Origin of the sequence: Roseateles sp. SL47 (assembly GCF_026625885.1) — a bacterium.
In the GTDB taxonomy this organism is placed as follows: domain Bacteria; phylum Pseudomonadota; class Gammaproteobacteria; order Burkholderiales; family Burkholderiaceae_C; genus Roseateles.
On the sequence record NZ_CP113068.1, the window covers coordinates 1,423,883 to 1,481,553 of the forward strand.

Consider the following 57,671-nt stretch of genomic DNA (forward strand, 5'->3'; position numbering starts at 1 on the left):
TCTTCCAAGCTGACCCAGCCGCTGCTGGAAACGCCCAAGACCATCCAGGTGATCCGCAAGGAAGTGCTGCGCGAACAGGGCGCCGTGTCGCTGATGGACGCGCTGCAGAACACCCCCGGCATCACCATGCAGCTGGGTGAGAACGGCAACACGTCGGCGGGTGACACCTTCCAGATGCGCGGCTTCTCGGCCAACACGTCCACCTTTGTGGATGGCATTCGTGACCTTGGTGCCGTCACCCGCGACGTGTTCAACACCGATCAGATCGAAGTGGTGAAGGGCCCGGCCGGCGCCGACACCGGCCGCGCGGCGAGCGCTGGCTACATCAACCTGATCAGCAAGCTGCCGCAGGTGGACTCTTTCATCGAGGGCACGGCCACCATTGGTGATGCCGACCGCAAGCGCGCCACCTTCGACGTCAACCAGAAACTGGGTGACAACACGGCTGTGCGCCTGAACGGTGTGTGGCAGGACTTCGGCGTTCCGGGGCGTGATGTCGTCAAGAAGAAGACCTATGGCCTCGCACCGTCGGTGGCCTTTGGCCTGGGCACGCCCACGCGCTTCTATCTCTATTCGCAGCACGTCCGCCAGAACAACACGCCGGATGGTGGCATCCCCTCCATCGGCTGGCCGGGCTACACGCTGGCCGCCTCCGTCACGGGTGCCGCCCGCGAGGCCCTGCTGGCCGCACCCAAGGTGGACAGCAGCAACTACTACGGCAGCGTCCATGACTATGAGGACGTGAAGGCCGACATGGTCACCACCAAGCTGGAGATGGACCTGGGCAACGGCACCACCGTGCGCAACATCGCCCGTTATGGCCGCACCTTCATGGACCGCATGGTCACCGGCGTGATCAACATCACCGCCGTGAACCCGGCCGACCGCAGCACCTGGACCATCAGCCGCTCTCGTCAGCGCGTCAATCAGACCAACGAGATCCTGACCAACCAGACCAGCCTGAGCACCAGCTTCTCCACCGCCGGCCTGAAACATGATCTGGCCACCGGGGTGGAACTGACCTACGAAAGCCAGGACAACAAGTCCTTCACCGCAACAGCGGCGCCTGCGGCCAACCTCTACAACCCCAACCCGAATGTCGACCTGGGCGGTTCCGTCCGCAACGTCGCGGGTGACACCTCCGGCAGCACCACCACAGAGGCCATTTATGCGCTGGACACGGTGTCTCTGACCGAGGCCCTGAAGCTCACTTTGGGCCTGCGCACCGACCACTACACCACCAAGTACGCCACTGCGACGGCGGCCTACAACACCTCGAAGTGGGTGACCAGCTGGAACACCGCGCTGCTGTACAAGCTGGCAGAGAACGGCACGGTCTATGCTGCCGCAGCCAACTCGATCCTGCCCCCGGGCGGCAGCAACTTCCAGCTGGCGGCTACCGGCCAGAACGCCACAGCCTCCGACCCGCAGGAAGCTCAGAATTACGAACTGGGCACCAAATGGGATCTGCTGCACAAGCGCCTGAACCTGACGGCCGCGCTCTACCGCAGCGACAACGACGGCCAGGTGAGTGTGGACTCGGTGACCAACGTTGCAACGCAGGGCGGCAAGACCCGCGTGCAGGGGATCGAGCTGGCAGCCGTGGGTCAACTGACCAACTTCTGGCAGGTGACGGCTGGCTTCCAGACGATGAACACCAAGCAGATCAACCAGCGCAGCGTCAACAGCACCACCGGCGTTCAGACTCAGACGGACGGTGTGCGCTGGTCCCCGAAATGGTCGGCCACGCTGTGGACGTCCTACCAGTGGGGTGACTTCACGCTGGGCGGAGGTGTCAGCCACACCGCTGAGCAAAAGCGTGTGATCACCGTGGCGGCAGCAGCCAGCACCGGTCTGCCCGAATTGCCCGCCTACACCGTTGCCAACGCCATGGCGGCCTACCGCATCAACAAGAATTTCAGCCTGCAGCTGAACGTCACCAACCTGTTCGACAAGGAATACATGTCCTCGCTGAACAATGGCGGCGGCCGCCTGACCCTGGGAGCCCCGCGCGCCGTGAGCCTGACTGCCAACGTCGGCTTCTAAGCTTCATGGTGTAGGGTATGCAGGCCCGTTCTGCCCCGTGTGGGCGAACGGGCCTGCGCCCCATTCAAGACCCGAGAACGACATGCTTCTTCACATCCCCGAAGTGCTCAGCAAACAGGACGTCCGCGAGATGCGCCGTCTGCTGGACGACGCCGACTGGACCGATGGCCGGGCCACCGTGGGCGAGCAGGGTGCCAAGGTCAAGCAGAACCGGCAGATGCCGGTGGACCATCCGGTGGCGCGCCAGATCGGGGAGCACATCCAGCAGGTGCTGGCCCGGCACCCGCTGTTCATCTCGGCCGCGCTGCCGCTGCGCACGCTGGCCCCGCTGTTCAACCGCTATGAAGGCGGCGAGCATTACGGCTTTCATGTGGACGGCGCCATCATGCGCCAGCAGGGCACGGCGCAGCCGCTGCGCAGCGACGTCTCCACCACGCTCTTCCTCTGCGAGCCGGACGAATACGAAGGCGGCGAGCTGGAGGTGGTGGATACCTATGGCACGCACGAAGTGAAGCTGCCGGCCGGTGACATGATCGTCTACGCCAGCACCAGCCTGCATCGTGTGATGCCGGTGACGCGCGGCGCGCGGGTCTGCTCCTTCTTCTGGACGCAGAGCATGATCCGCCAGGACTGGCAGCGCCACATGCTGTTCGAGCTGGACCAGACCATCCAGCGCCTGCGGGCGACGCTGGGCGACAACGCCGAAACGACGACACTGACCGCTCACTATCACAACCTGCTGCGCCTCTGGGCCGAGACCTGATGTCGCAAGACGTGCCTTCTTCCGATGCCGGCGGCCCGGCGGTCCTCTCCGAAACCGCCCCCTCGCCCCCTGCGGCGCCATCGCAATCGCCGCCGCCGCCCACTGTGCCGCCAGCAACTGCGGCGACACCCATTGCGCCGCCCGTCACCAGCGTTGTCAGGCCTTCGTCCGCCAAAGCCTCGGGGGCTCGGTCCGCCTGGCTGAAGACGCTCCATCAATGGCACTGGATCAGCTCGGCGCTGTGCCTGATCGGCATGCTGCTGTTCGCGGCCACTGGCATCACGCTCAACCATGCCTCGAGCATCGAGTCCAAGCCCACGGTGGTGAACCGGCAGGCGCAGGTGCCGGACGCGTTGATGGACCTGGTGCGTGTGCCGGAGCCAGCCCCTCCGGCCGAGCCGGTCACACCGGCCGCTGCTGCGAGTCAAGGGGCTGCAACCCCCGTCGCCACCAAGGCCCAACCTCAGGACCACAAAACCACCCTGCCGACGCCCCTGCGCGACTGGCTGACCCAGACCCTGGGCCGGGCGGTGGACGACCGCGAAGCCGAATGGTCCCGCGACGAGATCTATCTCTCCATGCCCCGCCCCGGCGGTGATGCCTGGGTCCGTATCGACCGCGCCACGGGCGAAGTGGAATTTGAAGACACCGATCGCGGCTGGATCTCCTACTTCAATGACCTGCACAAAGGTCGCCATGCCGGCGTCGCCTGGAGCTGGTTCATCGACCTCTTCGCGGTGGCCTGCCTGCTGTTCTCCATCACCGGCTTGCTGATCCTGAAGTTCCATGCGGTCAGCCGCCCCAGCACTTGGCCCATCGTCGGGCTGGGCTTCCTCCTTCCTGCGCTGCTGGCCCTGCTGTTCATGCATTGAAGTCGCCACGATCGCGACACGGACACACACACCAGCAACACCGATCCACGACAAATACGAGTTCCCGCCGAGCCATCGCCAGGCCTCCTGCAAGAGCCCCTAGATCTCTTCTGAATCAAGCACCACGAACGATGACCATGAACCCCTCCACCAGTCGCTCCCTCGTTGCGCTCGGCGTCCTCGGCACCCTGGCTGCCGGATCGTCCGCCTGGGCAGCCACCGCCCAACTCAAGCTGGAACTGCCCCGTCTGAACGTCGCGGAATATCACCGCCCCTACGTGGCCGTGTGGCTGGAGAAAGCCGGTGAATCCGGTCCGGCCGTCGCGCAACTGGCGGTCTGGTATGACCTCAAGAAGCCCAATAACGGCGGCACCAAGTGGCTGCGCGACATGCGCCAGTGGTGGCGCCAGGGCGGCCGCAGCCTGACCGTGCCGGCCGACGGCATCAGCGGCGCCACCCGCGCGCCCGGCGAGCAGGTGATCAGCCTGGACAACCATCCCAGCCTGGCCAATCTGCCGGCCGGTCAGTACGAGATCGTTGTGGAGTCCAGCCGCGAGGCGGGCGGCCGTGAAGTGCAGCGTCTCCCGCTGAGCTGGCCGATCAAGTCCGCCCAGAAGGCGAGCGCGCAAGGCGAGCATGAGCTCGGCGCCATCGAATTCACTGCCAAGCCCTGAAGCTGCATGAGGATCTTTTCCATGAACAAGACATCCGCTTCCACCGTTCTGGCCCGCCTGTCGCCGCTGGCCCTGGCCACCGCCCTGCTGCTGCCGCTCTCGGCCAGCGCCCACATGGTCTGGCTGCTGCCCAACACCGCCAACGTCACCGGCCGGGACGGCGTGGTGTCGGTGGATGCGGCCGTGTCGGAAGACCTGTTCAATTTCGAGCGTGCGCTCAAGCTGGACACGCTGCGCATCACCGGCCCGAGCGGCCAGACGCTGGAGGCGGAAAACCGCAGCAGCGCCCGTCACCGCGAGAGCTTTGACGTCAAGCTGCCGGAAGAGGGCACCTATCGCATCAGCAACGTCAGCCAGGCGTTGATGGGCAGCTACAAGCTCGGTGGCGAAACCAAGCGGTTCCGCAGCTCGCCGGCCTCCCTGGCCAAGGATGTGCCGGCCGATGCCGAGATCACCTCGCTGACGCTGATGACCAACCGCCAGCAGACCTTCGTCAGCAGGGACGAACCCGGCAAGGTGCAGTTCGCGCCGGAGGGCAAGGGCCTGGAGCTGCTGCCGCTGAGTCAGGCCACCGACCTCAGCCATGGCGACAAGACGAAGTTCCGCCTGCTGCTGGATGGCAAGCCGGCCGCTGATGTGACGGTGAAGGTGCTGCGCGACGGCAACCGCTATCGCTACAAGCTGGGCGAGGTGTCGCTGAAGACCGATGCCCAGGGCGAATTCACGGTGGAATGGCGCGAGCCGGGCCGTTACTGGGTCGGCGCTAGCACGGGTGCCCAGGGTGGACCGGGCGGGCCTGGCGGGATGGGCGGCCCGGGCGGGCCGGGTGGACCGGGCGCCGGTGGAGCCGGAGGGGGAACGCGCGAGGCGCCGCTGCAACGCGCCAGCGTCAGCGCCACCTTTGAAGTGCTGCCCAAATAAAGGCTTGTGGTGAGCGCTGCGGCCCCTTCGATGCTGACCGGCCCGTCGGGGCCGCGACGTGTGCCCGCCATCCGGGAATCTCGGGTGGCGGTGCCGCTGCACATCGAGGGCGAACCGCCGGCGCTGGGGCAAGTGGTGCACCGCTTGTCCGGCGCCACCATGGGCACCATCTGGTCGGCGGCATTCGTCGGGCCGAGCGGATTGCGGCTGCCCACCATTGACGCTGCCATCGTGCGGGTCTGCAACGAGGTTATTGGCGAGATGAGCCAATGGACGCCGGACTCGCTGCTCAGCCGGTTCAACGGCGCCCAGCCCCGGTCCCGGCATGTCCTGCCCGAGGGTTTCGCTCGGGTGCTGGAGGCGGCCCTTCAGATCGCCGTGCACAGCGGTGGCGCTTACGACCCGACCGCCGGGGAACTGGTGGCGATGTGGGGATTCGGCGCCAGCGGCTTGCCGGTGTCGGCCGGTGGTGCCGCGCGATGGCCGCGCCATGAAGATCCGAACTTCCGTACGCCATCCGGTGACGAGTGCGCCCGCGCGCATTGCGGCTGGCAGGCGCTTGAATGGGATGCGGCCCAGCGTGTCCTGACCCAACCTGGGGCCGCCACGCTGGATCTGTCCGCCATTGCCAAGGGGGATGCGGTGGACCGCATCAGCCAACTGCTGACGTCGATCGGCCTGCCGCATCATCTGGTGGAGGTGGGCGGTGAGTTGCGCGGCGCCGGTCTGAAGCCGGATGGCCAGCCCTGGTGGGTGGACCTGGAGCCCCCCCAGTCCGATTTCGGGCTTGCGCCGATGCGGGTGGCCCTGCATGGCTTGTCCGTGGCCACCTCCGGCGACTACCGCAAGGCGTACGTTGACGGCGCGGGGCAACACCGTTCTCACACCGTGGATCCACGTCAGCGCCGTCCGATTGAGCATGGCCTGGCGTCGGTGACGGTGATCCACACCAGCGCGATGTGGGCCGACGGCTGGTCCACCGCATTGATGGTGCTGGGCCCGGACGAAGGCCTGAAGCTGGCCGAGCAACACGGGCTGGCCGCCCGGCTGGTGGCGCGCTGCCCGTCCGGCGGGTTCGACGAGCACTTGTCCTCTGCGCTGCAAGCGCTCCTGATCTGATGGTTTTGCCGTGATGTGGTCCCGCCCGGCGCTTGCGCTGCTGTTTGTCCTTCTTTATCTGATCCTCTGTGCGGCGGTGTGGTGGCGGCACCGGCGGCTGCAACGGGCCGCCGAGGCGGAAGCAGCGGCGTTGCTGCCGGCGGCAGAAGCGGGCCCTCCGGTGCTGGTGCTGCACGCCAGCCAGACCGGCCAGGCCGAAGCACTCGCCTGGCAGACCGGGAAGTTCCTGCATCTGGCCGGCATGCCCGTACGGGTGTGTGCGCTGGGCCAGGTCAGCCGACAGGACCTGCTGGATGCGCGGCACGCGCTGGTGATTGCCAGCACCTATGGCGAAGGTGATGCTCCCGACAGTGCGGCACCGTTTGCACGGGATCTGATGGCTGCCGAGACGCCGTTGGACCTGCAACATCTGCAGGTGGGGGTGATGGCCCTGGGCGACCGGACCTACGCGCATTACTGCGGTTTTGGCCGCGCCGTGGCGGCCTGGCTGATGAGTTGCGGCGCACAGCCGCTGTTCGAGCGCATCGAAGTGGATCGCGAGGATCCCGCCGCCATTGCCTTGTGGCAGCAACGGCTGAGCCATGTCGCGGGTACGGCCGACCTGCCGGATTTTTCGGAGGCGGCCGGGCCCGTTTTCCAGACCTGGCGGCTGGTGGAGCGTCGGCATCTCAATCCTGGCAGCCAGGGGGGACCGGTGTTCCATCTGTCCCTGCTGCCCCCCGAGGGGGTGCCGCTGCCGTCCTGGGAGGCGGGTGATCTGGTGCAGGTGCTGCCCGTGGTTCCTTCACTCGTCCCCCCACTCGTCCATTCACTCACGGCGTCCGAAGACCCCGCGCACGCCTCGCCACGGCCGGGTACTGGAGCCGAGAATCCCGACGTCGGCGATGACGAGGGTGACGACCCCGCCGACACCGACCGCACCCGCCCCCGGGAATACACCATCGCTTCCCTGTCCCGCAGCGGACGGGTCGAACTGATGGTGCGCCAGACACGTCGCGACGATGGCCGCCTGGGCCGGGCCTCCGGATTGCTGACGGACCACTTGCCCATCGGCGGCCACGTGTCGCTGCGGCTGCGCCCGCATCCGAGCTTTCGCATCGGCGACAACCACGACCGCCCGCTCATCCTCATCGGCAATGGCACCGGCCTGGCCGGCCTGCGCGCGCATCTTCAGGCGCGTGCGGAACGCCGGCCGTCCGCAGGCGCCTGGCTGCTGTTCGGGGAACGTCAGTCCGCGCACGATGCCCACTACCGCGAGGAGATCCAGGCCTGGTTGCAGACCGGTGTGCTGCAGCATGTGGACCTGGCGTTTTCACGCGACCAGCCCGAGCGCATCCACGTCCAGCACTTGCTGGCCCAGCAGCCGCAGCGCCTGCGGAGCTGGGTGGCGGACGGGGCTGCGCTCTATGTCTGCGGCAGTCTTCAAGGCATGGCCGGCGCGGTTGATGCGGTGCTGCGCGACGCGCTCGGAGACCCTCAGATGGATGCCCTCATCCAGCAGGGACGTTATCGGCGCGACGTCTATTGATCGCTGCTGATCGACCTCCAAGGGCGATGCGCAGCCACCAAATGATGCGAGACCGCGACAAACAGGGGGTCTGGCGTTGACTTCGAGGCCGTTTTCTCTCCAGTAAAGCCTTCTCAATGAGATAGGCCCGCAGTACCATTGCCCGCGCAGGGTGCTAACGAGTACCGAAGGCGTCAGACCTTCACCAGGGCCCGGCACATCAACAACCCTTGATGGAGAGAATCGAAATGGCAACTGCGAAGAAGGCCGCGCCCGCCAAGAAGGCAGCACCGGCCAAGAAGGCGGCACCTGCAAAGAAGGCGGCCGCTCCTGCGAAGAAGGCTGCGCCCGCCAAGAAGGCAGCAGCCCCCGCCAAGAAGGCGGCCCCTGCAAAGAAGGCCGCCGCTCCTGCAAAGAAGGCAGCCGCACCCGCGAAGAAGCGCACGCCCAATGCAGCCTTCATGAAGGCCCTGACCCCCAGCCCCGCGCTGGCCGGGATCGTCGGAGACAAGCCGCTGCCGCGGACCGACGTGATCAAGAAGGTCTGGGAATACATCAAGAAGAACAAGCTGCAGGACGAAGCACAGAAGCGCGTCATCAATGCGGATGCGAAGCTGAAGGAAGTCTTTGGCAAAGCGAAGGCCGACATGTTCGAGATGACCAAGCTGATCAACAGTCATCTCAAGGACTGAAGCCTGGAGGCTCCCGCCATGGGGGCCTTTGCTGTATTTAGAACAAAGCCCGCGTCAGCGGGCTTTTTTAATGGTGCGCCCGGCAGGGCGCACGTCTTGGCTGCGGGCCGCCTACATCCGCTCCAGCGCCAGTCGCAGCTGGCGCACATCAATGGGCTTGAGCCAGTAGTCCTGGAAGCCGGCTGCACGTGCCCGCTGGCGCTGGTCGTCCATCACGTCGGCCGAGAGGGCCACGCAACGCAGGCCGGCCAGTCGGGCGTCTGCCTTCAGCAGACCGATCAACTGCAGGCCGTTCATGTCCGGCAGATTCATGTCCATCAGCACCAGCGTCGGCATGATGGCCGGCAGCATCTCCATCGCCTGGCCCCCCGTCTCTGCGACGTGAAGGGTCCATCCAGGCATCAGGCGGAACACCTCCTCCATCAGCACGATGTTGATGCGGTCGTCCTCAACATACAGGACGTGGCGGGTGGCAGGTGCGTCGGACATGGCAGCGGGAAACATCTCGGCATCACGATACCAGTGAAATCCCGCCCCAGTCCGTGTTGTCCCTCACGACAACGCCAGGACTGGATGTGCGCAAACGCGCCTGTGCGGATGATGGGACACACCGGGCGACCTTCGCTCCACTACCACTGGTGCGATAGGTGATGCAAGTGTGACGAATTCCCCGACTTGAACACCCTTGCATGAGGGGTTCGCCAACGCACAGCAACAGAGCGTCTTCATACACTGCAACAGCGCACCGAAACAACTTGATACGGTGCGTCCGGGCAAGGTCTGACCCTGATCGAGCCGCCTCACAAGAAGATCCATGTCGCTGGTAGCCACCATCGCCTTGGCTGCGTCGAGCCTGACGTTGCCGCAATGTTCCTGGGACCGCCCGGGCGCGAATCCCTTCATGGGAGACCTGGTGGCGGCCGTGGATCGCTACAAGGATATTCCGGCGGCCACCCGCGCCAAGCTCAAGGCGCGCATGCAGGAGCGCCGTTACGACGAGATCGTGGATATCCGGCGCGATGAAATCGTCGGACGTTATGACTACGGTGCGCAGATCCGCGACATGCACTTCGGCACCGGCCAGGTCTGCCAGACCGTGTCGCGGGCGAAGTGGAAGGACACGACGCTGGAGCGGGGCCTTGTCTATTGTGAGGATGGCCAATGCGTGCTGGTGCCGACCGTCTGCCGCAATGTCAGCCGCATCACGCGGGGCGCGCTCAAGGCCGCAGGGGCGCCGGGCCCGACCACCGAAGAAGACACCACCCCGCTGATGTTCGATCCGCCGGCCGCCGGTGTCCCGCAAGTGGAAGGCGGTGGGGCCGGCAATGGCGACGCGGGCAGCTTCGCCCGGGCTTCCTCGCTGCCGACAGCCTCGGCGACCAGCGTCCCGGTGGGGGGGGGCAGCATCAGTCCGCCGTCCCCAGGCCCCGGCCTGGTCATCCTGCCGCCCAACACCTCAACGTCCGAGGTGGACCCGGCCCCCATCCCGGCGGTGCCGGAGCCCAGCACCTGGGCGCTGTGGGCGCTGGGTCTGCTGGCCCTGGTCATCGGCCAGCGGGGCCGGCTGCAGCAACAGCGCCCGCGCTGAGGGTCTCAGCCGCGCGCCAGCAGCGGCTTCAGATAACGGCCGGTGTGGCTGCCCTCACAGGCCGCCACCGCTTCCGGCGTGCCGGCCACCAGCATCAGGCCCCCCCCTGAACCGCCCTCGGGTCCCATGTCGATCAGCCAATCCGCCGTCTTGATGACGTCCAGGTTGTGCTCGATGATGACGATGGTGTTGCCCGCATCCCGCAGCTGATGCAGCACCTTGAGCAGCAGTGCGATGTCGGCGAAATGCAGCCCGGTCGTGGGCTCATCCAGGATGTAGAGCGTGCGGCCGGTGTCTCGCTTGGACAGCTCCAGCGCCAGCTTCACCCGCTGTGCTTCACCGCCGCTGAGCGTGGTGGCGCTCTGGCCCAGCTTCACATAACCCAGGCCCACGTCCATCAGCGTCTGCAGCTTGCGCGCCAGTGTCGGTACCGCGTTGAAGAACGCCAGCGCATCTTCCACCGTCAGCCCCAGCACTTCCGAGATGTTCTTGCCCTTGTAGAGCACTTCCAGCGTTTCCCGGTTGTAGCGCTTGCCGCCGCAGGTGTCGCAGGGCACGTAGACATCGGGCAGGAAATGCATTTCCACCTTCAGCACGCCGTCACCCTGGCAGGACTCGCAGCGCCCGCCTGCCACGTTGAAGCTGAAGCGCCCGGCGCCATAACCCCGCTCACGGGCGGTGGGCATCTCGGCGAACAGTTCGCGGATCGGTGTGAACAGGCCGGTGTAGGTGGCCGGGTTGGAGCGTGGTGTGCGTCCGATCGGGGACTGGTCCACATTGATGACCTTGTCGAAAGCATCCATACCCTCGATCTCGTCATGCGGGGCCGGCTCCTGATGGCTTTGGTAGAGCTTGCGGGAGACGGCGGCATACAGCGTATCGTTCACCAGCGTGCTCTTGCCCGACCCCGACACGCCGGTGACGCAGGTCAGCAGGCCCACCGGAATCTCCACCGACACGCCCTTGAGGTTGTTGCCGGTGGCATTCACGATCTTCAGGGTGCGGGCTTCCGGCATGTCCGCCAGGGTGTGGCGCTTGCGCGGCACCTCGATGCGCTCCAGGCCGCTCAGGTAACGACCGGTCGAAGAGGCTGCATTGGCCGCCACCTCCTCCGGGGTGCCCTGGGCCATGATGCGGCCGCCATGCACACCGGCACCCGGCCCCAGGTCCAGCACATGGTCCGCCGCACGGATGGCGTCTTCATCGTGCTCCACCACCAGCACGCTGTTGCCCAGGTCGCGCAGGCGGCGCAGGGTGGCGATCAACCGGTCGTTGTCGCGCTGATGCAGACCGATGCTGGGCTCATCCAGCACGTACATCACACCGGTCAGCCCTGAGCCGATCTGCGACGCCAGCCGGATGCGCTGGGCTTCCCCGCCGGACAAGGTGTCGGCGCTGCGGTCCAGGCTCAGATAGTTCAAGCCAACGTCGTTGAGGAAGCGCAGGCGGGAGGCGATTTCCCGGATCACCTTGTCGGCGATTTCGGCCTTGGCACCTTTGAGCCGCAACTGCTCAAAATACGCCAGCGCTTCCCGCAGGGTGGCGTGTTCCACCTCGTAGATCGGTTTTCCGCGCACGCCGTCAGGGGCATCGGCGGGCTGCAGCAGCACGTTGCGCGCTTCGCGCCGCAGGCGGGAGCCTTCGCAATGCGGGCAGGGTTTGGCGCTCTGGTAGCGGGCCAGCTCCTCGCGCACCGTGGCGGAATCGGTTTCCTTGAAACGCCGTTGCAGGGTCGGCAGGATGCCCTCGAACGGATGCGCCCGCTTGACGCTTCGTTTGCGTCCATTGGCACCCTCTGCCTGATAGACAAAGGTGATCTCGTCTTCGCCCGACCCCTGCAGCAGCACCTGCTGCGCGAGCGCGGGGAGTTCTTCGAACGGCTGCTCGATGTCGAAGTCGTAATGCTTGGCCACCGATTCCAGCATGGAGAAGGTGTAGGCATTGCGGCGGTCCCAGCCTTTCACCGCGCCGCTGGCCATGCTCAACGACGGGAAGGCCACCACGCGCTCCGGGTCGAAGACGGTGACCTGGCCCAGGCCTTCGCAGGACGGGCAGGCGCCCACCGGCGAGTTGAAGGAGAACAGTCGCGGCTCCAGTTCCGGCAGCGAATAGCTGCAGATCGGGCATGCGAACTTGCTGGAATAGATGGCCTCGGCCTCGGTGTCCATGTTGAGCACCAGCGCACGGCCATCGGCCAGCCGCAGGGCCGCTTCGAAGCTTTCCGCCAGGCGCTGGCGCAGGCTGTCGGCGCTGTCGTGGCGCAGCTTGATGCGGTCGACCACCACGTCGATGTCGTGCTTTTCCGCTTTCTTCAGCGCCGGCAGGTCCGGCACTTCCACGGTCTGACCGTCCACGCGGAAGCGCACATACCCCTGCGCCTGCAGGTCCTGGAACAGTTCGACAAATTCGCCCTTGCGGTCACGCACCACTGGCGCCAGCAGCATCAGGCGAGATTCATCCGGCATGGCCAGCACGGCATCCACCATCTGGCCCACGCTTTGGGCCTCCAGCGGCAGGTGATGGTCGGGGCAGAACGGCGTGCCGGCGCGGGCATACAGCAGCCGCAGGTAATCGTGGATCTCGGTCACCGTGCCCACGGTGGACCGCGGGTTGTGGCTGGTGGCTTTCTGCTCGATGGAGATGGCGGGGGAGAGCCCCTCGATGACATCCACCTCCGGCTTGTCCATCAATTGCAGGAACTGCCGCGCGTAGGCCGACAGGCTTTCCACATACCGACGCTGACCTTCGGCATACAGCGTGTCAAACGCCAGGCTCGATTTGCCGGAACCGGACAGGCCGGTGATCACCACCAGCTTGTTGCGGGGCAGGTCAACGTCGATGTTCTTGAGATTGTGGGTGCGGGCGCCGCGCACCCGGATCATCGGGATGTCGGCCACCGGGGTGGCAGTGCGGCTCGCGTGGACACCACTCCCCCGGGGGTCCGTCGCCGCAGGCCCGGGCAGCGTCGGTCCCCGTTGCTCCAGGGCATCGGCAACATCGGACGTCACGGTGGGGGTGGGCGAAACATTGGTGGACATGGGCCTGGACACTGCAGTAGGCGAACTCGCCATGATAGGCCCAGGACTGCTCCCGCGCCCATGGCGGGTCACGGCCTGCGCCACTGCGGGCGCCACCCAGGTCTCTCCAATGGCACGCCGCGGCCCCCACAAAGGGGGAGGGTGGTGAGGCGCCTGAGCCTCTAATCTTCAGTCAGGCGGCGGATCGGCAGCTCATCGCGTCCGGTCCGCAGTTCATCGCTTGGGTATGGAGATCCCCCGCCCGGGCGCGCACAGTCCAGATGACGCCGTTGCCCCCTGACATGTCTGGGAGGGTCTGCGGCGACTGGGAGCTTCCACATGGGCCCCCAGATCGATACCGACAGCACCGATCACTCCATTCGCTGGCGCCTCCGGCATTGCGCATGACGCATTGCCTGAGGGCGGTCGGCGAATCCAACATCACAGCAGGGAGAGCCACCATGAGCGACATCACCAAGACTTTTTTCACCGCCCTGGCCGCCGTGGCCAGCGCCGCCGTCATTGCAATCTGGCTGGCGGACAAGACGGACTCCCTGCACCGCATGCCGGTGCCCGCCCAGTGGGCCAGCCAGACGGTGCCCGGACCGCAGGCCGAGCAGGCGAGCAAACCGCGCGGCTGAGGCCCCAGGCGCTCCCTCGGGCACCCGAGCCGGGGCCCGCTGTCCGTTCCCGCTGTCCGCCTCCGAATGCCCGCTCCAGAACGCCCGCTTCCAGCGGGCTTTTTTTCGTCCGCAGGCCTCCGCTCAGCCGCCGTTCCGCGACGCTTCCATCCACCGACGTTCGTCGCTGCCGAATGCAATTCACGCCGCAAGTCTGCGCATTCATCGCGAGCGCCTGGAAAGACCGGCGGGCGTTGCCGACACTGTGATCACTGACGCAGCCCACCCAACGGAGAACATCATGAGCACCACCAGTTTCAAGGCTTTTGCATTCGGTCTCGGCGCCACACTGGCCCTCACGCTGAGCATCCATCACCATCAGAACGAGCAGGCCCGTCTGGCCTCGGTCATCAAGCTGGAGCCGGTCTACATCACCGGCAAGCGCGCTGACCGCATGGACGTGAAGCAACTGCCCACCGTCTACATCACCGGCAGCCGGGCCAGCCAGCCCAGCCGCGAGGCCACCCTGGCCGCCAACCCGGTGGCCTGCTCCACGCAGCTCTGCTGAACTTCAGCGGTTGGCTGCCTCAGAAGCGCTTCGGCGCTTGCAAGAACGCCTGGCCTGCGCCGGGCGTTCTGCTTTTTGGGCCTCGTCTTCACGAGTGATGTCCGTCTGGGTCCGCACCGACATCCCATCGCCCGGACGCCACAATCGGCCCATGATGCCTTCTGCCACCCGCCGCTGCAGCCGCTTGCTGGCGCCGCTACGTACCCTGCTGCTGCTGACGCTCCTGGCCACCCTGCTGGGAGCAACGCCCCGCCTGCAGGCCCAGACACCCGACAACGCACCACCGGACCCCGCCCAGCTGCTTGAAGCCGCCCGCAAGGACATGGACGCGGTACGTGCCACCCAGGACGACAACCTGGATGAAGCCGGCACGCTGCAGCTCCGCAAGCGGGCGCTGTCGGCCCAGACCCAGGCGCAGGAGGCCGCTGCGGCGCTGACCCCTGAACTGGAGGACGTGCAGGCCCGCCTGGCCCAGCTTGGCAAGCCGGCGGATGGGGTCAAGGAATCCGCCGACGTGGCCAAGCAACGGGCCGAGCTGATGGCCGCCGTGTCCAAGCTGGATTCGCAGATCAAGCTGGCGCGGCTCATGGCGGTGGAGGCGGAGCAGGCTGCTGCCACCGCGCTGGACAACCGCCGGTCGCAACTGGGGGCCCGCCTGGGCGAGCGGGTCGATGCCCTGGCCGGGGTGCATTTCTGGCGCACCCTGGCGCGTGATGGCCCCCAGGATCTGCGTCGTCTCCAGGAATTCGGCGGCGAGATGGCGCAGCGGCTACGAGGCGTGTCCCCCGGCCAATGGTGGGGCCTGGCCGCTGCGGTGGTGGTGTTGCTGCTGTTGCATGTGGGATTGCAGCGCGGGGTGGCCTATCTGAGCTCCCACCGTGTGGCGCCGGGGCGGCTGAGGCGCTCCCTCTATGCCTGCGGGGTGCTGCTGACCCGCACGCTGACGCCGGGGCTGATCGGCCACGCGGCGGTGCTGGTCCTAAGCCTGGAGGACACCTCCACCGCACGGCTGGACAGCTGGCTGCACCATGCCGAGGCCATCGTCTGGTTCGGCGCCTTTGTGTATGGGCTGGCCGTTGCACTGCTGATGCCACGCAAGCCGTCCTGGCGGCTGCCCCCGATTCCGGACACCACCACCGCGCGGCTGGCTTGGTTTCCGTCCACCTTTGCCCTGTCGGTGGTTTTGAGCTGGATCTCCATCCGCCTGGCGACAGCCCTGCAGGCCAGTGACGTCATGCTGGGGACGGTGAGCGCAGGTTCCGCCCTGCTGTTCATCCTGGTGCTGTCGGCGGCGCTCTGGCGGGCGCAGCGCAAGGGCGTGGACGCGGCCGAGGCCCGGGAGGAAACCAGGGAGGAAACCAGGGAGGAAGCCCGGGAGCAGCGCGGCAAGGAGGGGGCCTCCTACTCGCCCTCCGAGCCACCGCCGAGTTTGCCGCTGTGGCTGTCGCTGTTGCGCTCCGCCCTCTGGGTGGTGTTGGCCGGTGCGCTGGTGGCGCTGCTGATCGGTTTTGTTGGCCTGGGCAGTTTTGTGGTGAATCAGCTGGTGTGGGGCTTGATCGTGCTCAGCGCTGCCTACCTGATCGCCGCCGTCGTTGACGATCTCTGCATGTGGCTGCTCAAGCGCAGCCTGTGGGCGGCGGAAGCCGGCGCATCCGGCCACGACTCGACCGCGCCAGCTTCAGGCGGATCGGCGCCCGCCTCCGCCGCCGCATCCGTGACCACCACCGCCGCCCGCACCCGGGCCCAGGCCGCCGTGCTGCTGTCCGGGGTCACCCGCGTGCTGGTGGGGCTGTTTGCCCTGGTGCTGCTGCTGGCGCCCTTCGGCGAGGGCCCACTGGAGCTGTTTGCCCGTGCCGGCCGGGTGCAGGAAGGCCTGTCCATCGGCGAGTTGAGCCTCAGGCCGATGGCCCTGTTGCAAGGCCTGCTGGTGCTGGTGCTGGGCCTGCTGGCGGTGCGGCTGCTCAAGCAGTGGTTGTCCGACCGCTACATGCCCACCACCCGCATGGACGGTGGCATGCGGATGTCGGTCACCACCCTCTTCGGTTATGTGGGCATGGTGGCGGTGATTGCAGCCGCCATGTCGGCGGTGGGGGTGGGGCTGGAACGGGTGGCCTGGGTGGCGAGTGCGCTGTCGGTCGGCATCGGTTTTGGCCTGCAGGCGGTGGTGCAGAACTTTGTGTCCGGCTTGATTTTGCTGGCAGAGCGGCCGGTCAAGGTGGGGGATTGGGTGGCGCTGTCCGGCGTGGAGGGAGACATCCGCCGCATCAATGTGCGGGCCACCGAAATCCAGATGGGTGACCGCTCCACCGTCATCGTCCCGAATTCGGAATTCATCACCAAGATTGTCCGCAACGTCACTTATGGGGAGTCGCTGGGCATGGTGCAGTTCAAGCTGCCGATGCCGCTGGCGACCGACACCACGCGAGCGCGGGCGCTCATTCTGGAAGCCTTCCGGGCGCATCCCAGTGTGCTGAGCTCACCGGCGCCCAATGTGCAGATGGATGGCATTGATGCCGCCGGCACCCAGCTGGTTCTGAATGCCAGCGGATTTGTGGATTCCCCGCGCGCGGCTTATGGCGTGAAAAGCGACCTGCTGTTTGATGTGCTCAACCGCCTGCGCCTGGCCGGCCTGCTGGCGGGTCAAACGTCGGTGCCGGCTCAGGAGGCGCCTGACCCGGCAAGCTGAGCCGCCATCGGCAAGGAGGGGCCCCTGATCCTCGGAGCAGCCCCGGAGCACCCCAGGAGTACCCCGGGGACCGCGCAGGACGGGACGACATCCCGTTCACTTTCATCCGGACTGGCTGCATCTCACGCCGTCTCCCTGCCGCTTCGTCGCGAGTGCCTGGAGATCTTCGCCGTCGATGACGACACTGCAATCACTGACTCACCACTGATGCAGCCCCAAGGAGATCAACATGAGCACCCTTCCCACCCGTCGCACCTTCCGCACCAGCACCGCCACCAGCTTCAAGGCCCTGGCCTTCGGTGTGGTCGCCACCGCCACCCTGACGGTCGGCATCTGCCACGCCGAGGCCCAGCGCGAACGCGCCGCCAGCGTCGTCAAGCTGGACACGGTCTACATCACCGGCACGCGCATGGTGGCCCGGGCGGACGTCCAGACCCTGCCCACCGTCTACATCACCGGCCGCCGCGCCACCACGGTCGAAGACACGCAAGTGGCCCTGGCGGAAGCGGCCATCCCCACGCACCAGCTCTGAGATCAGCCGACGCTGTATCAGTCGTGAGGACAAACGCCCGGCATTGCCGGGCGTTTGTCATTGGGGGGCCTGCTGCCCAAGCGCAAGGTCAACGCGTGTCCAGCACCCGCAGCAGGTCCTCGCCATAGGCTTCGAGTTTCTTGGCGCCGACGCCGCTGATGCCCGCCAGCTCGTCCAGCGAGCGCGGATGCTGCCGGGCCATTTCGGCCAGTGTGACGTTCTGGAAGATCACATAGGCGGGCAGGCCATGCTCCCGCGCCACTTCCGCGCGCCAGGCCTTGAGCGAATCGAAGCGATGCTGGGCATCCGGCGACAGGTCCGGGTCCGCCAGTACCGCCCGCCTTCCGCCAGTGCCACTGCGGCTGGTCTTGCCCTTGCGGGCCGGAGCGGTCGGCTGGCGCAGCAGCAGCTCCACCTCCCCCTTCAACACCGCCCGGGCGGATTCGTTGAGCGACAGCGTGTGAAACTCGCCCTCGCTGACCACATGCCCCAGCGCAATCAGCTGGCGCAGCACCGCCCGCCACTGCTGCTCGCTCAACTGGGCGCCGATGGCCCAGGTGGACAGATGCTGATGGCCGTACTGCCGCACTTTGTCCGTGTCCTTGCCGCGCAGCACATCAATCAGATGCCCGGCGCCGAAACGCTGCCCGCCGTTCTGGCGGAAGCGATAGATGCAGGACAACGCCATCCGCGCCGCTTCGGTTGCATCCCAGGTGGCGGGCGGATTCAGGCAGTTGTCGCAGTTGCCGCAAGGCTCGCTCTGCTCCCCGAAATACGACAGCAGCCGCTGTCGCCGGCAATCGGTGGCTTCCGCCAGGGCCAGCAGCGCATCCAGTTTGCCGCGCTGCACCTGCTTGAACTCCTCGGTGGAGGGGCTCTCGTCGATCATGCGCCGCTGGTTGACCACGTCCGCCAGCCCATAAGCCATCCAGGCCTGCGCCGGGGCGCCATCGCGGCCTGCGCGGCCCGTCTCCTGGTAATACCCTTCGATGTTCTTCGGCAAATCCAGATGGGCCACGAAGCGCACGTCGGGTTTGTCGATGCCCATGCCAAAGGCGACGGTGGCGACCATCACAATGCCGTCCTCGCGCAGGAAACGGTCCTGGTGGCGCTTGCGGATGTCGCTGTCCATGCCTGCGTGATAGGGCAGGGCGGACACCCCCTCGGCGCGCAGCCACTCGGCGGTGTCCTCCACCTTCTTGCGGCTCTGGCAGTAAACCACACCGGCCTCGCCGTCGTGATCGTCCTGGATGAAGCGGAGCAACTGCTCCTTCGGCTTGTCCTTCTCGACGATCAGATAGCGGATGTTGGGCCGGTCGAAACTGGCGATGAAGACGCGGGCGTCCTGCAGCTGCAGCCGCTCGATGATGTCGGCACGGGTGATGTCGTCTGCCGTGGCCGTGAGCGCGATGCGCGGCACGTCCGGGAAACGCTCATGCAGCAGGCTCAGCGACAGATATTCGCTGCGGAAGTCATGGCCCCATTGGCTCACGCAGTGGGCCTCGTCGATGGCAAACAGGCTGAGCAGCCCGCGCTCATGCAGCGACGTCAGCTGCGCCAGGAAACGCGGGGTGTTGAGCCGTTCCGGCGCGGCGTACAGCAGTGACAGCCGCCCGGCCAGCATTTCCCGTTCGATGGCCTGGGCCTCTTCCAGAGACTGGCTGGAATTCAGGAAGGCGGCATGGACGCCGGCTTCTTCCAGCGCGCCCACCTGGTCGTGCATCAGGGCGATCAGCGGACTGACCACCACGGTGACGCCATGGCCGGCCCGCTGGCGGACGATGGCCGGCACCTGATAGCAGAGGCTTTTGCCACCGCCGGTGGGCATCAGCACCAGCGCGTCGCCGCCGTCGGTCACGTGCTCCACGATCGCGGCCTGCTGGCCGCGGAACGCGTTGTAGCCGAACACCTCTTGCAGGATGTGGATCGGGGCGGGATGATGCTTCGGCGGACTCATGGAGCCCGCGATTGTCCAGGAGAAAGCAGGACTGGGTCCGGACGATGGTGTCGGACCGGTCAAAGGACGCCCGCCCACCCCATTTGGCGGGTCTCGGAGACCCCATCCCATGATTGCTCCCCCCTTGCCCACCAATGAGGACGCCCGTGTGGCCACCTTGCGGGTGCTCCAGATTCTGGACACCGACCCGGATGAGCGATTCGATCGCATCACCCGGATGGCGCGGCGCATCTTTCAGGTGCCGATTGCGCTGGTCAGCCTGGTGGATGCGGACCGTCTCTGGTTCAAATCCTCGCAGGGCCTGGACCTCCGCGAGGCGCCGCGAGACACTTCCTTTTGCGGCCACGCCATCCTGGCGGATGACATCCTGCTGATCCCGGATGCCCTGCTGGACCCGCGTTTTGCCGACAACCCGATCGTGACCGGCCCCCCGCACGTTCGTTTCTACGCGGGTTGTCCGGTTCGTTCGCCCTCCGGACATCGTTTGGGTACCTTGTGCCTCATCGACCCCATGCCGCGAGGTTTTGATGCGGACGATCAGGCCACGCTGCGCGACATGGCGCACATGGTGGAACAGCAGTTTGCGTCGCTGTATGCGGCGATGGTGGACGAGCTGACCGGGCTGGCCAACCGGCGTGGCTTTGAATCGCAGGCGGGGCACGTGCTGGCCCTGTGCCAGCGCAATGACTGGCCGGCCACCTTGCTGTTCTTTGATCTGGACCGCTTCAAGCAGGTGAACGAGCACTACGGGCATGCGGAAGGTGACTGGGCCCTGAAGGCGTTTGCCGACCTGCTGCGTTTCTGCCTGCGGGCATCGGACGTGGTGGCGCGCACCGGCGGGGACGAATTCGTGGCCTTGCTAAGCGGCACCGCGATTGCGGAGAAAGATCGTGCGCTGGAGCGGCTGGACACCCAGCTCAAGGCGCTGACGCTACGGGCGCAGCGGGGCTATGCGCTGGAATTCAGCGTGGGGAGCGCGGCGATGGGAGCCGGGCAGCCGTTGGAGCTGGAAGAACTGCTGGCTCAGGCGGATGCGGCCATGGATGAGCATAAGCAGCTGCGACGGCGGGCGGCTTGAGCGTCTTTCGGGCACCACCTTCGACAGGTGGGTGCGCCCACCCGAGCATGGGAGCCACGCTGGAATTTTCAGCAGGACTGGCGCCCCGGGGCAGACGGCATAATTGCGGTTATTGCCGCCACGCCACTCCCTGGCCCCCCTGGGAGTGCCGGGCGGCGACAATTTTTTAACCATACGCAAGCGGACGGCAACCATGGCCTCGGTCAACAAAGTCATCATCCTCGGCAACCTCGGCCGTGACCCTGAACTGCGCTACACCCCCAGCGGCAGCGCGGTGTGCAATGTGAGCATCGCCACCACTCGCAACTGGAAGAGCCGCGAAGGCGGCGAGCGCCAGGAAGAAACCGAATGGCACCGCGTGGTGTTTTATGACCGTCTGGCCGAGATTGCGGGTGAGTACCTGAAAAAGGGTCGTCCGGTCTATGTGGAAGGCCGCCTGAAGACCCGCAAGTGGCAGGACAAGGACGGCAAGGACAACTACACCACCGAAATCATCGCTGAGAGCATGCAACTGCTGGGCGGCCGTGATGGTGGTGGTGACGACATGGGTGGCGGTGGCGGCGGCAGTTACAACCGTGAGCGCAGCTCCGGCGGCAGCCGTGAAAGTGCTGGTGGCGGCAGCGGCCGCGACGCGGGAGATTTCGACAGCCCCCGTGCTCCGGCACCGCGCAGCGCCCCCCGTCCGGCGCCCGCACCGGCGGCCAAGCCGGCGACCGGGTTTGATGATATGGATGACGATATTCCGTTCTAAGACCTCCTTGACCTAACTGGTAAACAGAAGGGCCCTAAGTGCTTGTCACTTGGGGCTTTTTTCTTGGTGCGCCCGGCAGGGCGCACCTACTTGGAGGTGAGCGTCCTCGACCAGCCCGGCAAGGGGAATGGTTAGCCAAAGGCAAAGGTGCCGTGGGCGACTGCGCGTCTGAAGCAAGCCGGAGGGCAAAGCGGTGGCCTGACGAACAGGAAGCGGATACGAGGCGATGCACTGCGGGTGAGGTGGCCAAGATCCCTGAAGCCGGTACTTGCTCAGAGCGGTGCGTTGTAGATCCGACCGGCATCAGCGTGAAGGTGGGTGCGCAATACCCGGCGAGATTTGAGCGTGTGCCCGAACGGGCTACCGGCGTCGAGAGGCGACGCGATGCGAGCTCAGAAGTCAGTCGAAGCCATCGTAGGTGCCAGCACGGACCGAAGGGCTGAACGAGTCAGACCGAGCGTAGGACGATCGATCTTGATGCCTGTTGATGCCTGTTGATGACGCAGAAGCTGCTGAAAGCAGGCCGAACGCGAAGCAAGCGGACGGAATCCGGGGATTGCGCGCGACGGTGCGGAGGTAGGTGCAGCGACGAGCGGGTAAACGAAATCGGAGGGCTGCTCATTGGGCTATTTTCGGCAAAATGCAATTATTTGGTGCGCAGTAAAAATTACTTTCTCAGAGGAAATTCTCTAGAATCCACATATTTACTGCGCAGTGAATAAGGGCCGTCATGTCTGTGTCTAGCTCGACGGAGCGCCAACTCATCTCCAACTTCGTGGACGCCCTGCGGGAGCTTCCCGAGGTCGAGGCGGACCTCAACCAATGGGAGCCCGCCAGGTCGGTTGACCGCGGATACGACGCGAAGGTCAATCTACACGTCGCCGGCAAGTCCTATGTGCTGTTGATTGAAGCCAAGAAAGCTGTCTTCCCGCGTGACGTTCGTCAGGTGCTCTGGCAGTTTCGCGAAGCCAGCCTCAGACGTTCTTCAAAACAGGAGGCGGAGCCTTTCGCGCTCCTGGTCGCCGAATCGATCTCACCGGGCGCCAAGGAAATGCTCAGAAGTGAGCGTGTCGGCTACTACGACAGTGGCGGCAGTCTCTACCTACCGGCCCGAGGTGCCTATCTGTACATCGACAAGCCACCGCCTAAGACCTTGGCAAAATCGATGCGATCGATGTTCTCCGGACGGCGTGCGCAGGTCCTGCACGCACTGCTGGCTCGGCACGACGACTGGTTCGGTGTCACCGGCATCGCGCAGGAGGCGATGGTGTCACCTGCAACCGCATCGCAGGTTCTCTCCGAACTGGAGCGCTTCGACTGGCTGACGGCACGAGGGCAGGGGCCGGCAAAGGAGCGCCATCTGCGAGAGCCGTCGGCCTTGCTCGATGCGTGGGCCAAACAGCTCGCCACCATTCGGCCACCGACGGTGCGCCGGTACTTCGTGCCGGGCACGAAGTCTGATGCCTTGGAGGTGCGGATCGGTCAGGTCTTCGGCGCGCACGATGTTGCCTATGCGATTAGCCACGAGGCTGCGGCACAGCGCTACACCCCGTTCCTATCCCATGTGTCCCAGGTGCGCGCGCGAGTGTTGGGCGGTGCGAATGCCGACGCGGCCATTGGCGAGCTGAACGCGCGGCAAGTCAGCGAAGGCGCCAACTTCAGCGTCATCGAAGCCAAGTCACTCGGCGAATTGCTGTTTCGCGAGCAGCGCGGAGACCTGTGGCTGGCCAGCCCCATCCAGATCTACCTTGACCTATTGCGCGGCGAGGGCCGCGCCAAGGAGATGGCAGAGCACTTTCGGAAGGAAAGGATCGGCTTCTGATGGCCAAACCGGCAACATTGGACGGGTACAGCGACCAGTACACCCTTGACTGCGAACGGGTGCTTGTGACCCTCCTTCGTGGGCTCGGGCCCTGGAAGGACTCTGTCTACCTGGTCGGGGGACTCACGCCAAGATACCTCGTCGCCGCGCGACCGCCTGTGGTGCCCGCTCACGCCGGCACGTTGGATGTCGACATCGTGATCGACTTACAAATCCTGGCCGACACTGACGCCTATCACACGCTGGAGGACAACCTCAAGAAGATGGGTTTCGAGCGGGCGGAGAACGACAAGCAGCAAAAGCTGTCCTGGCGTTGGAACACCCGCACGGAGCACGGCGCGTTGATGGTGCTGGAACTGCTGGCCGACGCGCCTGACATCGCCGGTGGCAAGGTGCAGCCGTTGCCCACCGAGGGAACCATCTCGGCGCTGAACATCCCGCATTCGTCCATCGTCTTCGATCTGCACCAGGTCACGGAAATCCAGGCCGAACTGCTCGGGGGCAACGGCGTTGCCATGGAGAAGATCAAGCATGCCAACCTCGTGAGCTTCACGTGCCTGAAGTCCTTCGCGTTCGATCAGCGCTTCGAACGCAAGGATGCGCATGACTTGATCTATTGCATCGAGCACGCACCCGACGGCATGGACGCGAGCGTGGCAGCGTTTCGCAAAGAGCTAGAAGGCAAGCACGGCGCCGTCGTCGCGGCCTCTTTGGCGATCCTTCGCAGCCGCTTCGCAAGCGATGACGGCGTCGAGGGTTATCGCAAGGACGGCCCCGTGTCGGTCGCCAAGTTCGAGTTTGGCGAAGGCGATGAAGCGGCGCAGCGTGAGGTGAAGGCGCTTCGACAGCGACAGGTCTGCGACGTGATCGAACAACTCCTGGCTCGAATCGGATGAGGGGCTTTGTGTGGCAATCAAAGCGATCTTTGTCGGCATCCACAAGCGGGGGTCAGGTTTTGTTGACGCGATGAAGTAGTCCGCACCCGCACGGGCCCACCGTCCGTGCACATTGCCACCTGCTCCTGCGCCGGCCCGGAAGGCCCGACCGCGAAGTATGCTCAGCGCGATGAATCCCAGGGAAGCAGAAACCAAGAACACGCCGTCCAGCCCTCAGGCCGGCGTGGTGCAGCAACTGTTGGCGACCGTGAGTCGCTGGTTCAATCCGGTGTACGGCAAACCGTCCGCCGAAGCGGAAACGGCCGTCTTCCAATGGACGCGTGAACCCTTGGTGGTGCCCGGACCCTCTCAGCCCGATCAAGCCCGAGTGCTCCAAGAAACACGGGCCTTGCATGCGGAACGTGTTCGGCAGATGAGCCCCGAGGCTCTCACCGCGCTGCTGGGGCCCAAGCCGCCATGGCTGGTGGAGAGCGACGCCTACATGCAGGTCTTCGTGCAGCAGGAGTTGCTGCTGACGCAAGGCCAGGTGATCTGGGGCGCGCTGGTCCAGGCCAATCGACTGCTGTTGTCTCCCGGGGAGGGAGACAGCGCCGCCATGGTCCTGCGGTCATCCGATTCGTACTTTGACGATCATCCCCAGGAACTGCGCCGCATCGGGCAGGCCTTTTTCCAGCTCAAGGACACGGAGCCGGCCGATCCCATGTTGCGGGAAGCCGCAAGGCGGGTCAGCGACGAACACAGCCGGTCGATGGGGGAAGAAGTGGTCCCAGGGCTGTTTTCCCGTCGGCCGCTGTTCGACAACTCCACCCTGGTGTTCCGCAAGCACCTGCCGAACGGCTTGATCGCTCACGGCCTGCTGCCCATCCTCACCCATCCGTCCACACCGGCCATCCTGATTCTTCCCTTCCAGTTCTGGACGGAAGAACTGCTGCTGCGCTGGAACGCGCAGACGCTCTGAGCAAGGTGCGGGGCCCGGGGTATCCCGCTGGGGCGGGCCCCTGAACTTTTGTTAGAGTCCGCCGTCCCGATACTGCGGCCTGCACCTGCAGCTCAGGTCGGCCGTCTGCGCATCCCCTGGAAGGCAGAGACGGCTCGATGACCTGGGCGGCAGCAGGGCCCTGAATTGAATTGATGAAGTCTCGCCGTTTGCTCCTGGCGTCACTGGTGTCCCTGGCCGTTGTGGTCGGTGCCGCCGGGGCGCTGTTCCTGCTTCGCCCTCACCTCGCCACCATCGGCGTGGTGGTGTCTTCCAAGGCCTTCGGGCTGACCGCGCTGGTGGCCCTCTACCTGGCCTTTGTCCTGGGCCGGTACGCCATGTTGCGGCCATTCCGGCGTCTGCCTGGGCCCCAGCAGTAGGGCCCCAACACGGGGGGGGCGAGGCGGTATGACCACGCCGCTGTTGCTGGGTAGGAGCTTCAACGCCCGCAGGCGTTGCGGGGCTGCAAGTTCAGCGATGCAGGCTGCAGGGTGTGAACTATGTCGCACACCTGCCTCTCCGTTACGTCCGCTTTCCCCTGGCCCCAATTCGCCGCACGACACTGCCCGCATGAAAGCCGCCATCGTGGCTGCGTTGCTGAGCGCAGCCGTCCTTTTGACGCCGCCCGTAGCCGCCGCGCCGTGCGACCTGAAGCTGCCCGTGGAGCAGGTGCTCAAGCATCTGAACGAGCTGCGGGCGCAGGGCCGGGTGTGCGGCGGCCAGGCCATGGCGCCCGCTGCACCGCTGCGCTGGCAGCCCACCCTGGCAGATGCCGCCAGCCGTTATGCCGCCGAGCTGTCCAGCCGCAACAAGCTCAGCCACACCAGCTTGTCTGGGGCCACCCTGCCACAACGGCTGGAAGCGGCCCGTTATCCGATGCGCCTGGCGGCTGAAAACCTCGCCTCCGGTCCGGATTCACTGGAAGAAGTGGTCGGCCTGTGGCTCAAGAGCCCGGGCCATTGCGAGAATCTGATGGGCCCGGATTTCACCGAAGTGGGCATTGCCTGCGACATGCGTGAGTCCTACAGCGCTCAACCCTACTGGGTGATGGAACTGGGTCGTCCGCAGACCCTCCGCCCGGTTCAGGCCAATGCCACTGTGCGCGGGGTGCCGGAAGGGCTGTTGCCCACCGACGGCCCGTCGGTGCGCTGAGCTCAGATCCAGCCCAGGTCAATCGCCCGCAGCACGGCTTGTGTGCGGTCGCGGACGCCCATCTTGGCAAACACCGATGAGCAGTGGTTCTTGATCACGCCTTCGCTGTTGCCCAGCAAGGCCGCAATCTCGGTGTTGCTGCGCCCGCTGGCAACCAGCCGCAGCACCTGAAGCTCCTTCGGGCTGAGCGGCTCCGGCTCCGGTGTGGCGCTGAAGGCGCGTTCCACCGGGGCCCGTTCCATGCGCTCGGTCAGCAGGGGCCGTAGCGCCGTGCCGCCCTCCACCACATCGCGCAGGGCCTGAACCAGTGTGTCGGGGCTGATGGCCTTCAGCAGAAATCCTCGCGCGCCGGCACGCACCGCTTCGTCAAAGGCCTGGGCGTCGTCAAAGGTGGTGAGCAACACCACCGGAATCTTGAGCGCACGCGCTGCCAGCGCACGGATAAGCCCGATGCCGTCCAGGCGCGGCATGCGCATGTCCGACAGGATCACGTCCGGTTGTTCGCCCGCCAGCAGCTCCAACGCCTCCGCACCGTCCGAGGCTTCGCCCACCAGGCGGATGTCCTCGTGCAAGGCGAGCAGCCCCTTGAGGCCTTCGCGCACCAGTTGCTGGTCTTCCACCAGCAGCAGTTTGATCGTCTCGCTCATTTCCGCATCTCCTCAAGCCCACCTCAGGCGAACCTCGGGCAATCCAGTTCGATCAGGAAGCCGGGGTGATGGCGCACGACCCGCATCGCGCCCCCCAGCTCGGCCATGCGCTCCTGCATGCCCTTCAGCCCGTTGCCTTCACGCAGCTTGCGTGTGCCCCGCCCATTGTCGTCAACCTGCACCCGCACCTGCATGGCGTCACCCTCACCAATCACGGTCAGGCAGACCCGCACCTGCGTCGCACCCGCATGCCGCACCGCATTGGTGACCGACTCCTGCACGCAGCGCAGCAGCGCGTGGGCGCAACGCGGCGACAAATCCTGGGCGACCGGGTCCAGGGTCAGCTCGATGTGGGTGCTGGCGATGCCTTCGGCCAGCGTCCGTAACGCGGCCTCCAGGTTGATGCGCTGGCTTTCCCGCTCGCGTGATACCGCCGCCCGCACCTCGGCCAGCAGACCGGCCGCACCAAGCCGCGCCTTCTCCACCGCCTGCGCCGCACCGGTGTCGTCATGCCGCTTGAGCAGCGCATCGCTGAGTTGCAGATGCAGGTTGAGCGCCGTGAGGTGATGGCCCATGACGTCATGCAGTTCCCGTGCCATGCTCAGCCGCTCGGCATAGCGCAGCTGTTCCACCTGCAGGCGTTCGCCGCTGTCCTTTTCCGCCAGCATGGCCTGGAACCAGCGGCGCCGCTCGGCTTCCGTGGCGGCCAGACGCCCCAGCCCGAAGGCCATGCCGTGCAGGGCCACCATGGAGATGGCCAGGCCCAGGCTGTTGAGCCACCAGGGGATGCCGGCGGTGAGCTGTTCGGTGCGCTGGGCCTCGCTCGGGAAGAGCCAGTAGAGCGTCACATTGATGACCACCTGCGCCAGCGCAAAACCGAAGGCGCGGCGCACATTCAGGATCAACGCCCCCAGCACCGTCACCAGGAAGGGCAGGCCCGGCGTGACCAGCAGTGCCAGCGCATCCAGCACCACCACATGGCGCAACGCGTGCCGGGGGGGATGGTCCAGATGCTGCTGGCGGGCGATCCGCCAGAAATGCCAGGCAAAGGCGCTCACCAGCCCCAGGCAGGTGAGCACAAACGGTGCGTCGTGGGTGTCGCCGCCGAGGCGGCGATACAGGCTGGCCAGCACCCCGTCATAGGGCTCGGTGGGATGGCCCATCAGCCCCCAGGCGGCGGACGCCAGCTCCAGCAGGCAGATCGCGAGGGCAGCGATGCGCAGCACGAAGGCGGGCTGGGCGATGCGGGCGAGGAGGCGGTCCAAGGTGGAAGGGGCCGAAAGAGGACGGATGCGGGACGGATGCGGGACGGGAGCAGGGCTCGGGCAGACCGCTAGCCTGCCACAAAGTCCGGCATTCAGGACGTGCGACAGGTCAGGGTGGCGCGCTCGTCTTCAGCCCGGGGGCGGGGTGCTGACGATCACGCCGCCACCCAGGCAGACCTCGCCGTCATACAGCACGGCGCTTTGTCCGGGGGTCACCGCCCATTGCGCCAGCGGGAAGTCCAGACGGATCTCCCCCTCGCCCGGGATGAGCGCACAAGCCGAATCGGCCTGACGGTACCGCGTCTTGGCGCCATAGCCGCCAAACGCCGGTGCGTCACCGGTCCAGCTCAGGTCGTTGGCAATCAGGCTGTGGCTCTGCAGCAGGGGGTGGTCATGGCCCTGCACCACCACCAGGGTGTTGGTGTCCAGGTCCTTGCGGGCGACAAACCAGGGTTCGTGCTCACCGCCTCCACGGGGGGCGCCCTTGTCCTTCACACCACCAATGCCCAGCCCTTGCCGCTGGCCCAGGGTGTAGAACGACAAGCCCACATGCTCACCCAGCTTGCGGCCCCGGTCGTCCTTGATGGGGCCGGGTTGGTGCGAGAGATAGCGGTTGAGAAACTCCCGGAAGGGCCGCTCGCCGATGAAGCAGATGCCGGTGGAGTCCTTCTTCTTGGCGTTGGGCAGACCGATCTCCTCGGCCAGACGGCGCACCTCGGTCTTGGGCAGCTCACCCACCGGGAACATGGTTTTGCGCAGCTGGGCCTGGTGGAGCCGGTGCAGGAAGTAGCTCTGGTCCTTGAGCGGATCCAGCCCCTTCAGCAGTTGCACCTGGCCGTCCTGCTCTCGCACCCGGGCGTAATGGCCGGTGGCGATCTTCTCGGCACCCAGGCGCATGGCGTGGTCCAGGAAGGCTTTGAACTTGATCTCGGCATTGCACAGCACGTCCGGGTTGGGCGTGCGGCCAGCCTGATATTCCCGCAGGAATTCGGCAAAGACGCGGTCTTTGTATTCGGCCGCGAAGTTCACATGCTCGATCTCGATGCCGATGACGTCCGCCACCGCCGCTGCGTCCACGAAGTCGATGTTGGACGAGCAGTATTCGCTGTCGTCGTCATCTTCCCAGTTCTTCATGAAGATGCCGACGACCTCATGCCCCGCCTGCTTGAGGAGCCAGGCGGAAACGGCGGAATCAACGCCGCCGGACAAGCCGACGACGATGCGTTGCTTCTTGGAATTCATGCCCGCAATTGTCCGCCAAGCTGCCGGCCAACGGTCGCCAGGGGCCTTGGGGGCGCTCTTTCGTGGGATTTCTCACACCTGGATATCCCCCATCCGCTGCACTATCCCCCATCCATCCCCCCTCTATCCCCCACGCATCCCCCACCTGTAGGCAATCCACCGACATCGCTTTGCGCCTGCGCCCACAGCTTGGGCAGGAATCGCTGACTCCCGCCCATGCCCGCCGGCCCGCACACTTGTGGCAAGGGAGTCGCATCATGAATGTCGTCATTGTCGAAAGTTCCAGCACCCTTCGCGCTCAACTCGTGGCCTTGCTGGCCCGAGAACAGCGCATCCACGTCGTGGGCGAAGCGGCGGACGAACAGATGGCGATCCAGCTGATTGCCCAGACCCAGCCGGATGCCGTGCTGATGGACCTGGCCCTGCAACCCGGCAGCGGCCTGCGGGTGCTGCGCGCCATCCGCCAATTGGGCTGCGGCGCCCGGGTGGTGGTGCTGAGCAACAGCTTCTATGAAGAGATGCTGCGGGCATGCTCGGAATATCGAATCTCAGGGTTCTTCGACAAAAGCACCCAGGTGGACGAGGCGCTGGAAATGCTGCGCCGGTGGTTGCCGCCCTTGATGGTCGACGAACCCCAACGGGTGGCGGTGGTGGAGCAACTGGAGTCCCGATCCCTGGCGTTCTCGGCCTTTGATGAGCTGGCAGACCTGGCCTGCGACATCAGCGGCAGCGGCATGGCCACCATCAGCCTGATCAATGCGGACACGCAGCGCTTCATCGGCATGTCCGGGCTGGCGTTTGGGCAGATGCCCCGCTCCCGTAGCTTGTGCGCGCAGATCCTGCATCAGGGGCCGCTGGTCGAAGTGCCGGACACCTGGCACGACACACGCTTTGCCGACCATCCTTTGGTGCAAGGCGCGCCGTATGTGCGGTTTTATGCGGCCGTGCCGCTGGCCTTGTCCGGCGGCGAGGTGGTGGGCAGCCTCTGCGTGCTGGACCGCCTGCCGCGCCGCCTGCGCGAGCGGCAGCGGGAAGCGTTGTTGACCTTGTCCCGCTGCGCCATCAATGAGCTGGAATCCACGCGCCGGCACTCGGCCCCGCCGGCTCAGGCGATCAGCGCCGCGATGACCTTGTGAGTGCGCGTGGTCCTGGGGCCTGGCCTCAAGGCCTCACTCGGCACGACACCAACAGCGCACCAGCGCCCAGCATCACCGCCAACGGCCGTGGCCTGACGCTCAGTGGTGCTCCGGCGGCTCGTACAGCGACGGATGCGTAAAAAGGGCCTCCATCGGCAGACGGCGCCCGGCGGCATGGTCCTCGATGCACTGCAGCACCAGCGGGCTGCGATGCCGCTCCCGGCAGGCGCGGATCTCCTCCAGCGTCATCCACAGGGTGCGCTGCACCGGCGCGTCGAAGGCCTGCCCGGGAATCTGCTCGCCCACGTCGCCCACAAAGGCCACCCGCACATAGGTGACGTCCTGACCGCGGCTGGGTCGGAGGAAGCGGGACATGTACAGGCCCAGCCAGGCGGTGGGCTGAAAGTGGCGTGCGGTTTCTTCCAGCACTTCGCGGATCACCCCTTCCTCCGGCGACTCGCCCTGCTCCAGATGGCCGGCAGGGTTGTTGAGCAGCAGGCCTTCGGAGGTGAGTTCCTCCACCAGCAGGTAACGGCCGTCGCGTTCAATCACGGCGGCCACGGTGACGCTGGGCTTGAAGCGTTCAGTCATGGATCTCCTCACCTGACCCGGGATGCCAGGCCCGGTCTGCGGGGGATGGGCCACGCAGCCAGGCGGCTCCACGGGATGGAATGTCTGTGGGCCGTCATTGTGCTTGTTCTTCATGACGCGGTCGTCATGAGCGGTTGGACCCATAAGGAGGGACGCGGCCCTCGGGGCCTTGACCCAGGAAACAGCAACGGCCCCGAAGGGCCGCTGTGCGTGTTGTGTGGGTGTGGTGCGGGGGATGGGCGCGGTCGCTTCAATCAGCGATGGTCGCGATCCGGGCCGCGGCGGTCGTCATGTCGGTCGTCACGGCGATCATCGCGCCTATCGTCCCGACGGTCATCGCGTCGCTCATCCCTACGGTCATCCCTGCGGTCGTCCCGACGGGCATCGGCGCGATCCGGTCCACGCCCGTGGCCATGCCCCGGTTGATCATCCCGCCATTCCGGTCCACGCGGGCCCGGGCCATGCGGATGTTCACGGCGGTACTGCGGCGCGTAGACGTTGTTGTACCAGTTCTCCTGCACGAAGTAGACCGGCCGGCCGCATGCGCCGTATTGGCCGCAATAACGGCGCCAGTTCTTCTGGTGGCCCGGGGGCACACGCAGGTAGATCGGGGGCGGCGGTGTCGGCACCCGTTCAATGATCATGGGCTGGGCATACACCACTTGCGGACGGGTGTTGCCAATGTCGATCTGACCAAAGAAGCCGGGCTGGCCGATGGTCACGGAAACACCGACGTCGGCAGCGTGAGAGAGACCGGGTGCCGCCAGGGCGGTCATGGCCACCGCAGAGGCCAACAGAATGTTCTTGAGCATGGTGGCTCCTTTCTACATCGAAATAACGCCGGGCCTTGCATTTGGTGGACCGCCGCACACAACTCGGTACAGGTTTGCGCTTGTGTGTCGCTGGCAAACCGCCCTCCAGCCTCGCAGCTTCCGTCCGGTCTTAGTGAAATCCCTGCCACGCAGGTGCGTATTTCGCACGAATGCGGCGGGTAAGCTTGGCCCAAGGGGTTTCTGTCTCCGAATGCAGAGTTGGAGGGATTCCAGATGCTGATCGGTGTGCCGCGCGAGACGGCAGCGGGAGAAACGCGAGTGGCCGCCACACCGGAGACGGTGAAGAAGCTGGTGGCCCAGGGGCATCGCCTGCTGGTGGAAACATCGGCCGGCCTGCGGGCCAGCGCCACCGACGAGGCGTATGCCGCAGCCGGTGCGGAGATCGTCAGCACGGCACCGGCGCTCGGCGCGGACCTGGTGCTCAAGGTGCGGGCGCCTGCAGTGGAAGAAGTTGCCGCGTTCCGGCGTGGGGTGACGCTGGTGGGCATGCTCAATCCGTTTGATCGTGACGGCCTTCAGCGCCTGGCCGATGCCGGGCTCACGGCCTTTGCGCTGGAAGCTGCGCCACGGACCTCCCGGGCACAGAGCATGGATGTGTTGTCCAGCCAGGCCAACATCGCCGGCTACAAGGCGGTGATGCTGGCCGCCTTTCACTATCAGCGCCTGTTCCCGATGCTGATGACGGCGGCGGGCACCATCAAGGCGGCGCGGGTGGTGGTGCTGGGCGTGGGGGTGGCGGGACTGCAGGCGATTGCCACGGCCAAGCGGCTGGGCGCCGTGATCGAGGCCTCCGATGTCCGTCCATCGGTGAAAGAGCAGGTGGAATCGCTGGGTGCGAAGTTCATCGACGTGCCTTATGAAACCGCCGAGGAGCGCGAGGCGGCTGAAGGCGTGGGCGGTTATGCGCGGCCCATGCCGGCGAGTTGGCTGGCCCGCCAGCAACTTGAAGTGGCCAAGCGCGTGGCGCAGGCGGATGTGGTCATCACCACCGCGTTGATTCCTGGCCGCGCGGCACCGGTGCTGGTGACTGAAGAGATGGTCCGCGCCATGAAGCCCGGATCGGTGATTGTGGACATTGCCGCACCGGCTGGCGGCAACTGTCCGTTGACCGAGCCCGGCCAGACGGTGGTCCGCCATGGCGTGACACTGGTGGGTGAAACCAACCTGCCGGCGCTGGTGGCGGCCGATGCGTCGGCGTTGTATGCCCGCAATCTGCTGGATTTCCTGAAGCTGGTGCTGCCTGGGCCGGCTGGTGTGGTGCTGCCGCCGGATGACGACATCGTCATGGCTTGCCTGGTGGCCCATGAAGGCCGGTTGTTGCGCCCATAACCAAACTTTGCGGAGGGTCCGATGGATGTTGTATCTCCCACCTTGATCAATCTCACCATCTTCGTGCTGGCCATCTATGTGGGCTATCACGTGGTGTGGACCGTGACACCGGCCCTGCACACGCCGCTCATGGCAGTGACCAATGCGATTTCGGCCATCGTGATCGTCGGGGCCATGCTCGCGGCCGCGCTCACCGAGACCACGCTGGGCCAGGTGATGGGCACGGCCGCCGTGGCGCTGGCGGCGGTGAATGTGTTTGGCGGCTTCCTGGTCACGCGCCGCATGCTGGAAATGTTCAAGAAAAAAGAGAAGAAGTAGGGCCCAAGACGGCTGTTGGCATTGATTCCCGCGATCCGGAGCGCTCGAATGTCCATGAACCTCGTCACGCTGCTGTACCTGGTGGCCAGCGTCTGTTTCATCCAGGCGCTCAAGGGCCTGTCGCATCCCACCACGTCCATCCGCGGCAACCTGTTCGGCATGGCCGGCATGACCATCGCCGTGCTCACCACGGCCGCGCTCATCGTCAAGCTGGCCGGTGGCCATGCCGGGGGCTTCGGCCTGGTGCTGGCCGGGCTGGTGATCGGCGGCGGCATTGGCGCGGTCATGGCCCAGCGGGTGGAAATGACCAAGATGCCGGAGCTGGTCGCTTTTATGCACAGCATGATCGGCCTGGCCGCCGTGTGCATTGCGGTGGCGGCGGTGGCCGAGCCGCATGCCCTGGGCATCGCGCAGCCCGGCCAACCGTTGCCCGGCGGCAATCGGATCGAGCTGGCGCTGGGCTGCTTCATCGGCGCGGTGACTTTCTCCGGCTCGGTCATCGCATTCGGAAAGCTCAGCGGTAAATACAAGTTCCGGTTGTTCCAGGGGGCCCCGGTGGTCTTCCGGGGGCAGCATGCGCTGAACCTGGTGCTGGGTCTGGCAGCGCTGTTCTTCATCGCGGGCTTCTGGCACTCGCAGAGCTGGATGGACTTCCTGCTGGTGGCGGCACTGGGCCTGGCGTTGGGGGTGCTGCTGATCATCCCCATCGGCGGCGCGGACATGCCGGTGGTGGTGTCCATGCTCAACAGCTACTCGGGCTGGGCGGCGGCGGGTATTGGGTTCTCACTCAACAACAGCATGCTGATCATTGCCGGGTCGCTGGTGGGCAGCTCGGGGGCCATCCTGAGCTACATCATGTGCAAGGCCATGAATCGGTCCTTCTTCAATGTGATTCTGGGCGGCTTCGGCGCCGAGGCAGGAGCCGGCGCGGCCGCCGCCGTGCAGCGCAATGTGCGCAGCGGCAGCGCCGACGATGCGGCCTTCATCCTCGGCAATGCAGAAAGCGTCATCATCGTGCCGGGCTACGGACTGGCGGTGGCGCGCGCGCAGCATGCGGTGAAGGAGTTGGCCCAGAAGCTCACTGCCAAAGGCGTGCAGGTGCGTTATGCCATCCATCCGGTGGCGGGCCGCATGCCGGGCCATATGAACGTGCTGCTGGCCGAGGCGGAAGTGCCCTACGACCAGGTGCATGAGATGGAAGACATCAATCCGGAGTTTGGCCAGACCGATGTCGCCATCATCCTCGGCGCCAACGATGTGGTGAACCCCGCCGCGCTGCAGAAGGGGTCGTCCATCTACGGCATGCCGATCCTGGAGGCCTACAAGGCCCGTACGGTGATTGTGAACAAGCGCTCGATGGCGGCGGGTTATGCGGGCCTGGACAACGAGCTGTTCTACATGGACAAGACCATGATGGTGTTCGGCGACGCGAAGAAGGTCGTTGAAGACATGGTCAAGGCCGTGGAGTGAGGCGCGGTGTCGGCGGCCCGTGCGCGCCGGCTGCTGCTGCTGGTGGTGGTGCCAGTGGCCTTGTTGTGGCTGGTGCATGTGCTGTCCCAGCAATTTGGAACCGCCCTGCCATCGCAGGTGGTGCGGCTGACCGATGCGCAGTTGCTGCCCGGCAGCGCCGTGGATCCCACACAGGTGCAGGGCGCGGTGGGGCCGATCACTGGCGACCACAGCACCGATCCCCGCGATCACCATCACTACCGGCTGCCCCTCCAGATCCATGAATCCGCAGCTCCGGGGCCCTTGTGGTTCGCCATGGACTTCCAGATGCCCCAGGCGGCCGATCAACCCTATTGGCTGGTGATCCAGCATCGGCCGACGGCCAGCATCTATCTGGATGGTCAACTGCTGGCGCACTCCAGCATGGGGCGAGGCTTCACCGCAGAAGATGAGGACGACTTCGCCCAACGGGGCCTGTTGCTGGCCGGTCGGCGCATGCAGGTGAGCATTCCTCCCGCCCTGCTGGGCGCTGGCCCGCACCGGCTGAGCGTGCGGCTGGTGCGCCCCGGCTTTGAAGGTGCGGGCCTTTCCGCGCCCTTGCTGGGGCCGGCGCCACAGATGCGGGCGCTGCAGGAAGGGCGGCGGCTGTGGCAGGGGGTCCGTGTGACGACAGCCTTGGGCGGCGCGGCCATTGGGGTGTTCATGGTGCTGGTCTGGCTGGCGCTGCGACAGGAATGGCTCTATGGCGTCACGGGACTGTTCTGTCTCTGCCTGGCGGTGCTGCTGTCTCCCTATCTGTTGAATGGCGCCTTGTTGCCGGCGCCCTGGTGGCGGGTGGCGCTGGACGTGACGGACGTCGTGGCCAAGGGCCTGCTGCTGTTTCTGGTGGCGCGATTGACCGGCAACGAGGCGCGTTGGCTGCTGAGGGCGGTGGGCGCGTATTTGGCGCTGGGCATCCTGATCGACGGTACGGCGGCGGTCCTGGGCTGGAGCTGGACCGACTTCAACACCTTGTGGCCGTGGTGGGCCTTGGGCAGCCGCTCGCTGGTGCTGCTGGCCGCAGCCGTGATTGCCGCCCGCGCCGCGTTGGACAGCGACGAGGCCGCACCGCTGGTCGGTGCGCTGGTGGTGGCCTTGTCCGGCTGGGTGTGGTTGTATGTGAGCTACTTTGCGCTGGTGGCATCACAGCAGCTCAACGTGGTGGACATCAACGTGATCGGGCATGCCGTCCTGATTGCCATGGCTGGCGTGGCGCTGCAACGCCGCTTTGTGCGGTCGCTGCGGGACCAGGCGCTGGCCCGTACGGTGCTGGAGCGTGCGCTGGAAGATCGCAGCCGTGAATTGCAGGCCCGCTGGCAGGAGCTGCAGGACAGCGAACGGCAGCGCACCGCCGCCGAAGAGCGCGAACGCCTGCTGCAGGAGATGCATGACGGCCTGGGCTCGCAACTCGTCACCGCTCGTCTCAGTGCCGAGCGGGGGGTGCCCTCGGAAACGCTGGTGGAAGTGCTGGATGAATGCATTCGCGAGATGCGCCTCACGGTGGACGCACTGGCCGTCACCGATGGCGATCTGACCTTGCTGCTGGCCAATCTGCGCCATCGCATGGGCCCACGCCTGTCGGCGGCCGGCCTCACGCTGGACTGGCAACTGGCCGATGTGCCGCTGGTGCCGGTGCTGCGCGGGACCGGTGGCCGCGAGCTGATCCGCATCGTGCAGGAATGTTTGAGCAATGTCATTCACCATGCCCGTGCCACCCGCATCCGTTTTGCGACGCGACTGGACGACGATGGCGGCGGCGTGTCACTGCTGATCACCGACGACGGCTGCGGGCTCTCCGAGCACCGCCGCGAGGGTCATGGCTTGCGCGGCATGCGTCGTCGTGCGGCGCGTATCTCCGCCCGCATCGAATGGCGGGCGCCCACCGACAGCCCCGAGACCCAAGGCACCGAACTGGTGGTGTGGCTGCCACTGCGCTGATCCCGCATGAGATGCCGCCGCGCAAGAAGCGCAGCTGCCAATGGATCAATGGATTAGTGAACCCACCCTAGGGGGTGCTCTTCAACTGTACGCATCGTATGGTGTCGATCTCATCGCTTCTTCCCCGCATTTGTTGCTGCCGGCTTGCCCTTGTGCGGTCTATCGAATCCCCTGATGGGGGCTGCCCGGGGATCGGCGAGAATCCGCGCCGTACCTTGGAGACATAACAATGGAGAAAACCTGGCTGAAGCACTATCCGGAGGGCATGCCCGCCGAGATCAATGCGGATGTCTATCCCTCGCTGGTCGAGCTGATGGAGACAGCGTTCAAGCAGTTTCCGCAGCGGCCGGCCTACAAGATCCTGGGACGCTCGGTCAGCTTTGCGCAGATCGACGAGGCCTCGCAGGCATTGGCGGCCTATCTCCAGGGCCTGGGCCTGGAGAAGGGCGACCGCGTGGCCATCATGATGCCCAACGTGCCGCAATATCCGGTGGCCGTGGCGGCCATCCTGCGGGCGGGTTTTGTGGTGGTGAACGTCAACCCCCTCTACACCCCGCGTGAGCTGGAGCATCAGCTCAAGGACGCCGGGGCCAAGGCCATTGTCATCATCGAGAACTTTGCGGCCACGCTGCAGCAGGTGATGGCCCATGTGCCCACCAAGCATGTGGTGCTGGCCTCCATGGGTGACATGCTCGGCTTCGTCAAGGGGGCCGTCGTCAACTATGTGGTGCGCAAGGTCAAGAAGCTGGTGCCGGCCTTTGAGCTGCCCACCGCTGTGCGCTTCAACGATGCCCTGTCCAAGGGCCGCGGGCAGAGCTACAAGCGCCCGGCCGTCGGCCCCAACGACATCGCCGTGCTGCAGTACACCGGCGGCACCACCGGGGTCTCCAAGGGCGCCGTGCTGCTGCATCGCAACCTGGTGGCCAACACCCTGCAATGTGAAGCCTGGTACCAGCCGGCGCTGCGCAAGATCCCCAAGGAAGAGCAGCTGGTCAGCATCTGCGCGCTCCCCCTGTATCACATCTTCGGTTTCACAACCAACCTGATGCTGTCGATGCGGGTGGGTGGGTGCAATGTGCTGATCCCCAATCCGCGTGATCTGCCGGCCGTGTTCAAGGAACTGAGCCAGCACCGTTTCCACAGCCTGCCGGCGGTGAACACCTTGTTCATGGCCATGGCCAACCATCCGTCCTTCGGCACGGTGGACTGGAGCGGCCTGGTGATTTCGGTGGGTGGCGGTATGGCGGTGCAGCAGGCGACGGCCAAGCAGTGGCTGGAAAAGACCGGCTGCCCCATTGTGGAAGGTTACGGCCTGTCGGAAACGTCGCCGGTGGCCTGCTGCAACCCCACGGACAGCACCGCCTACACCGGCTCCATCGGCCTGCCGCTGCCCGGCACCGACGTGACCTTGCTGGACGACAACGGCCGTGAGGTGCCGCTGGGCAGTTCCGGCGAAGTCGCCATCCGCGGCCCGCAGGTGATGGCCGGCTACTGGCAGCGCCCGGATGAAACCGCCAAGGTCATGACGGCGGACGGCTATTTCCGGACCGGTGACATCGGGACGGTGGACGATCGTGGTTACTTCCGCATCGTGGACCGCAAGAAGGACATGATCCTGGTCAGCGGCTTCAACGTTTACCCGAATGAGGTCGAGGACGTGCTGACGCTGATGCCGGGCGTGCTGGAATGCGCGGCCGTTGGCGTCCCGGACGAAAAGGCCGGCGAAGCCGTCAAGGTGGTCATCGTGCGCAAGAATCCGGCGCTGACCGAGGCCGACGTGAAGGCGTTTTGCGAGGCCAACCTGACCGGTTACAAGCGCCCGCGCATTATCGAGTTCCGTACGGAGTTGCCGAAAACACCGGTCGGCAAGGTGTTGCGGCGTGAACTGCGCGACAAAAAGTAGCAGTTTCCCTGCCTTCGGCGCGGCCACAACGGCCTAAGCTTCGCGCTCCTGAGGAGGCGAGGCCGTGTTGGAAGAACGCTACGAAAAGTCCGAGGCCGGGCGGGCAGAGATCAAAACGAGAGCCCTGGTCCAGGGCCGGGTTGCCCGCAATCTGTTGCTGGTCATCGACCCCAGCAAGACGGGGGGCCAATGGGTGGGTGTGGTGCAGGGCGCCACACCGGCCGATCTGGAGCTGCTGTTGCAGCATCGGTTGATTGCGCCCGCTGCGGGAGTGGCACGGGCGCCTGCGGGCGCTTCAGTGGCTTCGGCGGCCTCCACCGCTGGGCCGTCCACAGCGTCTTCCCCAGCGGCCTCGGTGGCCTCGGTGGCATCACCGTCTTCGGTCGCCGCCCCCGGCAGCCTGGCGCCAGCCTCGCGTCCGGTGCCGGCAAGTTCCACGCGCCCGATGGGGGCACCGGTGTCGTCCCTGGACTTCCAGCATCTCTACACCGCGCTGACGGTGTTTGCGAAACAGCAGGGGCTGCTCAAGGGCTACCGGCTTGCGCTGGAAGTGGAGCAGTGCCAGGACTTCGAGCAGTTGCAGACCCTGGCGCTGGATGTGGTGGACCGCGTCCGGGCGACCAAGGGAGACGCTGCAGCACACGAACTGCGTGAGACACTGGGATTCAATTGAATTGGTCCCAGGAGGGCGCCCATGTCCCAAGCTTATCGCGTCGCGGTGCTGATTGGCAGCCTGCGGCAAGGCTCCTACAACCGCAAACTGGCCCTGGCGCTGCAGAAGATCGCGCCCGCGTCGCTCCAGCTGGAGGTGGTCGAGATCGGCCACCTGCCCTTCTACAACGAGGACGAGGCCGCGTCGCCCCCCGCCGGTTATACGGAGTTCCGCGCCAGCATCAAGGCTGCTGATGCGGTGCTGTTTCTCAGCCCGGAATACAACCGTTCGATTCCTGCCGTGCTGAAAAACGCGTTGGATGTGGGCTCGCGTCCCTATGGCCACAATGCCTTCAATGGCAAAGCGGGCGGTGTGATTACCTTGTCGCCGGGCGCACTGGGCGGGTTCGGGGCCCACCAGCACCTGCGCCAGGTGCTGGTGTGCCTGAATGTGGCCACCTTGCCCACGCCGGAGATGTACATCGGCGGTGCCGCCGACATGTTCACGGACGAGGGTGGGTTCGCCAAGCCGGACACACAAGCCTACATGGGCAAGTTCCTGGCGACCTTCGCGGACTGGATCGGCCGTCAGAAGGGGTGAGCTTGGCTGCGCGTCTGTTTGTGGAGCAGCCGCTCGGCGCGGCTGCACCGGAAGAGGATTTCGCCCTGCCCGCAGGGGCGGCCCGGCATGTGCAGGTGCTTCGGCTCCAGCCTGGTGGCCAGGTCGTGCTGTTTGACGGCAGTGGCGATGAGTGGACGGCGGAAGTCACCGCCATGGGCCGCAGCGAGGTGCGTGTGGTGCTGCGCGAGCGCCACAGCGTGGACCGCGAATTGCGTCCATCGGTGACATTGGCGGTGGTGATGCCGGCCAATGACCGCATGGACGGCATTGTCGAAAAGGCCTGTGAACTGGGCGCCACGGCCATCCAGCCGTTGATGAGCGAGCGTTCGGTGCTGCGGTTGACGGGCGACCGGGCGCAGAAGAAGCAGGCGCACTGGCAGGGCGTGGCGATTGCTGCGGCCGAGCAGTGCGGACGGACACGGCCGTTGTGGGTGGCGCCGGTGCAGACCTTGTCGGCGTGGCTGGCCGGTCTGCCGGCGCAGCCGCAGAGCCAGCCGGCGGCCGGCGGCGAGCGCCGCTGGTTGTTGAGCCCGGTGGCGGCGGAACCGCTGTCCACCCGCAGCCGCGAGGGGCACGGGCCTGTGGTGGTGCTGAGCGGCCCGGAAGGCGGGCTCAGCGCGGACGAAGAGCAGGCCGCCCGCGCACGGGGCTTTTTTGCCGTGCAACTCGGACCGCGCATCCTGCGTGCCGATACGGCGCCGCTGGCGGTGCTGGGATGGGTGGCGCTGGGCGGGACCGACGGAGCGTCAGCCGTCTGACCCCACCGAAGGCTTTCGTGCGGACCCTGCGATCAGGTCAAACTTGAACAGACGGCACTCAATCGGGCCGTTCCACATCGGGACGCGGCGCGACTCCTTGAGGCGCATCTTGCTGGGCAGCTTCATCTCCGGGCACAGCAGCCAGGCCGTCCAGCCGGCCGGATGCTGGGTGTAGGCCCGCTTCCAGTGGGCCGACAGACGGGGGAAGAAGTCATCCCCCGCATCCCGTTCCTCGGACAGCCCTTCCAGACCGGCCCGGTTGCCGGCCTTGCCGCGCACCTCGATCCGCTCACCGTAGGGCGGGTTGAGCATCAGGGTGCCCGGCATGTCCTCTGGCAGCTTCGGTGCCGGGCGTTCCAGCGCGTCACCGCCATTGAACTGGATGTAGGCCTCCACCCCGGCCCGCTGGGCATTGCGCCGGGCGAAGTCCACCATCCGGAAGGCCACATCACTGGCAAACAGCGGCACGGCCGGCGGATGCTCTGCCGCCCGGGCTTCTTCCTTCATCTGGCGCCACGCCGGCAGCAGCGGCTGGAAGGGTTTGAGTTTCTCGAAGGCAAAACGGCGCTGAATGCCGGGCGCAATGCCGCAGGCAATGGTGGCCGCTTCCACCACGATGGTGCCGGAGCCACAGCAGGGGTCATGCAGGGCGCCGCCTTCTTCCGGCGTGCCCTTCCAGCCCGCAGCCGCCAGCATCGCGGCCGCCAGGGTTTCCTTCAGGGGCGCATCGCCCTTGTCCTCGCGCCAGCCGCGCTTGAACAGCGGTTCGCCGGAGCTGTCCACATACAGCGTGGCGTGCTGCTCGGTCAGGTGCAGTTGCAGCGGCAGGTCCGGCCAGCGCGTGTCCACGCTGGGGCGCTCGCCGGTGACCTCACGCATCACGTCGCACACGGCATCCTTCACCCGCAGCGTTGCAAAGTTCAGGCTGTGCAAGGGGGAATGCTGGGCCGTGGTGTCCACGCGCAGGGTCTGGCGGGGGGTGATCCACTCGCTCCAGTCGATGCGATTGGCCAGCGAATAGATGTCGTCTTCCTGGTAGTACTCGCCAAAGGCCACTTCCACCAGCACCCGCTGTGCCAGACGGCTGTGCAGATTCAGCCGCATCACCGCTTCGAGCGTGCCCAACAGGCCCACGCCGCCCCGGAAAGCCTTCGGACCTTCCAGGCATTCGCCGTTGGACAAGATCTCGCGGACTTCCGTCTCCAGCCAGGCTTCAACACCGGCGGGGCAGGGCAGGAACAGATGGAAGGAGGGGGGGGCGGACATGGAAGCTCGGTAGTGGTCGGAGGTGGGCACCGGCAAGGCGCCGGGCGAGGCCCTGGGATCGGGTGATTGTCCCACCGAGGTGGGCAACAAGCCGTTCAGCGTGCCTTGCGCAAGTTGGCGGGCGCTAGCTTCAGGGCTTCGCGGTACTTCGCCACGGTGCGTCGGGCCACGGTGATGCCCTGCTCCCCCAGCATGGTGGAGAGCTGGCTGTCCGACAGGGGGTTGGCGGTGTCCTCGGCGGCAATGAACTGCTTGATCAGCGCCCGCACGGCGGTGGACGAGGCATTGCCGCCCGCTTCGGTGGACAGGCTGGACCCGAAGAAATACTTCAGTTCGAAGGTACCCCAGGGCGTGGACATGTATTTGGCCGTTGTCACCCGGGAGATGGTCGATTCGTGCAGGCCCAGCTCGTCGGCGATCTCGCGCAGCACCAGCGGCTTCATGGCCAGCTCGCCATGCGTGAAAAAGCCGCGCTGGCGTTCCACGATGGCCTCGCTCACCCGCAGGATGGTGTCAAAGCGCTGCTGGATGTTCTTGATGAACCAGCGCGCCTCCTGCAATTGGCCGCCCAGTGGCGAGTTGCTGACGCCGCCACGGGTGGCGCGCAGGGCCTGGGCATACAGCTCGTTGATGCGCAGCTTGGGCAGCACATCCGGATTGATCATCACCCGGAACCCGCGGCCGGACTTCTGCACGATCACATCCGGCACCACCGGCCGGTTGTCGCTGCGAGCAAAGCGGCGGCCTGGCTTGGGTTCCAGCGTGGCGATCATGGCCTGGGCGCCGCGCAGCAGTTCGTCGTCGGCGCCGGTCAGGGACATCAGGCGGCGCCAGTCGCGCTTGGCCAGCAGTTCGAGATGGCGGCGGCAGATGACGATGGCCAGCGCCTGTTCCGGCGACCGGGGCTGGGTGCGCAGTTGCAGCTCCAGGCATTCCCCCAGGTCACGGGCGCCCACGCCGGCCGGCTCCATCGACTGCAGCCACTTCAGAGCGCACTTGAAGGTGTCCAGCAGCTGTTCGCGCTGTTCTTCATCGGCTTCTTCGCCCAGCAGGGCCAGCACCAGCTCTTCCAGCGGGTCTTCCAGGTAGCCGTCGTCATTGAGCGATTCGATCAGTGCCAGCAGGGCGGCCCGATCCACTTCACCCAGGTGCATGCCGGCCATCTGCGCCCGCAGCACATCCTGCAGGGAGGCGTCGGGGGCTTCCGTCTCGGGACGCTCGTCATCGTCGCCCGATCCGCTCGCGCTGCTGGAGGGTTGCTCCCGGATGCCGTCGAAGTCGTCCTGTTCGGTGCCGTTTTCCCAGTCGTCCCGCTCGGTGGTGCCGAAATCCTCGGCGCGGATTTCCTCGGTGCCGCCCGTGTCGGCATTGCCGTCGGCCTCTGGGGTGTCCGACGTGCGTTCCTCTCGCTCGCCGGGGCGGTGGTCGTCGGCCACACGTTCGGCGGGGCTGGAGCCGGGGGCCGTACTGGCGGCGTCGTGCTCCTCGTCGGGTTCCAGCAGGGGATTGGTGGCCAGCATCTGCTCCACCTCCTGGTGGAGCTCCAGCGTGGAAAGTTGCAACAGACGGATGGACTGCTGCAGCTGAGGCGTCAGCGCAAGATGCTGGGACAGGCGAACCTGTAGCGTCGGCCTCATCGTCATTCCCGTGAGTTACATCCGGAAGTGCTCGCCGAGGTAGACCCGGCGCACGTCCTGGTGTTCGACGATGTGTTGTGGTGTTCCTTCGGCCAGCACGGCGCCCTCGCTGATGATGTAGGCGCGGTCGCAGATGCCCAGGGTCTCACGGACGTTGTGGTCGGTGATCAGCACGCCGATGCCGCGCTGCTTCAGGAAGCGGATGATCCGCTGGATTTCCAGCACGGCGATGGGGTCCACGCCGGCGAAGGGTTCGTCCAGCAGGATGAAGCGGGGTTGGGTGGCCAGGGCGCGGGCGATTTCCACGCGCCGCCGTTCACCGCCGGACAGGGCGGGCGCGGGCGTGTCGCGCAGTTTCTCGATGGAGAGTTCCTGCAGCAGCTTGTCCAGCTCGGCATTGATGCGGGCGGTGGGCCAGGCTTTGCCCTGGTCGTCGCGCTGCAACTCCAGCACTGCGCGGATGTTTTCTTCCACATTGAGCTTGCGGAAGATGGAGGCTTCCTGGGGCAGATAGCTCAGGCCGAGGCGGGACCGCTGATGGATGGGCAGGCGCTGGACGGGTTGACCGTCGATCTGGATTTCGCCGGCATCGGCGCGGACCAGGCCCACGATCATGTAGAAGCTGGTGGTTTTGCCGGCGCCGTTGGGGCCGAGCAGGCCGATCACTTCGCCGCTGTGCAGGTCCAGGTGAACGTCCTTGACCACCTTGCGCACGCCATAGGTCTTTTGCAGCCCCCAGGCCTGCAGACGGCTCCTGGGGGTGGAGGCACGGGCTTCACTCATTGGGGCTGGCGCGAATTCAGGTTGAGGCTGGGGCGCAGACCCAAGGGGGTGCTGGCGGCGGAGGCCGGCTCGGCCGGGATGTTCTTGGGCATCAGCACCACGCGTCCGCGGCCGTTGGGGTGTGGGGAGGACGCGCCGGTTTCCACCACGAGCCGCTCGGTGCGGTTGTCGTAGTTCAGGGTGGCGCCGGCCATGGTTTGCATCAGCTGGTCGCCGCGCATCACCTTGGCTTCGGCGTTGCCGATCAGGCGGATGGTTTCGCTGCGGGTGTCGTACTCGATCTGGTCGGCGCGGCCTTCGATGCGTTCTCCGGGGGTATCGCGGTCCTGGCGGAACTGCACCTGGCGGCTGGTGGCGCCGTTGGCATAGGCCAGGTAGAAGCCGTCCTTGGTTTCCTGCACGTCCATGCGTTCGGCGCGGAGCATCAGGGAGCCCTTGGTCAGGATCACATTGCCGTTGAACTCGGCGCGCTGCTTGACCTTATCGACTTCGCCTTCCTTGTCGAACACCAGGTTCAGCGGCTTCTGGCGGTCGTCCTTGGCGGCATGCACCCAGGGCGTGGCCAACGCCAGGGCGAGTGCTCCGGACAACAGCAGGGGACGGCGAAAGGGCATGGTGGGATCCTGGCGGCACAAAACTTGCAGACCATTCTAGCCGTCCCCCAAAAACAAATGGGCTCTCCGCTCACTCCTTCCGAAGCCAACGCGAGAGCCCACCGCCCAAGTCCACGCCCACCCCATTCGACGCCCCGGGTCCCTATCCAGCCACGCCCGCGGAACTGGCTCTGCCAGGCCGCTGGGCGGCGCCCCCCGGGGGCAGGAGCGAAGCGACTGGGGGGCCCCTCCTCCAGCCACGCCCGCGGAACTGGCTCTGCCAGGCCGCTGGGCGGCGCCCCCCGGGGGCAGGAGCGAAGCGACTGGGGGGCCCTATCCAGCCACGCCCGCGGAACTGGCTTTGCCAGGCCGCTGGGCGGCGCCCCTTGGGGGCAGGAGCGAAGCGACTGGGGGGCCCAAAATCCAGCGGCGCCCCCCGGGGGCAGGAGCGAAGCGACTGGGGGGCTTAACTCTTCCTCGATTGCTCGATGAGAAAGTTCGCGACCGCGATCGCGCGCTGGCCGAGTTCCTCCTCGCTGGCCCGCAGCCCGAACCCGGCCATGGCCGGCGAGGTCAGGAAGCGCCCACCGATGGCGACCGTCGGCACGCCATCGATGTTGTAGCTGTCCTGCAACTTGCCGGCCTGCAGGCACTTGTTCTGCACGCCAAACGAGTTGTAAAGCTCCAGGAACTTGGCCTGATCCACACCCAGCGGCGCCAGGAAGGTGGCCATGGCCTTCGGATCGGTCAGGCTCTGCCCACCGCGATGGATCGCATTGAAGATGGCCGGACGCACCTGGGCTTCCTTGCCCATGGCTTCCAGCGTGAAGAACAGACGCTGGTGGATCTTCACGTTCTCGCGGAAGGCCACATGCACCTTGCGGTAGACCACATCCGCCGGCAGTTGCTTGGCCCAGGCTTCAATCGTCGGCTCGAACACATAGCAATGCGGGCATCCGTACCAGAAGAACTCGATCACCTCGATCTTGCCCGGCGCGCCGCCCGGCACCTTGGTGGCCAGACGCTGATATTGGCGTCCTTCCACCGGGCCTCCCTGTGCCTGTGCCGGCTGGACCAGCAGGCCACCCGCAGTACCGGCCGCCAGGGCCGAGGCGGCGGACAACTGAGTGAATTCGCGACGCTTCATCTTTAGGTTCCTTTGCGGATCACCGGTCGATGCCGGCGCCGCGATGCTAGGGAGTCAAACTTAGGCCGACATTAATGCGGGAATCAATCAGGCATCAAGACCGGCATCAACGCTGAACCGCGACCAGATTGGCCTCGATGCCGGCCGTTTCCAGCTTCTTCTGCTGGCTTTCGGCCTCATCGCGGCTGTCGAACGGACCCAGACGCACGCGGTAGACGGTACGGCCGGACTGCTCCCGCTCCATCACCTTGGCCGAAAACCCCTGGATGGCCAGCTTGGCGCGCTGCTGCTCGGCGTCTTCCATCCGGGTGAAGGCGCCCGCCTGGACAAAATAGCCGTTGCTGGCGCGGGCGGTGTCAGCCGCTCTATCGGTGGGTTTGTCGCTGGGCTTGTCGGCGGGTTTGTCCGTTGGCTTGGTGTCCACCCGTGCCGTCGGGCGGCCTTCCACGGCCGGGGCGCTCAGCGGGGCGTTGCCGTTGGCGGCGGCCGTGCCGGTGCCGGACTGCGCCGGTGCGGTCGTGGCCGCTGGCGGCACCACCGCCGGTGCCGGGCCGGGCGTGACCACGCCGGACGCCGCCTTGGCGCCCGCGCGGCCGGCCAGCGGCGCATTCGGGTCCCAGTTGCGGTTGCGTTCCGCTTCCTGCGCGTCCTGTTCAGCGGTGCGCTGCGGCAGCTTGTTGATGAACGGCACGGGGGCCTTGGTGACGTACAACGCCACCCCCAGCGCGATGCCCAGCCCCAGCAACAGGCCCACGATCAGGCCCATGGCGAAGCCGCCGCGCTGTTTCTCCTTGCTCATTGAAGCTCCTGGTTGTCTCGAGCCATCGTTTCCGGGGCAGACACGCCCAGCACCGCCAGGGCATTGCGCACCACCTGGCGGGTGGCCGTCAGCAAGGCCATGCGAGACCGGGTCAGCGCAGCGTCATCGACCAGGAAACGCTCGGCCGCATAGTAGCTGTGGAAGGCACCGGCCAGATCGCGCAGATAGAAGGCGACGTCATGGGGGGCCAGGTCCTCTGCGGCGCTGGTCAGCATGCGGGGATAGTCGGCCAGCTTCTGCATCAGTGCGTATTCCGTGGGCGCCGTCAGCAGGCTCAGATCGGCCAGGCCCAGTGCCGCCATGTCACCGCCCTGCTCCGCCCAGTTGCGCAGCACCGAGCAGATCCGCGCATGGGCGTACTGCACGTAGAACACCGGGTTCTCGTCATTGGCCTTGAGCGCCAGGTCCACGTCGAAGACGAACTCGGTGTCGGCTTTGCGGCTGATCAGGAAGAAACGCACCGCGTCGCGGCTGGTCCAGTCGATCAGGTCGCGCAGGGTGACGTAGGAGCCGGCCCGCTTGGAGATCTTCACCTCCTCGCCGCCCTTCATCACGGTCACCATCTTGTGCAGGACGTAGTCCGGGAAGCCCTGCGGGATGCCCACGCCGGTGGCTTGCAGCCCGCCGCGCACCCGGGCAATCGTGCCGTGGTGGTCGGTGCCCTGGATGTTGATGCACTTGCTGAAGCCGCGCTTGAACTTGTTGACGTGATAGGCCACGTCCGGCACGAAGTAGGTGTAGGTGCCGTCGGACTTGCGCATGACGCGGTCCTTGTCGTCACCGTAGTCGGTCGAGCGCAGCCACAGGGCGCCGCCGTCTTCATACGTCTTGCCGTTGGCCATCATGCGCGACACCGCATCTTCCACCTGCCCGCCGGTGTAGAGGCTGGACTCCAGGAAGTAGTTGTCGAAGCGCAGACCGAAGGCTTGCAGGTCCAGGTCCTGCTCGTGACGCAGATAGGCCACGGCGAACTGGCGGATGCTGTCCAGGTCGTTGATGTCACCGGAGGCGGTGAATTCCCGGTCGTCGGCCTTGACGGTCGCTTTGCTCAGGAAGGCTTCCGCGATGTCCTGGATGTAATCGCCGTTGTAGGCGGATTCCGGCCAGCCCGCGTCGCCCGGCTTCAGCCCCTTCAGGCGCGCCTGGGTGGAGTGGGCCAGGGTGGCGATCTGCACACCGGCGTCGTTGTAATAGAACTCCCGGCGGACGGTCCAGCCCTGGGTGCTGAACAGATGGCAGAGCGAGTCGCCCAGGGCGGCCTGGCGGGCGTGGCCCACGTGCAAGGGCCCGGTCGGGTTGGCCGAGACGAATTCCACCAGCACCGAGTCCGGATGGGCCGGTTGCTGGCCGAAGCGCTCGGCGGCCGTCAGCACCTCGCCGATCACGGCCTGGCGGGCGGCGGGTTTGAGCTTCAGGTTGATGAAACCCGGGCCGGCGATTTCCAGGGCGTCCACCCAGCGTTGCACCGCCGGCTGTTCCTGCAGTTGTGCGATGAGCGTCTGGGCCAGCTCGCGCGGGTTCTTTCGCAAGGCCTTGGACAGCTGCATGGCCGCCGTACAGGCGAAATCGCCATGGCTGGCCTGCTTCGGCGTTTCAAAGGCGGCCGCCGGGGCGGCGGCGATCGCGCCGCTGGCGACGGCGTCCTGGCTCAAGGCCTGGAGCACGGTCCCCAGGGCGTCGAGCAATTCCTGCTTGGCTTGAATCATGTGTCGCATTTTAGGGGGCACGTCCTGTAATAGACCGTCAAGCCACTTGCCGCTCGACACCCTGTGCGGCAGGATGCTTGTAACGATGACTGCTCCCGACCCTCTGTCCACCAGCCTTGGTTGCCCGGTGGAGGCTGGCGCCTCCCTCATGACCGATCTGCCGGAGCAGATCGGCAAATACCGTGTGCTGCGCCGTCTGGGCGAGGGTGCCACCAGCGATGTCTACCTGGCGGTGGATGACTTCCGCCACCAGGAAGTGGCCATCAAGCGTATGCGCAGCTGGGCCGGGCAGGGCGCCGAGGAAGACTCCCTCAGCAACCGGTTCTTTGCCTCCGAGGCGGCACTGGCCGGTCGGCTGCAGCATCCCAACGTCGTTCAGATCCTGGATGCGGTGCAGGACGGCAGTGCGCCCTACCTGGTCATGGAATATGTCCATGGCGTCACGCTCAAGCATTTCTGCCGCACCGACCGGCTGCTGCCGCTGGACCAGATCGTGGAACTGGGCTTCAAGTGCGCCATGGCCCTGGCCTATGTGTTCCGCCAGGGCGTGGTGCACCGGGACATCAAACCCGCCAACTTGTTGGCCGTGCTGGACAGCGCCGGGCAGGTGACCGATGTGAAGGTGAGCGACTTCGGCAGCGCCCTCAACCTCCATGCCGACATGACCCAGGTGCATCGGGTGGGCTCGCTGGCCTACATGCCCCCCGAGCAGATCGAAGGTGGTGACGTGGGCTGCCAGGCGGACATCTATTCGCTGGGGGCCGTGCTCTATCACATGATCTGTGGGCGACCGCCCTTCGACGCGCCCAACCAGATGGCGTTGATGCATCAGATCTATCACCAGGCGCCGCAGCCGATGCTGGGCCAGCGCGGGGGGGTGACCGAAGCCCTGGACGCGGTGATCCAGCGGGCGCTGGCCAAGCACCCGCATGAGCGCTACGCCGACTGGGAAGCCTTTGGCCAGGCGCTGTCCGAGCTGGTCGCCCGCCAGTTGGTGCCGCTGGCGCGACTCAATGAAGTCAAGGACTCCGAGCGTTTCAACCTGCTGCGGAGCCTGGAGTTCTTCGCCAATTTCGGCGATGTGGAATTGTGGGAAGTGGTGCGCCGGGCGCGCTGGCGGCGCTATCCGCTGGACTACCCGCTGTTCAAGCGGGGCCAGGAGGGCAACACCTTTCACATCATCACGCAGGGGGAGGTGGAGGTCTGGCGCGACGGTGCGTTGGTGGCCACCCTGGGCGCCGGCACCTCGGTCGGTGAGATGGCCTATCTGGCCCCCAATCCTGAACTGCGCCGTCACAGCACCGACATCCGGGTGACCGATCTGTGCACCACGGTGTCCTTCACGCCTGAATCACTCGGCCAACTGAGCCCCGAGTGTCAGCACCGCTTTGACCGGGCTTTTATCCAGGTGCTGGTGCGGCGACTGCATCTGGCGCATGAGGCACTGGCTCATCCACGCCGAATCATGTGAGGCAGTCGCGGACATGACGCAGGTCAACCCGCCTTGAGGGCGGACCGTTGCTGTGGTTCACTGCCCCCAGGTCCTTCCCCCAACCCCGTAGGAGTGCAAGAAATGAAAGCTTTGTTGACCCTGACTGCCGGCGTGCTGCTGTCCCTGTCCGTCCTGGCGCCGGCCCATGCGCAGGATGAAAAGAAGAAGGAACTGACGCCCCAGCAGCAACGCATGGGCACCTGCAGCAAGGAGGCCAAGGAGAAGGGCAAGACCGGCGACGACCGCAAGGCGTTCATGAAGGACTGCCTGTCTGGCAAGTCCGAGCCGGACAAGAAGATGACGCCCCAGCAGGAGAAGATGGCGGCCTGCAACAAGGACGCGGCGGACCAGAAAAAGACCGGTGATGCGCGCAAGGCATTCATGAAGGAATGCCTCACGGCGCATTGACCCGTACACCGAGCCGATCCGTCAATCGATCGGTGGGCAGCCCGTCGGTCGATCAGTTCATCGGTGAGCAGTCCATCCGTGAGTAGTCCATCGGTGAGTGGTCCATCGGTAGGTCGGCAGCTCACCGAGCACGGCACCACGTACTGCAGCCCCCCGTGCGCTGCAGCCCCCCGTGCGCTGCAGCGATCTGTTTCCTGCGGCTCACCCTCGTGTCCCGACGCCCCGCGCCAGCATCACGGCCGCAATCGGGAGCAGCAGCAGCAGGTGGGCCTGCAGCATCACCAGGCGCCGGGTCGATTTCACCTCGTCCTCATCGGGCAGGCTGCCGGTCTCCCTGAGGGTGTTGGCCCAGCGCCGATAGGTCAGCGTGGGCTTGATCGACAGCAGCCCAATCACGATGAACAGGCCCACCTTGAAATGCAGCAGCGGCTGGTGCCAATACCAGCCGCCGCCCTTGATGCCCCACCAGGTGCGGAACAGGCCGGAGGCCAGCACCGCCACGGCGGTGATGCCGTAGATCATGTCCACCCGGGTCAGCCGCGTCACCACGGCGGCATTCATCCATTCGGACCGGCACAGGGCGGCCTGGCTGCTCAAAAATACCACCAGGCTCAAGATGGCCAGGATATGCAGGCCTGCCAGCAGTGTTTCGAGATTCATGCGTTCTCCAAAGGTGGGTGGGTCGTGGCCGGTCCTTCCCAATAACTGGGATGGGCGTAATGCTCTTTTAGAAAATCAATCCAGAGTCTCACTCGCAAGGGGAGATGCTTGCGTTGTGACACCAGCGCAAAGATGCCATTGGGGGGCGCGGCAAACTCGTCCAGCACACTGATCAACTGGCCGCTGCGGATCTCTTCCGCCACCTCCCAGGTGCTTCGCCAGGCCAGGCCCAGGCCGCGCCGGCACCAGTCGTGCAGCACCTGGCCGTCGCTGCAGTCCAGACGGCCGCTGGGGCGCAGGTGCTGAACCTGCCCCTCCACGCGGAAAGCCCAGCCACGCGTCTGGCTGGCGTCGGAGCTCAGGGTCAGGCATTCATGACGCGCCAGATCCGACGGGTGGCGGGGCACACCGGCCCGCTGCAGATAAGCGGGTGCGGCGACACACAGCCGGCGGTTGTCGGCCAGGCGCATGCTGATCAGGCTGGAGTCGCTCAGGTCCCCCACACGCACAGCGCAGTCGAACCCCTCATTCACGATGTCCACCACCCGGTCGCTCAGGTTCAGGGAGACACTCACATCCGGATGGCGGGCCAGGAAGTCCGGCACCAGCGGGGCCACATGGCGGCGCCCGAATCCGGCCGGCGCGGTCACGCGCAGGTGCCCGCTGGCCTTGACGCCGCCGGCGGTGACGCTGGCTTCGGCATTGTCAAATTCCGTCAGCAGGCGCTGGCAGTCTTCCAGGAAAGCGCTGCCCTCATGGGTGAGGCTGAGCCGCCGGGTGGTGCGCAGCAGCAGCTTCACCCCCAGCCGGGACTCCAGCGCGTCCAGGCGACGGCCCATCACGGCCGGCGCCACCCCCTCGGCCTGGGCGGCGGCGGTCAGGCTGCCCTTGGTGGCGACCAACACAAAAGACTCCATCTGTTTGAGGCGGTCCATGAGCGCTGATTGTGGTCGTTGCGCCGTTCCTTGTAGTGAATCCGAGGCTTGGGCGTTGTTATTTGTGCAAAAAAGTCAGGGATCTCTTGTTGCTGCCGTCAGCAATCAGAAGCGGGTCCTGTCCTACAGTCACTGGAAGCGCCCCCCCCCTGGGGCAGCCGCAAGAACAACAGCCGTCTATCGTTTTTCACCATCGACTCATCGACCTTCCGCCCAGCCGGGGAGACACCATGACCCTTCGTGTTCAACACCACCGCCTCCAGATCGATGCCGACCTGGCCCGATTCATCGACACCGAAGCCCTGGCTGGCACCGGCTTGACGCCGGCGGCATTCTGGTCCGGCTTCGACGCCCTGGTGCATGACCTGGCACCGAAGAATGCCGAGCTGCTGAAGGAACGTGACCGGCTGCAGACCGAGATGGACGCATGGCACCGCAGCCATCCGGGACCCATCCAGGACATGGCCGCCTACAAGGATTTCCTCACCCGCATCGGCTATCTCGTGCCGCCGCCGGTGGGCGCCAAGGCCACGACGGCGAACGTGGATGCGGAACTGGCCCTCCAGGCCGGCCCGCAGCTGGTGGTGCCCATTCTCAATGCCCGTTACGCCCTGAATGCGGCCAACGCCCGCTGGGGTTCGCTCTACGACGCGCTGTACGGCACCGATGCAATTCCGGAGACCGACGGCGCCACCCGGGCCGGTGCCTACAACCCGGTGCGCGGCAACAAGGTGATTGCCTTTGCCCGCAGCGTGCTGGACCAGGCGGCACCGCTGGTGAGCGCCTCGCATGCCGACGCAGTCGCCTATCGCATTGAAGCCGGCGCGCTGGTGGTGGCACTGCGCCATGGCGGCACGGCGGGCCTGGCCGATCCCTCAGCGCTGATCGGGTTCCTGGGCGAACCGACTGCGCCCACGGCCGTCCTGCTGCGCCACAACGGCCTGCACATCGAGATCCAGATCGACCGCAGTTCCCCGATCGGGCGCACCGACCCGGCGGGTGTGTCCGATCTGCTGATGGAAGCCGCTCTGTCCACCATCCTGGATCTGGAAGACTCCATCGCGGCGGTGGATGCCGAGGACAAACTGCTGGCCTACCGCAACTGGCTGGGCATTCTGCGCGGCACCTTGACTGAAGAGGTCAGCAAGGGTGGCAAGACCATCACCCGCCGGCTGAATCCGGACCGGCACTACCTGTCGCCCCAGGGCGGCGAGGTGGTGTTGCCGGGGCGTTCACTGCTGTTCGTGCGCAATGTCGGCCACCTGATGACCAACCCGGCCATCCTGCTGGACGGCGGACGGGAGATCCCGGAAGGCATCATGGATGCGGTGATCACCACCCTGATTGCGCTGCATGACTTGAAGCAGTTGTCCGGCAGCGGGCTGCGCAACTCCCGGCAAGGCTCCATCTACATCGTCAAACCGAAGATGCACGGCCCGGCCGAGGTGGCCTTTGCCAATGAACTGTTCGGCCGCGTTGAGCAGTTGCTGGGCCTGCCTGCGTCCACCGTGAAGCTGGGCATCATGGATGAAGAGCGCCGTACCAGCGTCAACCTGGCGGCCTGCATTGCCGCCGCGCCCAGCCGCGTGGCCTTCATCAACACCGGCTTCCTCGACCGCACCGGCGACGAAATGCACACCGCCATGCGGGCCGGGCCCATGCTGCGCAAGGGAGACATGAAGAGCTCCACCTGGATCCAGGCCTATGAGCGCAACAACGTGCTGGTGGGGCTGGCGGCCGGTCTCCGTGGCCGTGCCCAGATCGGCAAGGGCATGTGGGCCATGCCGGATCTGATGGCTGCCATGCTGGAGCAGAAGATCGCCCATCCCCGCGCGGGCGCCAACACCGCCTGGGTGCCCAGCCCCACCGCCGCCACCCTGCATGCGCTGCACTACCACCAGGTGAGCGTGGCGCAGGTGCAGCGGGAGCTGGAAGCCGCCGCCGGGCAGGAAGACTTCAACGCGCTGCTGGAGCGCATCCTCACCATCCCGGTGGCGGCAGACCCCCGGTGGACCCACACCGAGAAGCAGCAGGAACTGGACAACAACGTGCAGGGCATCCTGGGCTACGTGGTCCGCTGGATCGACCAGGGCGTGGGCTGCTCCAAAGTGCCCGACATCAATGGGATAGGACTGATGGAAGACCGTGCAACATTGCGCATCTCCAGTCAGCACATCGCCAACTGGCTGCTGCACGGCGTCGTCACTGAACAACAAGTGCGGGACACGTTTACCCGCATGTCGGTGGTGGTGGATCAACAAAACGTGGGGGATCCGCACTACCGAAAGATGTCGGACAACCCCCCGACGAGCTTCGCCTTTCAGGCGGCGCTGGACTTGGTCTTCCTTGGCAAGGAACAGCCGTCTGGCTATACAGAGCCGCTGTTGCACGCCTGGCGTCAGCGCGCAAAAGCCGGACAGTGAGCACCGAGTTGGTGCAAACAATCCGTGAGGAAAGTCATAAACCTTCGCGGATGGGGAAGCTAACGGCGCCTATGTGCGTTTGACTTGCCTGTGCAATAAGGGTCCACCCGGAGATAGCAAACCGGGTGCCTACCCGTAAAGTTTTGTTCACATTCGGTGTCTCACTTGGATTGAGAGTGAAGCCGGGGGTGTCCTACAAACTTTCGGGATATTGAACATGGCGAACAAGCCGCACATCCGCGCCATCAGCGCGGCAGCAGCGATTCTGGCGGTCTCGATGGCCGCCCACGCTCAGGAGCAAACCCAGCAACTGGAGCGCATCGAGATCACGGGTTCGAGCATCAAGCGCTTTGCCAACGAAGGCTCGCTGCCCGTCCAGATCGTGTCGCAAGAGGACATCAAGGCCTCCGGCGCCACCAACGTGGCTGACCTGGTGCAACGCCTGCCGGCGATGCAGGGCTTCACCATCGGTGACATCTCCATCGGCTCCAACTCCGGTGGCATCGTGACCGCCTCGCTGCACGGGATTGGCGAAAGCTACACCCTGGTGCTGGTGAACGGCCGCCGCATTGCCCCCACCGGCTCGGGTTCGCGCATCAACCTGAACTCGATCCCGATGAGCGCCATCGAGCGCGTGGAAGTGCTGACCGACGGCGCCTCCGCGCTGTACGGCTCGGACGCCATCGCCGGCGTGGTGAACTTCGTGCTGAAGCGCAACCAGCAAGGCGGCAACGTCACCGTCAACTACAGCAACCCGATCGGCAACGGCGCGACTTCCGCCAACGCCAGCATCACCTACGGCCTGGGCAACCTGGACCAGGACGGCTACAGCGTTGTGGCCACCTATCGCCGCGACGACCAGCAGCGCATGCGCTCGGGCGACCGCGCCTTCTCGCGCACGGCTTATGTGCCGTTCAGCTACAACGGCAAGAACTACGTTTACGACCGCACCAGCACCTCGGCCGACCCGGCCAACGCCTCGGTGACCTTCAAGCGCCTGGCCGGTGAAACGACGACCCTCGGGGCCTACTCGTTCAACCCCTACCTGCAGGCCAACGGCACGTGCGCCCCGAACAACGTCTACAGCCTGAGCAACACCATTGCGGCCGGCTCGACCAGCAAGACCGGTACCGCGAACTGCGCTTACGACTTTGTCAGCAGCATCGACGTGTACCCCGAGTCCACCCGTGACTCCTTCTTCGTGTCCGGTGAAGCCAAGATCAATGACAACTTCAAGGTCTTCTCCGATGTGATCTTCACGCGGACGGACCTGATCGCCCGGATTGCGGCCAACCCGGTGCCCATCGCGATCTCGACCACCTCACCGCTGTACACCAAGTATGTGGCGCCGTACCTGACGGCCGCTCAGCAGGCCCACGTGGACACCGTGACCGCCAACTACCGTGCCAACGACTTCGGCACGCGTGATTCGGAAACCATCACGGATGGCAAGCACATCGCGGTCGGCACCGAAGGCTCGATCGGTGATTGGGACGTGAATGCTTCGTTGACCTGGTCGCAGAACTCGCTGAACGAGAAGTACATCGGCGGCTACTTCAAGGCCACCGAGTTCAACAATCTGATCAACAGCGGCCAACTGGACCCGTTCGTGCCGTCTGGCAATCAGAGCGCTGCCACGCAGAAGCTGATTGACGACAGCATCTACAACGGCTCCATCCGCAAGGCCTCCACCACCCTCAAGGGTGTGAACGTGGGCGCTTCGGGCACCATCTTCAACCTGCCTGCAGGTGAAGTGAAGCTGGGTACCGGCGCGGACTTCCGCAACTACCACTACAAGCAGACGCCGTCGGCGGATGCGGTCAACGGCGTCATCTACGCCTTCTCCGCGAACCCTGCCTACGACCTGGAGCGTGACAACTACGGCGTGTTCGGCGAGCTGGTCATCCCGGTCATCAAGGACCTGGAAGTCAACGCCGCCCTGCGCTACGACACGATCAGCAAGATCAAGGACGCGCTGAACGCCCGCAACTTCGGCAGCGACGAATCGGCCACCACCTACAAGCTGTCGGCCCGCTATAAGGTCAACAACGCCGTGCTGGTTCGCGGCTCCTACGGCACGGGTTTCAAGGCGCCGGACATGCTGGACATCGCCCAGCCGCTGGTGACCAACGGTGTGACCGCCGCCTCCTACGACTGCCCGTTCCCGGGCGACGGCAGCGGCTCCGCCCCCTGCAAGGCCGGCAAGAGCCAGTACACCCAGTTGTCTGGTGGCAACGAGAAACTGAAGCCGGAGAAGTCCAAGCAGCAGACCTTGGGTATCCGCTTTGACCCGACCAAGAACTTCGGCGCCAGCGTCGACTACTGGAAGGTCAAGCTGACCGACGCCGTCAGCGCCGTGTCCGCCGACCAGGCCTTTGCCGATCCGGAAAAGTACGCCTCGCTGTTCACCACCTATCAGCTGCCGGCTGAGACGAACAAGTACTACGCCTTCATGGCGCTCTCGACCAACATCGGTCAGGCCGTCTACAAGGGCCTGGACTGGCAAATCGAAGGCCGCCTGCCGGTGGAAGGTCTGGGCAAGCTCACGACCACGATCAATGGCACCTACATGATCAAGTCGGAGTACACCATGCCGGGTACCGACGATGTGTTCACCAGCAGCCTGGGCAAGTATGGCGTGGACGCTACGGTGGTGTTCCGCAATGTGCTGAAGGCCAGCTTTGCCCTGGATACCGGCAAGGTCACCAACATGCTGCGTGCCAACTATCGTTCGGGCTACAAGGACATCACACAAACCGTGCGTGACCTCAGCACCGGCAAGAACACGACCGTCCAGCTGGACGTGCCTGAGTACATCACCTTCGACTACCAAGGTACGTACC

50 protein-coding genes (2 of these 50 running past the window's edge) are annotated in these 57,671 nt (G+C 65.7%); 33 read left to right on the top strand and 17 right to left on the bottom strand.

Annotated features, from left to right (window positions below; translation table 11 throughout):
- The 8 genes from OU995_RS06260 to OU995_RS06295 form a co-directional block, all read left to right on the top strand.
- Positions 1-2,046, top strand: partial view of a TonB-dependent siderophore receptor gene (locus tag OU995_RS06260; RefSeq protein WP_267834680.1) — the 3' portion only. It extends 210 nt beyond the left edge of the window; 2,046 of the gene's 2,256 nt are visible here — the last part of the coding sequence; its start codon lies off the left edge, out of view; the stop codon is at positions 2,044-2,046.
- 82 nt (positions 2,047-2,128) lie between these two features.
- On the top strand, positions 2,129-2,809 hold the full coding sequence (locus OU995_RS06265) for a Fe2+-dependent dioxygenase (RefSeq protein WP_267834681.1): 681 nt from the start codon (positions 2,129-2,131) through the stop codon (positions 2,807-2,809).
- Positions 2,810-2,940: 131 nt separating this feature from the next.
- A complete protein-coding gene (locus OU995_RS06270; protein ID WP_420714876.1) occupies positions 2,941-3,681 on the top strand; it encodes a PepSY-associated TM helix domain-containing protein in 741 nt (246 codons plus the stop codon).
- Positions 3,682-3,818: 137 nt separating this feature from the next.
- A complete protein-coding gene (locus OU995_RS06275) occupies positions 3,819-4,355 on the top strand; it encodes a DUF2271 domain-containing protein (RefSeq protein WP_267834683.1) in 537 nt (178 codons plus the stop codon).
- Between the two features lie 21 nt (positions 4,356-4,376).
- Complete coding sequence (locus OU995_RS06280; protein WP_267834684.1) at positions 4,377-5,276, top strand: DUF4198 domain-containing protein; 900 nt, start codon at positions 4,377-4,379, stop codon at positions 5,274-5,276.
- A 9-nt stretch (positions 5,277-5,285) separates the two neighbouring features.
- Complete coding sequence (locus OU995_RS06285; protein WP_267834685.1) at positions 5,286-6,395, top strand: FAD:protein FMN transferase; 1,110 nt, start codon at positions 5,286-5,288, stop codon at positions 6,393-6,395.
- 13 nt (positions 6,396-6,408) lie between these two features.
- The gene (locus OU995_RS06290) at positions 6,409-7,923 is read left to right on the top strand and encodes a sulfite reductase subunit alpha (protein WP_267834686.1); all 1,515 of its coding nucleotides are present in this window, start codon (positions 6,409-6,411) and stop codon (positions 7,921-7,923) included.
- A gap of 227 nt (positions 7,924-8,150) precedes the next feature.
- Complete coding sequence (locus OU995_RS06295; RefSeq protein ID WP_267834687.1) at positions 8,151-8,594, top strand: SWIB/MDM2 domain-containing protein; 444 nt, start codon at positions 8,151-8,153, stop codon at positions 8,592-8,594.
- Between the two features lie 111 nt (positions 8,595-8,705).
- Here OU995_RS06295 and OU995_RS06300 read toward each other — a convergent pair whose 3' ends face one another.
- Positions 8,706-9,083, bottom strand: a complete 378-nt coding sequence (locus OU995_RS06300; protein WP_267834688.1) for a response regulator — start codon at positions 9,081-9,083, stop codon at positions 8,706-8,708.
- 325 nt (positions 9,084-9,408) lie between these two features.
- Between OU995_RS06300 and OU995_RS06305 the strand changes: the two genes are divergently transcribed.
- Positions 9,409-10,182: an MHFG family PEP-CTERM protein gene (locus OU995_RS06305; protein WP_267834689.1), complete on the top strand. Its 774-nt coding sequence runs from the start codon at positions 9,409-9,411 to the stop codon at positions 10,180-10,182.
- 5 nt (positions 10,183-10,187) lie between these two features.
- Here the strand turns inward: OU995_RS06305 and uvrA are convergent, their stop codons facing one another.
- Positions 10,188-13,064: an excinuclease ABC subunit UvrA gene (gene uvrA, locus OU995_RS06310; RefSeq protein ID WP_267836193.1), complete on the bottom strand. Its 2,877-nt coding sequence runs from the start codon at positions 13,062-13,064 to the stop codon at positions 10,188-10,190.
- 596 nt (positions 13,065-13,660) lie between these two features.
- On the opposite strand from uvrA, the gene OU995_RS06315 reads away from it, so the two are divergent.
- The 4 genes from OU995_RS06315 to OU995_RS06330 all read left to right on the top strand — a co-directional run bounded on the left by OU995_RS06315 (position 13,661) and on the right by OU995_RS06330 (position 17,605).
- Positions 13,661-13,840 (top strand): hypothetical protein, encoded by a 180-nt coding sequence (locus OU995_RS06315; protein WP_267834690.1) that lies wholly within the window; start codon positions 13,661-13,663, stop codon positions 13,838-13,840.
- Between the two features lie 280 nt (positions 13,841-14,120).
- A complete protein-coding gene (locus OU995_RS06320; RefSeq protein ID WP_267834691.1) occupies positions 14,121-14,387 on the top strand; it encodes a hypothetical protein in 267 nt (88 codons plus the stop codon).
- Positions 14,388-14,538: 151 nt separating this feature from the next.
- Positions 14,539-17,073: a DUF3772 domain-containing protein gene (locus OU995_RS06325; protein WP_267834692.1), complete on the top strand. Its 2,535-nt coding sequence runs from the start codon at positions 14,539-14,541 to the stop codon at positions 17,071-17,073.
- 229 nt (positions 17,074-17,302) lie between these two features.
- Positions 17,303-17,605: a hypothetical protein gene (locus OU995_RS06330; protein WP_267834693.1), complete on the top strand. Its 303-nt coding sequence runs from the start codon at positions 17,303-17,305 to the stop codon at positions 17,603-17,605.
- An 88-nt stretch (positions 17,606-17,693) separates the two neighbouring features.
- Here the strand turns inward: OU995_RS06330 and recQ are convergent, their stop codons facing one another.
- Positions 17,694-19,562, bottom strand: a complete 1,869-nt coding sequence (gene recQ / locus OU995_RS06335) for a DNA helicase RecQ (RefSeq protein WP_267834694.1) — start codon at positions 19,560-19,562, stop codon at positions 17,694-17,696.
- A gap of 109 nt (positions 19,563-19,671) precedes the next feature.
- Between recQ and OU995_RS06340 the strand changes: the two genes are divergently transcribed.
- The 7 genes from OU995_RS06340 to OU995_RS06370 all read left to right on the top strand — a co-directional run bounded on the left by OU995_RS06340 (position 19,672) and on the right by OU995_RS06370 (position 26,237).
- Positions 19,672-20,640, top strand: a complete 969-nt coding sequence (locus OU995_RS06340) for a sensor domain-containing diguanylate cyclase (RefSeq protein ID WP_267834695.1) — start codon at positions 19,672-19,674, stop codon at positions 20,638-20,640.
- Between the two features lie 193 nt (positions 20,641-20,833).
- Entirely contained in the window at positions 20,834-21,391 is a 558-nt protein-coding gene (locus tag OU995_RS06345; protein WP_267834696.1) for a single-stranded DNA-binding protein, read from the top strand.
- A gap of 730 nt (positions 21,392-22,121) precedes the next feature.
- Positions 22,122-23,213: a type IV toxin-antitoxin system AbiEi family antitoxin gene (locus tag OU995_RS06350; RefSeq protein ID WP_267834697.1), complete on the top strand. Its 1,092-nt coding sequence runs from the start codon at positions 22,122-22,124 to the stop codon at positions 23,211-23,213.
- Complete coding sequence (locus OU995_RS06355; RefSeq protein WP_267834698.1) at positions 23,213-24,109, top strand: antitoxin; 897 nt, start codon at positions 23,213-23,215, stop codon at positions 24,107-24,109. The genes OU995_RS06350 and OU995_RS06355 overlap by 1 nt, the downstream gene beginning before the upstream one ends.
- 169 nt (positions 24,110-24,278) lie before the next feature.
- A complete protein-coding gene (locus OU995_RS06360) occupies positions 24,279-25,067 on the top strand; it encodes a hypothetical protein (RefSeq protein ID WP_267834699.1) in 789 nt (262 codons plus the stop codon).
- A gap of 173 nt (positions 25,068-25,240) precedes the next feature.
- Positions 25,241-25,465: a hypothetical protein gene (locus OU995_RS06365; protein ID WP_267834700.1), complete on the top strand. Its 225-nt coding sequence runs from the start codon at positions 25,241-25,243 to the stop codon at positions 25,463-25,465.
- Between the two features lie 190 nt (positions 25,466-25,655).
- The gene (locus OU995_RS06370) at positions 25,656-26,237 is read left to right on the top strand and encodes a CAP domain-containing protein (RefSeq protein ID WP_267834701.1); all 582 of its coding nucleotides are present in this window, start codon (positions 25,656-25,658) and stop codon (positions 26,235-26,237) included.
- Between the two features lie 2 nt (positions 26,238-26,239).
- On the opposite strand, the gene OU995_RS06375 is transcribed toward OU995_RS06370, so the two are convergent.
- The 3 genes from OU995_RS06375 to mnmA all read right to left on the bottom strand — a co-directional run bounded on the left by OU995_RS06375 (position 26,240) and on the right by mnmA (position 29,391).
- Positions 26,240-26,884, bottom strand: coding sequence for a response regulator (locus OU995_RS06375; protein ID WP_267834702.1), 645 nt, complete (start codon positions 26,882-26,884; stop codon positions 26,240-26,242).
- Between the two features lie 23 nt (positions 26,885-26,907).
- Positions 26,908-28,149 carry a sensor histidine kinase gene (locus OU995_RS06380; protein ID WP_267834703.1) on the bottom strand — a complete coding sequence of 414 codons (1,242 nt, stop codon included), beginning with the start codon at positions 28,147-28,149 and terminating at the stop codon, positions 26,908-26,910.
- 129 nt (positions 28,150-28,278) lie between these two features.
- Positions 28,279-29,391, bottom strand: coding sequence for a tRNA 2-thiouridine(34) synthase MnmA (mnmA, locus tag OU995_RS06385; RefSeq protein ID WP_267834704.1), 1,113 nt, complete (start codon positions 29,389-29,391; stop codon positions 28,279-28,281).
- 257 nt (positions 29,392-29,648) lie between these two features.
- Here mnmA and OU995_RS06390 point away from each other — a divergent pair, with 257 nt between their 5' ends.
- The gene (locus OU995_RS06390; RefSeq protein WP_267834705.1) at positions 29,649-30,527 is read left to right on the top strand and encodes a response regulator; all 879 of its coding nucleotides are present in this window, start codon (positions 29,649-29,651) and stop codon (positions 30,525-30,527) included.
- A gap of 99 nt (positions 30,528-30,626) precedes the next feature.
- Here the strand turns inward: OU995_RS06390 and OU995_RS06395 are convergent, their stop codons facing one another.
- Together OU995_RS06395 and OU995_RS06400 are read right to left on the bottom strand one after the other, a co-directional pair.
- Positions 30,627-31,118, bottom strand: a complete 492-nt coding sequence (locus OU995_RS06395; RefSeq protein ID WP_267834706.1) for an NUDIX hydrolase — start codon at positions 31,116-31,118, stop codon at positions 30,627-30,629.
- Positions 31,119-31,372: 254 nt separating this feature from the next.
- On the bottom strand, positions 31,373-31,930 hold the full coding sequence (locus OU995_RS06400) for a hypothetical protein (protein ID WP_267834707.1): 558 nt from the start codon (positions 31,928-31,930) through the stop codon (positions 31,373-31,375).
- A 234-nt stretch (positions 31,931-32,164) separates the two neighbouring features.
- Between OU995_RS06400 and OU995_RS06405 the strand changes: the two genes are divergently transcribed.
- The 8 genes from OU995_RS06405 to OU995_RS06440 all read left to right on the top strand — a co-directional run bounded on the left by OU995_RS06405 (position 32,165) and on the right by OU995_RS06440 (position 40,958).
- Positions 32,165-33,280: a Re/Si-specific NAD(P)(+) transhydrogenase subunit alpha gene (locus OU995_RS06405; RefSeq protein ID WP_267834708.1), complete on the top strand. Its 1,116-nt coding sequence runs from the start codon at positions 32,165-32,167 to the stop codon at positions 33,278-33,280.
- Positions 33,281-33,301: 21 nt separating this feature from the next.
- Positions 33,302-33,598: an NAD(P) transhydrogenase subunit alpha gene (locus OU995_RS06410; RefSeq protein ID WP_267834709.1), complete on the top strand. Its 297-nt coding sequence runs from the start codon at positions 33,302-33,304 to the stop codon at positions 33,596-33,598.
- Between the two features lie 48 nt (positions 33,599-33,646).
- A complete protein-coding gene (locus tag OU995_RS06415) occupies positions 33,647-35,068 on the top strand; it encodes an NAD(P)(+) transhydrogenase (Re/Si-specific) subunit beta (RefSeq protein ID WP_267834710.1) in 1,422 nt (473 codons plus the stop codon).
- Between the two features lie 6 nt (positions 35,069-35,074).
- Positions 35,075-37,024: a sensor histidine kinase gene (locus OU995_RS06420; RefSeq protein ID WP_267834711.1), complete on the top strand. Its 1,950-nt coding sequence runs from the start codon at positions 35,075-35,077 to the stop codon at positions 37,022-37,024.
- Between the two features lie 229 nt (positions 37,025-37,253).
- Positions 37,254-38,927: a long-chain-fatty-acid--CoA ligase gene (locus OU995_RS06425; protein ID WP_267834712.1), complete on the top strand. Its 1,674-nt coding sequence runs from the start codon at positions 37,254-37,256 to the stop codon at positions 38,925-38,927.
- Between the two features lie 64 nt (positions 38,928-38,991).
- Positions 38,992-39,600 carry a hypothetical protein gene (locus tag OU995_RS06430; RefSeq protein WP_267834713.1) on the top strand — a complete coding sequence of 203 codons (609 nt, stop codon included), beginning with the start codon at positions 38,992-38,994 and terminating at the stop codon, positions 39,598-39,600.
- A 21-nt stretch (positions 39,601-39,621) separates the two neighbouring features.
- The gene (locus OU995_RS06435; protein ID WP_267834714.1) at positions 39,622-40,179 is read left to right on the top strand and encodes an NADPH-dependent FMN reductase; all 558 of its coding nucleotides are present in this window, start codon (positions 39,622-39,624) and stop codon (positions 40,177-40,179) included.
- A 2-nt stretch (positions 40,180-40,181) separates the two neighbouring features.
- Positions 40,182-40,958, top strand: a complete 777-nt coding sequence (locus OU995_RS06440) for a 16S rRNA (uracil(1498)-N(3))-methyltransferase (RefSeq protein WP_267834715.1) — start codon at positions 40,182-40,184, stop codon at positions 40,956-40,958.
- Here the strand turns inward: OU995_RS06440 and OU995_RS06445 are convergent.
- The 7 genes from OU995_RS06445 to argS form a co-directional block, all read right to left on the bottom strand.
- Positions 40,947-42,224: a THUMP domain-containing class I SAM-dependent RNA methyltransferase gene (locus OU995_RS06445; protein WP_267834716.1), complete on the bottom strand. Its 1,278-nt coding sequence runs from the start codon at positions 42,222-42,224 to the stop codon at positions 40,947-40,949. The genes OU995_RS06440 and OU995_RS06445 overlap by 12 nt on opposite strands.
- 95 nt (positions 42,225-42,319) lie before the next feature.
- Positions 42,320-43,861 (bottom strand): RNA polymerase factor sigma-54, encoded by a 1,542-nt coding sequence (locus OU995_RS06450; protein WP_267834717.1) that lies wholly within the window; start codon positions 43,859-43,861, stop codon positions 42,320-42,322.
- Positions 43,862-43,876: 15 nt separating this feature from the next.
- Positions 43,877-44,644 carry an LPS export ABC transporter ATP-binding protein gene (gene lptB / locus OU995_RS06455; RefSeq protein WP_092947287.1) on the bottom strand — a complete coding sequence of 256 codons (768 nt, stop codon included), beginning with the start codon at positions 44,642-44,644 and terminating at the stop codon, positions 43,877-43,879.
- Entirely contained in the window at positions 44,641-45,258 is a 618-nt protein-coding gene (gene lptA, locus OU995_RS06460) for a lipopolysaccharide transport periplasmic protein LptA (protein WP_267834718.1), read from the bottom strand. The genes lptB and lptA overlap by 4 nt, the downstream gene beginning before the upstream one ends.
- A 445-nt stretch (positions 45,259-45,703) precedes the next feature.
- Complete coding sequence (locus OU995_RS06465; RefSeq protein WP_267834719.1) at positions 45,704-46,384, bottom strand: thiol:disulfide interchange protein DsbA/DsbL; 681 nt, start codon at positions 46,382-46,384, stop codon at positions 45,704-45,706.
- Positions 46,385-46,490: 106 nt separating this feature from the next.
- Positions 46,491-47,183: an SPOR domain-containing protein gene (locus OU995_RS06470; RefSeq protein ID WP_267834720.1), complete on the bottom strand. Its 693-nt coding sequence runs from the start codon at positions 47,181-47,183 to the stop codon at positions 46,491-46,493.
- Entirely contained in the window at positions 47,180-48,910 is a 1,731-nt protein-coding gene (gene argS, locus OU995_RS06475) for an arginine--tRNA ligase (RefSeq protein ID WP_267834721.1), read from the bottom strand. Before argS ends, OU995_RS06470 begins: the two co-directional genes overlap by 4 nt.
- An 85-nt stretch (positions 48,911-48,995) precedes the next feature.
- On the opposite strand from argS, the gene OU995_RS06480 reads away from it, so the two are divergent.
- Entirely contained in the window at positions 48,996-50,381 is a 1,386-nt protein-coding gene (locus OU995_RS06480; RefSeq protein ID WP_324288717.1) for a serine/threonine-protein kinase, read from the top strand.
- A gap of 102 nt (positions 50,382-50,483) precedes the next feature.
- Positions 50,484-50,810 carry a PsiF family protein gene (locus OU995_RS06485; protein ID WP_267834722.1) on the top strand — a complete coding sequence of 109 codons (327 nt, stop codon included), beginning with the start codon at positions 50,484-50,486 and terminating at the stop codon, positions 50,808-50,810.
- 201 nt (positions 50,811-51,011) lie between these two features.
- Here OU995_RS06485 and OU995_RS06490 read toward each other — a convergent pair whose 3' ends face one another.
- On the bottom strand, positions 51,012-51,470 hold the full coding sequence (locus OU995_RS06490; protein WP_267834723.1) for a DUF2214 family protein: 459 nt from the start codon (positions 51,468-51,470) through the stop codon (positions 51,012-51,014).
- Positions 51,467-52,405 carry a LysR family transcriptional regulator gene (locus OU995_RS06495; protein ID WP_267834724.1) on the bottom strand — a complete coding sequence of 313 codons (939 nt, stop codon included), beginning with the start codon at positions 52,403-52,405 and terminating at the stop codon, positions 51,467-51,469. Before OU995_RS06495 ends, OU995_RS06490 begins: the two co-directional genes overlap by 4 nt.
- Before the next feature lie 230 nt (positions 52,406-52,635).
- On the opposite strand from OU995_RS06495, the gene OU995_RS06500 reads away from it, so the two are divergent.
- Both OU995_RS06500 and OU995_RS06505 read left to right on the top strand, forming a co-directional pair.
- Positions 52,636-54,828 (top strand): malate synthase G, encoded by a 2,193-nt coding sequence (locus tag OU995_RS06500; RefSeq protein WP_267834725.1) that lies wholly within the window; start codon positions 52,636-52,638, stop codon positions 54,826-54,828.
- Positions 54,829-55,045: 217 nt separating this feature from the next.
- Positions 55,046-57,671, top strand: partial view of a TonB-dependent receptor gene (locus OU995_RS06505; RefSeq protein ID WP_267834726.1) — the 5' portion only. It continues 164 nt past the right edge of the window; the window shows 2,626 of its 2,790 coding nt (coding positions 1-2,626); the start codon lies at positions 55,046-55,048; its stop codon lies off the right edge, out of view.

Bases quoted from the DNA above. Each gene is read 5' to 3' on its own strand.
- OU995_RS06265 (WP_267834681.1), top strand. From the start codon at position 2,129: ATGCTTCTTCACATCCCCGAAGTGCTCAGCAAACAGGACGTCCGCGAG.
- OU995_RS06275 (WP_267834683.1), top strand. From the start codon at position 3,819: ATGAACCCCTCCACCAGTCGCTCCCTCGTTGCGCTCGGCGTCCTCGGC.
- OU995_RS06280 (WP_267834684.1), top strand. From the start codon at position 4,377: ATGAACAAGACATCCGCTTCCACCGTTCTGGCCCGCCTGTCGCCGCTG.
- OU995_RS06290 (WP_267834686.1), top strand. From the start codon at position 6,409: ATGTGGTCCCGCCCGGCGCTTGCGCTGCTGTTTGTCCTTCTTTATCTG.
- OU995_RS06295 (WP_267834687.1), top strand. From the start codon at position 8,151: ATGGCAACTGCGAAGAAGGCCGCGCCCGCCAAGAAGGCAGCACCGGCC.
- OU995_RS06300 (WP_267834688.1), bottom strand. From the start codon at position 9,083: ATGTCCGACGCACCTGCCACCCGCCACGTCCTGTATGTTGAGGACGAC.
- OU995_RS06305 (WP_267834689.1), top strand. From the start codon at position 9,409: ATGTCGCTGGTAGCCACCATCGCCTTGGCTGCGTCGAGCCTGACGTTG.
- uvrA (WP_267836193.1), bottom strand. From the start codon at position 13,064: ATGATCCGGGTGCGCGGCGCCCGCACCCACAATCTCAAGAACATCGAC.
- OU995_RS06315 (WP_267834690.1), top strand. From the start codon at position 13,661: ATGAGCGACATCACCAAGACTTTTTTCACCGCCCTGGCCGCCGTGGCC.
- OU995_RS06320 (WP_267834691.1), top strand. From the start codon at position 14,121: ATGAGCACCACCAGTTTCAAGGCTTTTGCATTCGGTCTCGGCGCCACA.
- OU995_RS06325 (WP_267834692.1), top strand. From the start codon at position 14,539: ATGATGCCTTCTGCCACCCGCCGCTGCAGCCGCTTGCTGGCGCCGCTA.
- OU995_RS06330 (WP_267834693.1), top strand. From the start codon at position 17,303: ATGAGCACCCTTCCCACCCGTCGCACCTTCCGCACCAGCACCGCCACC.
- recQ (WP_267834694.1), bottom strand. From the start codon at position 19,562: ATGAGTCCGCCGAAGCATCATCCCGCCCCGATCCACATCCTGCAAGAG.
- OU995_RS06340 (WP_267834695.1), top strand. From the start codon at position 19,672: ATGATTGCTCCCCCCTTGCCCACCAATGAGGACGCCCGTGTGGCCACC.
- OU995_RS06345 (WP_267834696.1), top strand. From the start codon at position 20,834: ATGGCCTCGGTCAACAAAGTCATCATCCTCGGCAACCTCGGCCGTGAC.
- OU995_RS06350 (WP_267834697.1), top strand. From the start codon at position 22,122: ATGTCTGTGTCTAGCTCGACGGAGCGCCAACTCATCTCCAACTTCGTG.
- OU995_RS06355 (WP_267834698.1), top strand. From the start codon at position 23,213: ATGGCCAAACCGGCAACATTGGACGGGTACAGCGACCAGTACACCCTT.
- OU995_RS06360 (WP_267834699.1), top strand. From the start codon at position 24,279: ATGAATCCCAGGGAAGCAGAAACCAAGAACACGCCGTCCAGCCCTCAG.
- OU995_RS06365 (WP_267834700.1), top strand. From the start codon at position 25,241: ATGAAGTCTCGCCGTTTGCTCCTGGCGTCACTGGTGTCCCTGGCCGTT.
- OU995_RS06370 (WP_267834701.1), top strand. From the start codon at position 25,656: ATGAAAGCCGCCATCGTGGCTGCGTTGCTGAGCGCAGCCGTCCTTTTG.
- OU995_RS06375 (WP_267834702.1), bottom strand. From the start codon at position 26,884: ATGAGCGAGACGATCAAACTGCTGCTGGTGGAAGACCAGCAACTGGTG.
- mnmA (WP_267834704.1), bottom strand. From the start codon at position 29,391: ATGAATTCCAAGAAGCAACGCATCGTCGTCGGCTTGTCCGGCGGCGTT.
- OU995_RS06390 (WP_267834705.1), top strand. From the start codon at position 29,649: ATGAATGTCGTCATTGTCGAAAGTTCCAGCACCCTTCGCGCTCAACTC.
- OU995_RS06395 (WP_267834706.1), bottom strand. From the start codon at position 31,118: ATGACTGAACGCTTCAAGCCCAGCGTCACCGTGGCCGCCGTGATTGAA.
- OU995_RS06400 (WP_267834707.1), bottom strand. From the start codon at position 31,930: ATGCTCAAGAACATTCTGTTGGCCTCTGCGGTGGCCATGACCGCCCTG.
- OU995_RS06405 (WP_267834708.1), top strand. From the start codon at position 32,165: ATGCTGATCGGTGTGCCGCGCGAGACGGCAGCGGGAGAAACGCGAGTG.
- OU995_RS06410 (WP_267834709.1), top strand. From the start codon at position 33,302: ATGGATGTTGTATCTCCCACCTTGATCAATCTCACCATCTTCGTGCTG.
- OU995_RS06415 (WP_267834710.1), top strand. From the start codon at position 33,647: ATGTCCATGAACCTCGTCACGCTGCTGTACCTGGTGGCCAGCGTCTGT.
- OU995_RS06425 (WP_267834712.1), top strand. From the start codon at position 37,254: ATGGAGAAAACCTGGCTGAAGCACTATCCGGAGGGCATGCCCGCCGAG.
- OU995_RS06435 (WP_267834714.1), top strand. From the start codon at position 39,622: ATGTCCCAAGCTTATCGCGTCGCGGTGCTGATTGGCAGCCTGCGGCAA.
- OU995_RS06445 (WP_267834716.1), bottom strand. From the start codon at position 42,224: ATGTCCGCCCCCCCCTCCTTCCATCTGTTCCTGCCCTGCCCCGCCGGT.
- OU995_RS06450 (WP_267834717.1), bottom strand. From the start codon at position 43,861: ATGAGGCCGACGCTACAGGTTCGCCTGTCCCAGCATCTTGCGCTGACG.
- lptB (WP_092947287.1), bottom strand. From the start codon at position 44,644: ATGAGTGAAGCCCGTGCCTCCACCCCCAGGAGCCGTCTGCAGGCCTGG.
- lptA (WP_267834718.1), bottom strand. From the start codon at position 45,258: ATGCCCTTTCGCCGTCCCCTGCTGTTGTCCGGAGCACTCGCCCTGGCG.
- OU995_RS06465 (WP_267834719.1), bottom strand. From the start codon at position 46,384: ATGAAGCGTCGCGAATTCACTCAGTTGTCCGCCGCCTCGGCCCTGGCG.
- OU995_RS06470 (WP_267834720.1), bottom strand. From the start codon at position 47,183: ATGAGCAAGGAGAAACAGCGCGGCGGCTTCGCCATGGGCCTGATCGTG.
- argS (WP_267834721.1), bottom strand. From the start codon at position 48,910: ATGATTCAAGCCAAGCAGGAATTGCTCGACGCCCTGGGGACCGTGCTC.
- OU995_RS06480 (WP_324288717.1), top strand. From the start codon at position 48,996: ATGACTGCTCCCGACCCTCTGTCCACCAGCCTTGGTTGCCCGGTGGAG.
- OU995_RS06485 (WP_267834722.1), top strand. From the start codon at position 50,484: ATGAAAGCTTTGTTGACCCTGACTGCCGGCGTGCTGCTGTCCCTGTCC.
- OU995_RS06490 (WP_267834723.1), bottom strand. From the start codon at position 51,470: ATGAATCTCGAAACACTGCTGGCAGGCCTGCATATCCTGGCCATCTTG.
- OU995_RS06495 (WP_267834724.1), bottom strand. From the start codon at position 52,405: ATGGACCGCCTCAAACAGATGGAGTCTTTTGTGTTGGTCGCCACCAAG.
- OU995_RS06500 (WP_267834725.1), top strand. From the start codon at position 52,636: ATGACCCTTCGTGTTCAACACCACCGCCTCCAGATCGATGCCGACCTG.